58 protein-coding genes and 1 pseudogene (1 of these 59 running past the window's edge) are annotated in these 50411 nt (G+C 64.3%); 32 read left to right on the forward strand and 27 right to left on the reverse strand.

What is annotated here, in order from left to right; translation table 11 throughout:
- The 5 genes in view from IQ35_RS11425 to IQ35_RS11445 are tightly spaced (at most 11 nt apart) and all read right to left on the reverse strand, a layout consistent with a single transcriptional unit that may run on beyond the window.
- Window positions 1–148: the 5' portion of a FliH/SctL family protein gene (locus tag IQ35_RS11425; RefSeq protein WP_145073633.1), read on the reverse strand. Its footprint begins 497 nt before the window's first position; the window shows 148 of its 645 coding nt (coding positions 1–148); it begins with the start codon at window positions 146–148; its stop codon lies beyond the left edge, outside the window.
- Entirely contained in the window at window positions 141–1160 is a 1020-nt protein-coding gene (fliG, locus tag IQ35_RS11430; RefSeq protein ID WP_145073636.1) for a flagellar motor switch protein FliG, read from the reverse strand. The genes IQ35_RS11425 and fliG overlap by 8 nt, the downstream gene beginning before the upstream one ends.
- Window positions 1153–2907, reverse strand: coding sequence for a flagellar basal-body MS-ring/collar protein FliF (gene fliF, locus IQ35_RS11435; protein WP_145073639.1), 1755 nt, complete (start codon window positions 2905–2907; stop codon window positions 1153–1155). Before fliF ends, fliG begins: the two co-directional genes overlap by 8 nt.
- A 1-nt stretch (window position 2908) precedes the next feature.
- Window positions 2909–3268 (reverse strand): flagellar hook-basal body complex protein FliE, encoded by a 360-nt coding sequence (fliE, locus tag IQ35_RS11440; RefSeq protein ID WP_031290899.1) that lies wholly within the window; start codon window positions 3266–3268, stop codon window positions 2909–2911.
- 11 nt (window positions 3269–3279) lie between these two features.
- Window positions 3280–4539 (reverse strand): sigma 54-interacting transcriptional regulator, encoded by a 1260-nt coding sequence (locus IQ35_RS11445; protein WP_145073642.1) that lies wholly within the window; start codon window positions 4537–4539, stop codon window positions 3280–3282.
- 317 nt (window positions 4540–4856) lie between these two features.
- Between IQ35_RS11445 and IQ35_RS11450 the strand changes: the two genes are divergently transcribed.
- The 3 genes from IQ35_RS11450 (at window position 4857) to mdoH (ending at window position 9325) form a co-directional block, all read left to right on the forward strand.
- Window positions 4857–5681 carry a flagellin N-terminal helical domain-containing protein gene (locus IQ35_RS11450; protein ID WP_021244576.1) on the forward strand — a complete coding sequence of 275 codons (825 nt, stop codon included), beginning with the start codon at window positions 4857–4859 and terminating at the stop codon, window positions 5679–5681.
- A gap of 206 nt (window positions 5682–5887) precedes the next feature.
- On the forward strand, window positions 5888–7372 hold the full coding sequence (locus tag IQ35_RS11455; RefSeq protein ID WP_145073645.1) for an OpgD/OpgG family glucan biosynthesis protein: 1485 nt from the start codon (window positions 5888–5890) through the stop codon (window positions 7370–7372).
- Between the two features lie 60 nt (window positions 7373–7432).
- Window positions 7433–9325, forward strand: coding sequence for a glucans biosynthesis glucosyltransferase MdoH (gene mdoH, locus IQ35_RS11460; RefSeq protein ID WP_145073648.1), 1893 nt, complete (start codon window positions 7433–7435; stop codon window positions 9323–9325).
- Window positions 9326–9403: 78 nt separating this feature from the next.
- Here the strand turns inward: mdoH and IQ35_RS11465 are convergent, their stop codons facing one another.
- From IQ35_RS11465 to IQ35_RS11500, 8 genes are all read right to left on the reverse strand, one after another.
- The gene (locus IQ35_RS11465; RefSeq protein WP_145073651.1) at window positions 9404–10141 is read right to left on the reverse strand and encodes a FliA/WhiG family RNA polymerase sigma factor; all 738 of its coding nucleotides are present in this window, start codon (window positions 10139–10141) and stop codon (window positions 9404–9406) included.
- A gap of 13 nt (window positions 10142–10154) precedes the next feature.
- The gene (flhA, locus tag IQ35_RS11470) at window positions 10155–12275 is read right to left on the reverse strand and encodes a flagellar biosynthesis protein FlhA (RefSeq protein ID WP_021244572.1); all 2121 of its coding nucleotides are present in this window, start codon (window positions 12273–12275) and stop codon (window positions 10155–10157) included.
- 9 nt (window positions 12276–12284) lie between these two features.
- Window positions 12285–13109 carry a lysozyme family protein gene (locus IQ35_RS11475; protein ID WP_031290895.1) on the reverse strand — a complete coding sequence of 275 codons (825 nt, stop codon included), beginning with the start codon at window positions 13107–13109 and terminating at the stop codon, window positions 12285–12287.
- 256 nt (window positions 13110–13365) lie between these two features.
- The gene (locus IQ35_RS11480; protein ID WP_145073653.1) at window positions 13366–13674 is read right to left on the reverse strand and encodes a hypothetical protein; all 309 of its coding nucleotides are present in this window, start codon (window positions 13672–13674) and stop codon (window positions 13366–13368) included.
- 3 nt (window positions 13675–13677) lie between these two features.
- Window positions 13678–13956 (reverse strand): flagellar biosynthesis anti-sigma factor FlgM, encoded by a 279-nt coding sequence (flgM, locus tag IQ35_RS11485; RefSeq protein ID WP_021244569.1) that lies wholly within the window; start codon window positions 13954–13956, stop codon window positions 13678–13680.
- A 44-nt stretch (window positions 13957–14000) separates the two neighbouring features.
- Window positions 14001–14507: a flagella basal body P-ring formation protein FlgA gene (locus IQ35_RS11490; RefSeq protein WP_145073703.1), complete on the reverse strand. Its 507-nt coding sequence runs from the start codon at window positions 14505–14507 to the stop codon at window positions 14001–14003.
- 112 nt (window positions 14508–14619) lie between these two features.
- Window positions 14620–15111, reverse strand: a complete 492-nt coding sequence (locus tag IQ35_RS11495; RefSeq protein WP_031290891.1) for a flagellar motor protein MotB — start codon at window positions 15109–15111, stop codon at window positions 14620–14622.
- A complete protein-coding gene (locus IQ35_RS11500; protein ID WP_021244566.1) occupies window positions 15108–15776 on the reverse strand; it encodes a MotA/TolQ/ExbB proton channel family protein in 669 nt (222 codons plus the stop codon). The genes IQ35_RS11495 and IQ35_RS11500 overlap by 4 nt, the downstream gene beginning before the upstream one ends.
- 253 nt (window positions 15777–16029) lie before the next feature.
- Between IQ35_RS11500 and flgB the strand changes: the two genes are divergently transcribed.
- The 13 genes from flgB (at window position 16030) to IQ35_RS11565 (ending at window position 26480) form a co-directional block, all read left to right on the forward strand.
- The gene (gene flgB, locus IQ35_RS11505) at window positions 16030–16398 is read left to right on the forward strand and encodes a flagellar basal body rod protein FlgB (protein ID WP_145073656.1); all 369 of its coding nucleotides are present in this window, start codon (window positions 16030–16032) and stop codon (window positions 16396–16398) included.
- Between the two features lie 2 nt (window positions 16399–16400).
- The gene (gene flgC, locus IQ35_RS11510; protein ID WP_021244564.1) at window positions 16401–16811 is read left to right on the forward strand and encodes a flagellar basal body rod protein FlgC; all 411 of its coding nucleotides are present in this window, start codon (window positions 16401–16403) and stop codon (window positions 16809–16811) included.
- A complete protein-coding gene (locus IQ35_RS11515; protein ID WP_021244563.1) occupies window positions 16808–17467 on the forward strand; it encodes a flagellar hook assembly protein FlgD in 660 nt (219 codons plus the stop codon). The genes flgC and IQ35_RS11515 overlap by 4 nt, the downstream gene beginning before the upstream one ends.
- Window positions 17468–17497: 30 nt before the next feature.
- Window positions 17498–18340, forward strand: a complete 843-nt coding sequence (locus IQ35_RS11520; RefSeq protein WP_021244562.1) for a flagellar hook-basal body complex protein — start codon at window positions 17498–17500, stop codon at window positions 18338–18340.
- 176 nt (window positions 18341–18516) lie between these two features.
- Window positions 18517–19260, forward strand: a complete 744-nt coding sequence (locus IQ35_RS11525) for a flagellar basal body rod protein FlgF (protein WP_021244561.1) — start codon at window positions 18517–18519, stop codon at window positions 19258–19260.
- Between the two features lie 67 nt (window positions 19261–19327).
- A complete protein-coding gene (flgG, locus tag IQ35_RS11530; RefSeq protein ID WP_145073657.1) occupies window positions 19328–20116 on the forward strand; it encodes a flagellar basal-body rod protein FlgG in 789 nt (262 codons plus the stop codon).
- A gap of 8 nt (window positions 20117–20124) precedes the next feature.
- Complete coding sequence (locus IQ35_RS11535; RefSeq protein WP_021244559.1) at window positions 20125–20796, forward strand: flagellar basal body L-ring protein FlgH; 672 nt, start codon at window positions 20125–20127, stop codon at window positions 20794–20796.
- A 14-nt stretch (window positions 20797–20810) separates the two neighbouring features.
- On the forward strand, window positions 20811–21929 hold the full coding sequence (locus IQ35_RS11540) for a flagellar basal body P-ring protein FlgI (protein ID WP_051187122.1): 1119 nt from the start codon (window positions 20811–20813) through the stop codon (window positions 21927–21929).
- Window positions 21929–22240 carry a rod-binding protein gene (locus IQ35_RS11545; RefSeq protein WP_145073658.1) on the forward strand — a complete coding sequence of 104 codons (312 nt, stop codon included), beginning with the start codon at window positions 21929–21931 and terminating at the stop codon, window positions 22238–22240. Before IQ35_RS11540 ends, IQ35_RS11545 begins: the two co-directional genes overlap by 1 nt.
- Window positions 22237–23577: a flagellar hook-associated protein FlgK gene (flgK, locus tag IQ35_RS11550; protein ID WP_145073659.1), complete on the forward strand. Its 1341-nt coding sequence runs from the start codon at window positions 22237–22239 to the stop codon at window positions 23575–23577. Before IQ35_RS11545 ends, flgK begins: the two co-directional genes overlap by 4 nt.
- A gap of 17 nt (window positions 23578–23594) precedes the next feature.
- A complete protein-coding gene (locus IQ35_RS11555) occupies window positions 23595–24440 on the forward strand; it encodes a flagellin (RefSeq protein WP_021244555.1) in 846 nt (281 codons plus the stop codon).
- A 120-nt stretch (window positions 24441–24560) separates the two neighbouring features.
- Window positions 24561–25424: a flagellar motor stator protein MotA gene (gene motA / locus IQ35_RS11560; RefSeq protein ID WP_021244554.1), complete on the forward strand. Its 864-nt coding sequence runs from the start codon at window positions 24561–24563 to the stop codon at window positions 25422–25424.
- 3 nt (window positions 25425–25427) lie between these two features.
- Entirely contained in the window at window positions 25428–26480 is a 1053-nt protein-coding gene (locus IQ35_RS11565; protein WP_145073660.1) for a flagellar motor protein MotB, read from the forward strand.
- Between the two features lie 218 nt (window positions 26481–26698).
- Here the strand turns inward: IQ35_RS11565 and IQ35_RS11570 are convergent, their stop codons facing one another.
- The 6 genes from IQ35_RS11570 to ung form a co-directional block, all read right to left on the reverse strand.
- Window positions 26699–28039 (reverse strand): ATP-binding protein, encoded by a 1341-nt coding sequence (locus IQ35_RS11570; protein ID WP_145073661.1) that lies wholly within the window; start codon window positions 28037–28039, stop codon window positions 26699–26701.
- On the reverse strand, window positions 28036–28755 hold the full coding sequence (locus IQ35_RS11575; RefSeq protein WP_145073662.1) for a response regulator: 720 nt from the start codon (window positions 28753–28755) through the stop codon (window positions 28036–28038). Before IQ35_RS11575 ends, IQ35_RS11570 begins: the two co-directional genes overlap by 4 nt.
- Before the next feature lie 78 nt (window positions 28756–28833).
- The gene (locus IQ35_RS11580) at window positions 28834–29469 is read right to left on the reverse strand and encodes an EF-hand domain-containing protein (protein WP_145073663.1); all 636 of its coding nucleotides are present in this window, start codon (window positions 29467–29469) and stop codon (window positions 28834–28836) included.
- Between the two features lie 136 nt (window positions 29470–29605).
- Window positions 29606–30835 carry an argininosuccinate synthase gene (locus IQ35_RS11585; RefSeq protein ID WP_021244549.1) on the reverse strand — a complete coding sequence of 410 codons (1230 nt, stop codon included), beginning with the start codon at window positions 30833–30835 and terminating at the stop codon, window positions 29606–29608.
- A gap of 109 nt (window positions 30836–30944) precedes the next feature.
- A complete protein-coding gene (locus tag IQ35_RS11590) occupies window positions 30945–31139 on the reverse strand; it encodes a DUF4169 family protein (RefSeq protein WP_021244548.1) in 195 nt (64 codons plus the stop codon).
- Window position 31140: 1 nt separating this feature from the next.
- Window positions 31141–31851, reverse strand: a complete 711-nt coding sequence (gene ung, locus IQ35_RS11595; protein ID WP_021244547.1) for a uracil-DNA glycosylase — start codon at window positions 31849–31851, stop codon at window positions 31141–31143.
- A 93-nt stretch (window positions 31852–31944) separates the two neighbouring features.
- On the opposite strand from ung, the gene IQ35_RS11600 reads away from it, so the two are divergent.
- The 3 genes and pseudogenes from IQ35_RS11600 to IQ35_RS11610 all read left to right on the forward strand — a co-directional run bounded on the left by IQ35_RS11600 (window position 31945) and on the right by IQ35_RS11610 (window position 34494).
- Window positions 31945–32949: a serine hydrolase gene (locus IQ35_RS11600; protein ID WP_145073706.1), complete on the forward strand. Its 1005-nt coding sequence runs from the start codon at window positions 31945–31947 to the stop codon at window positions 32947–32949.
- Window positions 32950–33007: 58 nt separating this feature from the next.
- A pseudogene (locus tag IQ35_RS11605) lies at window positions 33008–33378 on the forward strand (Mpo1-like protein).
- Between the two features lie 48 nt (window positions 33379–33426).
- On the forward strand, window positions 33427–34494 hold the full coding sequence (locus tag IQ35_RS11610; RefSeq protein WP_145073664.1) for a GNAT family N-acetyltransferase: 1068 nt from the start codon (window positions 33427–33429) through the stop codon (window positions 34492–34494).
- Here the strand turns inward: IQ35_RS11610 and IQ35_RS11615 are convergent.
- The gene (locus IQ35_RS11615; RefSeq protein ID WP_021244543.1) at window positions 34472–35350 is read right to left on the reverse strand and encodes a cupin-like domain-containing protein; all 879 of its coding nucleotides are present in this window, start codon (window positions 35348–35350) and stop codon (window positions 34472–34474) included. The genes IQ35_RS11610 and IQ35_RS11615 overlap by 23 nt on opposite strands.
- Entirely contained in the window at window positions 35347–36477 is a 1131-nt protein-coding gene (locus IQ35_RS11620) for a GNAT family N-acetyltransferase (protein ID WP_145073665.1), read from the reverse strand. The genes IQ35_RS11615 and IQ35_RS11620 overlap by 4 nt, the downstream gene beginning before the upstream one ends.
- Before the next feature lie 217 nt (window positions 36478–36694).
- Here IQ35_RS11620 and IQ35_RS11625 point away from each other — a divergent pair, with 217 nt between their 5' ends.
- The 5 genes from IQ35_RS11625 (at window position 36695) to IQ35_RS21075 (ending at window position 40952) form a co-directional block, all read left to right on the forward strand.
- Window positions 36695–37699, forward strand: coding sequence for an NAD-dependent epimerase/dehydratase family protein (locus IQ35_RS11625; RefSeq protein WP_021244540.1), 1005 nt, complete (start codon window positions 36695–36697; stop codon window positions 37697–37699).
- Window positions 37700–37960: 261 nt separating this feature from the next.
- On the forward strand, window positions 37961–38968 hold the full coding sequence (locus tag IQ35_RS11630; protein WP_031290886.1) for a KpsF/GutQ family sugar-phosphate isomerase: 1008 nt from the start codon (window positions 37961–37963) through the stop codon (window positions 38966–38968).
- 5 nt (window positions 38969–38973) lie between these two features.
- A complete protein-coding gene (gene kdsB / locus IQ35_RS11635; protein WP_145073667.1) occupies window positions 38974–39777 on the forward strand; it encodes a 3-deoxy-manno-octulosonate cytidylyltransferase in 804 nt (267 codons plus the stop codon).
- An 8-nt stretch (window positions 39778–39785) separates the two neighbouring features.
- Window positions 39786–40382, forward strand: coding sequence for a histidine phosphatase family protein (locus IQ35_RS11640; RefSeq protein ID WP_021244537.1), 597 nt, complete (start codon window positions 39786–39788; stop codon window positions 40380–40382).
- 420 nt (window positions 40383–40802) lie between these two features.
- On the forward strand, window positions 40803–40952 hold the full coding sequence (locus IQ35_RS21075; RefSeq protein ID WP_021244536.1) for a hypothetical protein: 150 nt from the start codon (window positions 40803–40805) through the stop codon (window positions 40950–40952).
- A gap of 61 nt (window positions 40953–41013) precedes the next feature.
- On the opposite strand, the gene IQ35_RS11645 is transcribed toward IQ35_RS21075, so the two are convergent.
- From IQ35_RS11645 to IQ35_RS11665, 5 genes are all read right to left on the reverse strand, one after another.
- Window positions 41014–41763, reverse strand: a complete 750-nt coding sequence (locus tag IQ35_RS11645) for an SDR family NAD(P)-dependent oxidoreductase (protein WP_021244535.1) — start codon at window positions 41761–41763, stop codon at window positions 41014–41016.
- A gap of 220 nt (window positions 41764–41983) precedes the next feature.
- Complete coding sequence (locus IQ35_RS11650; protein WP_021244534.1) at window positions 41984–42622, reverse strand: Ros/MucR family transcriptional regulator; 639 nt, start codon at window positions 42620–42622, stop codon at window positions 41984–41986.
- A gap of 147 nt (window positions 42623–42769) precedes the next feature.
- Complete coding sequence (locus IQ35_RS11655) at window positions 42770–43024, reverse strand: hypothetical protein (RefSeq protein WP_021244533.1); 255 nt, start codon at window positions 43022–43024, stop codon at window positions 42770–42772.
- 8 nt (window positions 43025–43032) lie between these two features.
- Window positions 43033–43308 carry an HU family DNA-binding protein gene (locus tag IQ35_RS11660; RefSeq protein WP_021244532.1) on the reverse strand — a complete coding sequence of 92 codons (276 nt, stop codon included), beginning with the start codon at window positions 43306–43308 and terminating at the stop codon, window positions 43033–43035.
- Window positions 43309–43430: 122 nt separating this feature from the next.
- On the reverse strand, window positions 43431–43889 hold the full coding sequence (locus IQ35_RS11665) for a MarR family winged helix-turn-helix transcriptional regulator (protein WP_021244531.1): 459 nt from the start codon (window positions 43887–43889) through the stop codon (window positions 43431–43433).
- A 96-nt stretch (window positions 43890–43985) separates the two neighbouring features.
- Between IQ35_RS11665 and IQ35_RS11670 the strand changes: the two genes are divergently transcribed.
- The 8 genes from IQ35_RS11670 to IQ35_RS21080 all read left to right on the forward strand — a co-directional run bounded on the left by IQ35_RS11670 (window position 43986) and on the right by IQ35_RS21080 (window position 50197).
- Complete coding sequence (locus tag IQ35_RS11670; protein WP_021244530.1) at window positions 43986–44531, forward strand: VOC family protein; 546 nt, start codon at window positions 43986–43988, stop codon at window positions 44529–44531.
- Complete coding sequence (gene fahA, locus IQ35_RS11675) at window positions 44528–45841, forward strand: fumarylacetoacetase (RefSeq protein WP_242003329.1); 1314 nt, start codon at window positions 44528–44530, stop codon at window positions 45839–45841. Before IQ35_RS11670 ends, fahA begins: the two co-directional genes overlap by 4 nt.
- Window position 45842: 1 nt before the next feature.
- Window positions 45843–46124 carry a glutathione S-transferase N-terminal domain-containing protein gene (locus IQ35_RS21490; RefSeq protein ID WP_242003330.1) on the forward strand — a complete coding sequence of 94 codons (282 nt, stop codon included), beginning with the start codon at window positions 45843–45845 and terminating at the stop codon, window positions 46122–46124.
- A gap of 283 nt (window positions 46125–46407) precedes the next feature.
- On the forward strand, window positions 46408–46755 hold the full coding sequence (locus tag IQ35_RS11685) for a RidA family protein (RefSeq protein ID WP_031290883.1): 348 nt from the start codon (window positions 46408–46410) through the stop codon (window positions 46753–46755).
- Window positions 46756–46870: 115 nt separating this feature from the next.
- A complete protein-coding gene (locus IQ35_RS11690; protein WP_145073673.1) occupies window positions 46871–47362 on the forward strand; it encodes a hypothetical protein in 492 nt (163 codons plus the stop codon).
- Window positions 47314–48300, forward strand: a complete 987-nt coding sequence (locus IQ35_RS11695) for a glycosyltransferase family 2 protein (protein WP_021244526.1) — start codon at window positions 47314–47316, stop codon at window positions 48298–48300. The genes IQ35_RS11690 and IQ35_RS11695 overlap by 49 nt, the downstream gene beginning before the upstream one ends.
- Window positions 48297–49454 (forward strand): glycosyltransferase family 2 protein, encoded by a 1158-nt coding sequence (locus IQ35_RS11700; protein ID WP_021244525.1) that lies wholly within the window; start codon window positions 48297–48299, stop codon window positions 49452–49454. Before IQ35_RS11695 ends, IQ35_RS11700 begins: the two co-directional genes overlap by 4 nt.
- Before the next feature lie 20 nt (window positions 49455–49474).
- Entirely contained in the window at window positions 49475–50197 is a 723-nt protein-coding gene (locus tag IQ35_RS21080) for a hypothetical protein (RefSeq protein WP_158636662.1), read from the forward strand.
- 38 nt (window positions 50198–50235) lie between these two features.
- Here IQ35_RS21080 and IQ35_RS11710 read toward each other — a convergent pair.
- Window positions 50236–50411 (reverse strand): transposase (locus tag IQ35_RS11710; protein WP_199739889.1); only part of this gene is annotated, 176 nt, incomplete at its 5' end.

Genomic DNA, 50411 nt, shown 5'->3' on the forward strand with positions numbered 1-50411 from the left:
CATAGGCCGCCATCCGCATCGCCTGCGTCTGCGCGCCCGGCGGCGCGGTGTAGAGGCTGCGGAAACCGCTGCTTTCGATCCGCGCCACACCCGCGACGGGGATGCTGGCGATGTCGCTGCCGCTCTCGGCCGCCCAGAAATTAGACAAAGTCGTTCCCCTTGCCGCCCAGCATGATCGTGCCCGCGTCGGCCATGCGGCGCGCGGTGCCGATGATGAGCTTCTGCGCGTCGATGACTTCGGCGAGGCGGATCGGCCCGCGCTCCTCGATCTCGTCGGCGATGGCTTGGGCCGCGCGGGCGGACATGCAGGCGAAGATCTTCGCCTTCAGCACCTCGTTCGCGCCCTTGAGCGCAACCACCAGCACCTGACTGTCCACCGTCCGCATCAGCGTGCCCAGATTCTTGTCGTCCATGTCGATGAGGTTGTCGAAGACGAACATCTCCTCCTCGATGGTCTGGGCGATCATCTTGTCCCGCTTGGCCAGCGCCTTGATGATGCGCTGCTCATTATCCTTGCGGACATTGTTCATGATGGCGGCGGCCTCGACGGTGCCGCCCCGCTGCGACGCCGCGCCCTGCTTCTTGGTCGCCGGGCCGCGCATCAGAAGCTGTTCCAGATCGTCCAAGGCCTCGTTGGAAACCGGCCCCAGCGTGGCGATGCGATAGACGATCTCTTCCTGATATTCCGCCGGCAGCAATTGCAGCACATCGGCCGCGACGGGCGCTTCCAGATGGGCTAGCACAATCGCCATGATCTGCGGATGCTCCGCCTCGATCAGGGACGCGATCTCCTTCGCGTCCATCCACTTCAGCATCTCAAGCTGGGTCGAGCGCGTCGGCGGCGTGATCCGCGCCAATATGGTTTCGGCCCGCTCCTCGCCCAGCGCCTTGGTCATCGCGCCCCGGATATGCTGGGTCGCGCCATAGCCGATGGTGGTGCGCTTCTTCGCCTTGGAAACGAAATGGTCGAGCGCCTGATTGACCTCGTCCACCTCGACATCCGCGACGTCATACATGGCGTTGCCGAGCTGGCGCACTTCGTCGGGCTCCAGCCGCGAGAGGATCTGCGCGGCCTCATCCTCGTTGAACAGCATCAGCAGGACGGCGGCGGCGGCGCTGCCTTTCAGCGCCGCGGGGGTTGCGGAGGCGGCCTCAGGCATTGTCCTTCTTCCCCTCCTTGAGCAGGTCGCGCACGACCAGCGCGGCCCGGTCCGGGTCCTGCTTCACGAAATTGCGGATCAGATCGGCGCGCTGGCTATAGTCCGGCGCCGAGGAGATCATGTCGAGCGTGATCGGTCGCCCCTCGCCGGGATTTTCCGCAGCATGGCGCGTCAGTTCGCCGGAAATCTCGCGGCCGATGCGCTGGCCGTTTGCGGCGGCGTCAGCGGCGGCGGCCTCCTGCGCGGCGGCCCGGCGCTTGAGCAGCGGGCGGCCAATGCTGAAGATCAGCAGCAGAGCAACCAGCAGCGCCGACACATTGCGGACCAGCGGCGACATCCAGTCGGCTTCATACCAGGGGGCCTTCACCTCTTCCGCCTTGACGAAACCGCGTGAGGACAGGGCCACCACGTCGCCCCGGCTCTGGTCGAAACCGATCGCGCCCTTCACCAAGGCTTCCAGCGCGGCGATTTCCTGCGCGCTGCGGGGCTTGCCGTCCGCGCCATTGTCGAGCGCGACGGCGACCGACAGGCGCTTGACCGTGCCCACCGCGTCGCGGGTGACGGACACTTCGCGGCCCAGCTCGAAATTGCGGTTGAAGGTTTCCTCGGTCTTCAGGACCGGATTGGGCGGCGTGCCCGGTTGAGCGGCGGCGTTCGCGCCATTTCCGGTCTGCCCCTGCTGCACGGCCTGGCCGTTGGGATTGGTCTGCGTCACGGTCGGATTGACCGGCGCCTGATTGCTGAGCGCGCCGGGGATGCCGCCGGCCTCGCCATTGCCCTGACCGCGCGGGTCGGACTGCCAGCTTCCCTGCTCGCTGCGAAGGCGCGCCTCATCCTGCGGATAGGTTTCCCGCGTCGCCTGACGCTCGGCGAAGTTGAGTTCGGCATGAACCTCGGTCGAAAAATTGCCTGCGCCCAGGATCGGCGTCAGCAGCGCGACGACCGACTGGCGATAGCGATCCTCCACCCGGTCCTGCACCGCAAGCTGGCGGTCGTCGGCGGAATTGGCGTCATTATTGCTGAGCAAACGGCCATTTTGATCGACCACCGAAATATCCTGCGGATTAAGCTCCGGGATGGAGGAGGCGACCAGATGCACGATGGCGCTCACCTGCTGGTCGGTCAGCGTCCGTCCCTGCGCCAGACGCAGCATGACGGAGGCGGTGGGCTTGGCCCGGTCGCGCAGGAACACGCTGGGCGGCTCGACCGCCAGATGCACCTTCGCGCTTTCCACGGAATCGATCGCCTCGATCGTGCGGGCAAGGTCCATTTCCCGCGCCGACCGCAGCTTTTCGCCTTCCACCGCGCGGCTTGCGCCCATGGGCAGGCTGTCGATCATGCTGTTGCCGTCGGGCGCGCTCTTGGGCAGGCCCTGCGCGGCGAGCATCATCTTCGCCTTGAAATAATCGTCCTGCGATACGGTCATCCCGCCCGCATTGTCGAAGCTGTAGCGCACGCCGTTCTGGTCCAGCACCTGCGCCACCGCCGATTTGTCCCCGTCGGGCAAGGCGCGGAACAGGTCGCGCTGCGGCGGTTCGCGCAGCGCCAGCCAGGCAAGACCCGCCATGGCTACCACGCCCAGCAGGCCCAGCAGCGGCAGGCTCTTCGCCACCGCAGGCTGCTTCATGAAGCCGGTGAAGCGCGCCTTCAGCGCATCGACGCCTTTCGCGCCGCCGCCGAACAAGGTCGCCGTGAGGGCAGGCGTAGCGGCCGCGCCGCTATCGAGGGTAAGTGCGTTCTCGCTCATATTACACCGGCATGCTCATGATGTCCTTGTAAGCGGACAGCAATTTGTTGCGGACCTGAAGGGTGGCTTCGAAACTGACCGACGCCTGCTGCTTTGCCAGCATGACGGCGGCGATGTCCGTCGTTTCCCCCCGTTCGAAGGCGGCGGCGGCTTCCCCCGCCTGACTTTGCAGGCCATTGACCTGATCCAGCGCGGACTTGAGCGCCTGCGTGAAATTGCCGGGCGCCGTCGCATCGGCGCCGCCCGTTCCGGCCACGCCGCCGGCATTGCCGGTCGAAGCGACGTCGCGCAGCGCGGCGTTCTTCTGAAGGATGGCGTTGCGGATCGCCATCACGCTATCGGTGGGAGAGATGCTGCTCATCCTCTAATTCCTCACGCCGCGGCCAGTTCGCGCATCTCGGCCAGCCGATAGCGCAGGGTGCGTTCCGAAATGCCGAGCTTGCGGGCAGCGGCGGCGCGGTGGCCGTCCGTTTCGCGCAGCGCAAGGCGGATGGCTTCCAGCTTGGACATGCGCGCCACGTCGCGCAGGCGGATCGGCTCGTCCGGCACCAGGATCGGCGCGGAACGGCGAACCGGCTGCGGCGCGGCGGCCAGATGCAGGTCGTCGGCGTCGATCCGCGCGCCGTCGCGCAGCACCAGAGCCCGTTGCAGCACATTGCCCAGCTCGCGGGCATTGCCCGGCCAGGCATGATCCTCCAGCTTCGCCAGCGCTTGCGGAGTCGGCCAGACGAAGGCGTCCTTCGCCAAATCCTGATGACGCAGCAGCATGGCGGCGGCGATAGCGGCGATGTCGCCGGGACGCTCGGCCAGCGGGCGCAATTCCAGCGGCATGACGTTCAAACGCCAGTAAAGGTCTTCGCGGAACCGTCCGGCGGCGCATTCGTCGGCCAGATTGCGGTTGCACGCGGCGATCACGCGGACATTGACGGGCACCGGATGGGTCGCGCCGACGGGAAGGACTTCGCCCTCCTGCAACGCGCGCAGCAGCTTCGCCTGAAGCGCCAGCGGCAGTTCGGCGATCTCGTCGAGGAACAGCGTGCCGCCGTCCGCCGCCAGGAACAGCCCTTCGGACGCATTGGCCGCGCCGGTGAAGCTGCCCTTCTTGTGGCCGAACAACATCGCTTCCATCATGGTTTCGGGCAAAGCGGCGCAATTGACCGCGATGAAGTCCCGCGAAATACGGCCCGACTGGGCGTGAAGGAAGCGCGCCATGCCTTCCTTGCCGGTGCCGGTATCGCCCTGGATCAGCACGGTGGCGTCGCTGCGCGCCACCCGCCCCGCCAGCGTCATCAATCGGGCGCTGGCATTGTCGCCGACAGCGGGAATGGCGTCGGGACGAGCCAGCTCCGCGATCAGCGCGAAGGCGAAACCCATATCCTCCAGGCCGAAAGCCACGCGGGCGGGCAGGCCATTGGCGGCGGGCACCAGCGAAGGCGCGCCATCGATCAGGTTGATCAGAATATCGCGATGGGTCGCATGGGCGATCTCGGCCGCCAGCAGCACGCGCCGGTCGTCGCGGTCGCGCGGCGACGCGGCATCCACCGCCCGCACGGCGAAAAAGGCATTTTCAAGCCAGTGCTGCAACCCCGGAACCAGCGCGCAGACCCTTTGGCTCACGTCGAGAGACGACATGCACATTCCCCATATATGTGGCTAGCCAGTGCCCCCGCACTTCCAGCCCCCTTTCGATAGGGCCATGTTTGCGCCCTTCATGGTTATCATATGGTTAACCTCGCCTTCCCCTTGCCGCCGACCGGCAATTTTTTTCCGCCCGGCAGACCATTTTTCCGCACTTCTTATATGCACGCGCGCGTAAGAGGCCGTTTTCCCGGTCTTTTTCAAAAAAATCGCATCTGCCCCTAAAAGCTTTTCCCGTCCCGCCGTTATCCCCTTTCGAGGCCGCAAGCAGCCTGATGGCAGCGACCTGATGTGAAACGAAAGGGACCACCATGACTGTTATCGGAACCAACACCTCTGCTCTGCGTGCCACCAGCGCTTCGGCCGCTTCGAGCAAGGCGCTCAGCACCGCGATGGAACGCCTGTCCACCGGCAAGCGCATCAACAGCGCCAAGGACGACGCCGCCGGCCTCGCGATCTCGAACTCGATGAGCGCCCAGATCCGCGGCATGACCCAGGGCATCCGCAACGCCAATGACGGTATTTCGATGGCGCAGACGGCGGAAGGCACGCTCGGCGAAGTCAGCAACATGCTGCAGCGGATGCGCGAACTGGCGGTCCAGGCGACCAACGACACCTATTCGGATGACGACAAGAAAAACATCATCGCCGAACAGAAGGCGCTGAATGACCAGATCAAATCCGTCGTCACCAACGCGACCTTCAATGGCAAGGCGCTGTTCAACGCCGCCGCCGCGACGGGCTTCAAAATCCAGACCGGCGCCAACAGCACCGACTCGATCACGCTGAAATCGGTCAACTTCGCGGATGCGACTTCCAAGCTGAATATCGTGAACACCTTGACCTTCGCCGACGCCGCCACCAGCGCCTCGCTGGCGCAATATGATGCGGCGATCTCGGAGGTGTCCAACGCCCGCGCCACGCTGGGTGCGACGCAGAACCAGCTTGAATCGGCAGTCAACAACATGACCGCAAACGTCACCAACCTGAGCGACGCCCGCAGCCGGATCGAAGACGCCGACTTCTCGACGGAAACGACCGCCCTCGCCAAGGCGCAGATCCTGAGCCAGGCTTCGACCGCGATGCTGGCGCAGGCCAATCAGAGCCAGCAGAACGTCCTCAAGCTGATCCAGTAATCCGCTTGCATAAGAATGCACGGTGAGGTCTGGTCGCCTCACCGGACATGGAGCCTCCGGCACATCAACAGTCCCCACCGTGCCGGAGGCGACACCTTTCGATCAAAGACCAGCTTTCCGAAGCCTCCGTCCCCCCGGACGGAGGCTTCATCGCATTTGCGCGGGCCATGGCTTGCAAAGCGCGCCGTCCTTCCCATGATGGGGCCATGACCATGATCGACCGGCGCGCGATGATCGCCGCCTCCAGCGCCGCTCTCCTCCTCCCCCGTCCGCTGATGGCCCAGGGCCGGAGCGAAGCCTTTTCCTGGGATGCGCTGGTCGCCATGGCCCAGCGGCTGGCCCGCGCGCCCTTTCAGGAAACGCCCCTTCACCCCGGCGCGGCCAAGGTGGATTATGACGCCCTGCACCAGGCCCGCTTCCGGGAGGAGCGCACGCTCTGGGGCGATCTGCCCGGCCATACCGGCATCCGTTTCTTTCCCCTGAGCGCCAACGCCGCCCAGCCCGTCTCCATCGCCATCGTGGAAAATGGCCGCGCGACGCCGCTGCGCTATGATCCCTCCATGTTCGACACGCCGCCGGGCAATGCCGTGGCCGCGCTTGGCCCCGACGCGGGCTTTGCGGGCTTCCGCATCATGAACGCGGCGCGGGACGGGGACTGGCTCTCCTTTCTTGGCGCCAGCTATTTCCGCGCGCCCAGCCCGCAAAAGCAGTTCGGTCTGTCCGCCCGCGCCGTGGCGATCAACACCAGCATTGCGGGAAAAGAGGAATTTCCCCGCTTCACCCATTTCTGGCTGGAGCGCACCGGCGCGGACAGCGTCACCGTCCACGCGCTGCTGGATGGCGCGTCGATCACCGGCGCCTTCCGTTTCGTCAGCCAGCTTGGGCCGCAGGGCGTCCGGCAGGACGTGACCGCCGCCCTCTTCCCCCGCAGGCCGATCGAGGAACTGGGCCTGATGCCGATGACCAGCATGTTCTGGTACGATCAGGCGAACCGGACGCAGGGCACCGACTGGCGGCCGGAAATCCACGATAGCGACATGCTCGCCATCGCCAGCGCGAACGGCACGGCCCATTGCCGCCCCCTCACCAACCCGGCCGCCCCGCGCGTCGATGTCTTTGCCGAGCGCGATCCCGCCGGTTTCGGCCTGCTCCAGCGCGACCGCGATTTCAGTCATTATCAGGACGACGGCGTATTCTACGACCGCCGCCCTTCGCTCTGGGCCACCCCGTCGAAGCGGCTGGGGCCGGGCGAGGTGCGCCTCTATGCCTTTCCCACCGACAGCGAATATACCGACAATATCGCCGCCTACTGGACCCCTTCCGCCTCCGTCCGCCCCGGCAGGCGGATCGACGCCAGCTATCGGCTCGACTGGTCGGCGACGCAAAGGCCCGCATCCGCCGCAACGGCATGGGTCACGGATGTCTGGCGCGGACACGGCGATCAGGAAGGCCAGGACCGGCTGGTCGTCGACTTCGCGGATGTGACAGAGGCAAAGTCGGAAATCTGGACCGATGTGGCCCATGGCGCGCTTCTCAAAAAGGCCGGCTATCCCGTGCTGGGCCAGCGCAATCTCTTCCGCGTCGTGCTGGATGTGGCGCGCCACGGCGGCGGAGCGACGGATATTCGGGTTCAACTCCGCTCCGGCGATCGCCCCATCAGCGAATATGTGCATTATCCGCTCGGCGGATGACCGGAACACTTGGGCAGCAAGGGGGGTTGAGCGTGGGGGTCAAGTGGATACGGAACGGGAATGAAGGGCAGGGACGGCATAAGGCCGGCGCATGAACAACCGCAAGGCGCAACCGTGACGCAGGCATTCGAACAGGTGCCGGCGGAAATGCCGCTTGCCATGCCGGTGCAGGATTTTTCCTCGGCTCCGGCCAGTCCATCCCCGCGTCCGCTCAATATCGACCTTTGGGCGCGGCGGGCGCTCGTCATATTGCTGGCGCTTCTCCCGGCATCGATGGCGGCGCATGAAATGCGGCTTTCCATCGGGCTGGACGGCATATCCTTGTGGGAGGGCATTTATCTCGCGCTGTTCATTCCCCTTTTCGCCTGGATCGCCTTCGGCTTCGCGACCAGCTTCATCGGCTTCCTGTTGCTGACCATCGGACGCGGGCGCGGCGTGCAACCCCGTGCGTTGCGGCCCGGCGATCCGCTGCGCGGCCGGACCGCCATATTGCTGCCGGTCTGCAATGAGGATTTCCTGGGCGTGCTGGGCCGGCTGTCGATCATGGAGCGGTCCCTGACGCAGGTGATGGGCGGGGAACGCTTCGAATTTTTCATCCTAAGCGATTCCAACGCCGAAAATGGAGAGGTCGAGCGGCAGGCCTATCAGGCGATCCGCCACAGCTTCTCCCGCGCCGTCCATTATCGCCGCCGCGCGCTCAATATCGGACGCAAGCCGGGCAATATCGCGGAATGGGTGCAGCGCTTCGGCGGCGGCTATGACTATATGATCGTGCTGGACGCCGACAGCGTGATGAGCGGGCAGACGATGGCGCGCCTCGCCGCCGACATGGAACGGCACCCGCATCTCGGCCTGATCCAGACCGTGCCGACGGTGGTGGGCGCATCCACGCTCTTCGCCCGCTGGCAGCAATTCGCCAGCCGCCTGTTCGGCCCGATCTCGGCCGCCGGCATGATCTGGTGGGCGGGGTCCGAAGGCATGTTCTGGGGCCACAACGCCATATTGCGCGTGCGCGCCTTCGCGCAAAGCTGCGGCCTGCCCGAACTGCCGGGCCGCGCGCCCTTCGGCGGCCATATCATGAGCCATGACATGATCGAGGCGGCGCTGCTGCGGCGGCGCGGCTGGGACGTGCACATGGTGACGGCCGATGACAGTTTCGAGGAATTTCCGCCGTCCCTCCCCGACCTCGCCACCCGTGACCGGCGCTGGTGCCAGGGCAATATCCAGCACGTCCCCCTGATCGCGAGGATCAAGGGGCTGCACCCGGTCAGCCGTTTCCAGTTGTTCGTCGGCGCATCGGCCTATTGCACGTCGCCCTTGTGGCTGGCGCTGATCCTGGTCGTGCTGGGCGGCGCGGTCGCGGGCCTGTGGCCGGCCAGCGCCGTGCTGCCGTCGGGCGGGCTGCTGGCGCTGACCGCCGTGCTGCTTTTCGGTCCCAAGCTGCTGTCGATGATATGGGCGCTCGCCGACCCTGCCCGTCGCATCGGCTTTGGCGGCGCGGCGCGGATGAGCCGGGGCGTCGCGCTCGACATCGTCCTGTCGATCCTGATGGCGCCGGTCGCCATGCTGACGCAGACCATCAACCTGTTCGGCATCCTCATGGGCCGCAAGAGCGCCTGGAACGGGCAGACCCGCGACCGGGACGGCATCGCGATCGGCACCGCGGTCTGGCTGTTCAAATGGCATGTCCTGCTGGGCGTCGGCCTCACCTTCCTGGCTGTGCGGAGCGGCACGCCGCTCGGCTGGGTGCTGCCGGTGGTCGCGGGTCTGGTGCTCGCCCCGCTGCTGGCCGCCGTCACCGCGCGCAAGGATCTGGGGGGGAAAGCGGACCGGCAGGGGCTTTTCCAGGTGCCCGAACCCTGGTGGCGCACGCAAAGCTATCGCCCGCTACGCTATCGCCTGAGCGTCAATGGAAAGCTCATCACGCCGATCTGGCCGGCGAACGACGGTTAATGCAAAGCGGCTGTTTCGGGGGTGGTTTGCGGTCATTCCCAGCTTTCGCTGGGAACCCGCCATCGCAGGACCGCGATATCAGTCCCAGTCCCTCAGCTTCTCGCGCAGCTTGTCCAGCGCCGCCTTCTTGATCTGGCACACGCGGGCCGCGCCGATGTCCAGCACCTGCCCGATTTCCTCCAGATTGAGTTCCTCGACGAAATAAAGTTGCAGCACCAGCGCCTCGCGCTGCGGCAGTTCCCCGATATATTGGGTCATGGCCGCCTTCAGCGACTCCCGCTCCATCACATCGTCGGCGCGGTCCTCGACATCGGCGAACCACATGGACTGATCGGAATAGACCTCGTCCATGCTCATATGCTGGACCATCTCGGCCCCGTCGGCGACTTCCCGATAGGCCGCCGCGTCCAGCCCCATCTCATCGGACATTTCCGCTTCGGTCGGCATCCGGCCCAGCCGCTGCTCCAGCTTGCGCCGCACGCCCGCCAGCTCCTTGCGCCGCGTCATGGCGGACCGGCAAAGCGTCGCCTGCCGCCGCAAATGGTCGATCATCGCCCCGCGCACGCGCATCTGGGCATAGGAGGCGAAACCCAGCCCGCGATCCTCGAACCCGTTGGCCGCCTCGACCAGCGCGACCATGCCGATCTGGAGCAAGTCCTCGATCTCGATGGCGCTGGATACGCGGCCATGGACATGCCAGGCGATCTTGCGGACCAGCGGCATATATTGCCGCGCCAGTTGCTCGGGCGAATTGACGGTTCCCCGCCGTCCGTAGGTATGGACGTCCGATCCGGCGGCGACTTTGCTCATATACATGGATCAAGTCTCCTCAAGCGACCCGCTCGCGCGCGGGTGCGGGATCATGGCGCGGGATGGGCCGCTGCTCGCCGCCGACCACGGCGACGACCTCGACCCCCTTGCCATCGGGAATTTCCAGGAAGGACAGCACCGGCGTTTCCGGCAGATGCGGCTTGAACAGCCGCGCCAGCGCCCGCCGCGCGATCGGCGACGTCACGATGGCGAAGTTGCGCGCCTGCCCCAGCAGGGGCCGCGCCGCCTGCACCACCGCTTCGATGATGCGGTTGGCGAGCGCAGGCTCGATGGGATGCTTGGCGTCGCCCGCCACCCGCATCGCCTGCGCCAGCAGCGCCTCCAGGTCGCCGTCCAGCGTGATGACGGGCAGCGGCATCTTCACCGGCACAAGGCCCTGGATGATGAGCGCGCCGATCCGCTGCCGCACGGCTTCGACAAGCTGTTCGTGCGACATGTCGGGCCGCGCGGCGTCGACCATCGCCTCGCAGATGCGGCGGAAGTCCTTGAGCGCGATCCCTTCGGACAGCAGCGCCCGGCACAGCGCGGAAATCTGCGTGAGGCTGAGCAGCCCCGGCGTCAGCCCATCGACCAGTTGCGGCGCGGCGTCCTTGAGGTTGTCGAGCAGCTTGCGCGCTTCGTCCAGCCCGAACATCTCGCTCGCATTCATGGCGATAAGCTGGTTGAGATGGGTCGCCACCACCGTCGGCGGATCGACCACGGTATAGCCTGCAATCACCGCTTCGCTGCGCCTGGCGGGCGAAATCCACACGGCTTCCAGCCCGAAAGTGGGGTCTTTCGTCTCGCGCCCCGAAACCGTGCCTTCCAGCGCGCCGCTGTCCAGCGCCAGCAGATCCTCCGGCCAGATCTCGTCCTCGCCCACGACCACGCCCGCGATGGTGATGCGATATTGATTGGGTTCCAGCGACAGATTGTCCTTCACCCGCACCATCGGCACGACAAAGCCCAGCTCCTTGGACAATTGCCGCCGGATGCCCGTGATCCGCGCCATCAAAGGCGCGCCCTTGCGCTCATCGACCAGCGAAATCAGGCCATAGCCGATCTCCAGCCCCAATATCGCGCCGTCCGACACGTCATCCCATTCGATCAGCGCCGGATTGGCGGGCGGCGGCGCGGGGGCGGGTTCCGCCGCCTTGCGCTGGCCTGCCTTGCGGAGCTGCCATGCGATCCCCCCCGCCACGGCGGCGGCGGTCAGGATGATGAAGTGCGGCATCCCCGGCAGCACGCCCAGGAAAGCCAGGATCGCCGCGACCGGCACCCAGGCGCGGCCCGAACCGAACTGGCTGGTGATCTGGCCGCCCAGGTCCTGCTCGCTGCCGACGCGGGTGACGATGGCCGCCGCCGCGATGGACAGCAGCAGCGCGGGCACCTGCGCCACCAGCGCATCGCCGATGGCCAGCACGATATAGGTCTGCGCGGCCTCGCCCATCGACAGGCCATGGCTCACCACGCCCAATATGATGCCGCCCACGATGTTGATGGCCAGGATCAGTATGCCCGCGACCGCGTCGCCCTTCACGAACTTGCTCGCGCCGTCCATGGAGCCATAGAAATCCGCTTCCGTCGCGACTTCGCGGCGGCGCACCTTGGCTTCCTCCGGCGTCAGCAGGCCCGCATTGAGGTCCGCGTCGATGGCCATCTGCTTGCCCGGCAGGGCGTCGAGGGTGAAGCGCGCCGACACTTCCGACACGCGCCCCGCGCCCTTGGTGATGACGACGAGGTTGATGATCATCAGGATCGCGAAGACGAAGATGCCGACGACATAATCGCCGCCGATCAGGAAATGGCCGAAAGCTTCGATCACATGCCCCGCCGCGTCCGATCCTTCATGGCCCTGCACCAGCACCACGCGCGTCGACGCGACGTTCAGCGCCAGCCGCAGCAGCGTCGCGAACAGCAGCACCGTCGGGAAGCTCGAAAAATCCAGCGGCTTGGCGGCATTGAGCGCCACCATCAGCACCGCGAGCGAAATCATGATGTTGGTGATGAACCCGATATCCAGCATCACCGCCGGCACGGGCACCATCATGAACAGCACGACCATGAGCGTCGCAAGGGGCAACACGGCCCCCTTGGCGGCATTCGTCCAGATCTTCGCTTTGACTTGGGCAGGAGTCATGAGAAGCCGTTACCTTCCGAGGGTGGCGAGCATGAGATAGGCGAGGCGCGCCGTCTGCGGCTGGGGCGTCACGGTGACGTCCGCCGCGCTGGCAAGGCGCTGGGTTTCGATCCGCACATAATCGGCGGGCTGAATGGTCTTGGCATTGGCGGGCAGGGACGCGGAGGCATCGGCATAGCGGACATCGCCGCCGATCGAATCCATGCCTTTTTGCAGCTTGCCCGCGAAACGGTCGCGAATCTCGGCGAAGCTGCGGGCATTGCCCTGCCTGTCGTAGAAGATCGACCGATTGGCCCGCGCCGCCGCCGGGAACAGCGAAGCCGCCGTCGCCTGCGGCGCGCGATCATGCGTGGACAGGAACTTGGCCGCCCCGCCCACGCCCAGGAAGTGCGCGAGATAGAGGTCGACCGGCTGCGCTTCACGGCCCAGCCGCTGTTCCAGATAGGCTTTGTTGTCGGCGGCATGTTCCGCCGCCATGACCGAGGCCGTCTCCGGGTGGCTCCGCAGATCCAGTATCTGCTGCCGCAAATTCGGGTCCGACACATAATAGCGGCCATTGCTGCCCCGGCTGACCGCATCGGCGGCCCAGCCAAGCCCATATTCGCTGCCATGCTTGTCGATGACGGCAAGCCAGCTCTGGTCGATGAATTGATAAAGGCCCCGCGCGGACGACGTCGACGCGCGCGCATTGGGATTGAGGCTGCTTTCGATCTTCGCCTGCCCCAGCAGGTAGCCGAAATCGACGCCCGTGCGACGGCTGGCCATGGCGATCGCGTTGGTGACGCGATTGCCGGCCGAAGCCCCCGTTACCGTGATGTCCGCGAATGCCGACACTGTGAACAATCCCCTTTGCTAGCGGGGATCATTAGAGCAAGCCTTATGCCAATATTTGGTTAACGCGCTCGCAAGAAAATTCGGTGCGTTATTCGGAGAGGCGGATGATGGAGCGTGCTGGCGCATGGTTTGGGGGGAAGGCGAACGCTCCGCCAATCCCGCCTCCGTTGGGCTATGTCCGCTCACGCCCGAAACCCATCAGCCACAAAAAAAGCGCCCAAAGGCGCCCTTTCCCATCATTGCGAGGAAGAAAAATCTAACGCCCGTAGACCAGCGGCGCGTTTTCCGCGCCACGGACCGCCAGGACATTCAGCTTCTGATTCGCGCGATCGGACAGCACCCGCGTCCGCACCCGCGCCATTTCCAGCAGAGTCGCGATGGCCTTCAACCGTTCCGTCACGTCCGGTTCGGAACGCCATGCCCCGATGGCGCGCACCGACGCCGCCGCCTGCCCGACCTTCGCGCTCGCCGCGTCGATCGCGGCGGCATCATATCCGTCCAGCATCGCCCGCAAATCCTCGCAGGCGGTCCGCAGATGATCGAGGGCGGCAAGGCCGAGCGGCATGAACTATCCCGCGACCGGCAGGTCGAGCGCCAGCATCCGGTCGGCAATCGCCGCCGGATCGACCGGATAATTGCCCGATGCGATGGCCGCCTTGATCGCCGCGACGCGATCCATGTCGACCGGCGCGCCTTGCGCCGCCATGCGGGCCGCCGGGCTTGCCGAAGCCGCCGATGAAGCGGGCGCGCCAGCCGTGCCCACGGAGGATGCGCGCACCTTGCCGCCATCCCGGATGCGGGAAGCTTCGACTGCGGCGCTCAGGCTCTGGCCAACTGACTTGATCATGGGTTCAATCCTTCACTCGTCCCTACCGTCTATAACGGACAAGTTCAAAAATCATTAAATCCCGGAACGCGCACAATTCCCATTTCCACGACCTGCGCCAAAATGGGCGACGATTTCCTGTCCTCGCGCACGCGGATCGTCTCGCCGATGGCGCCATCCTCGTCCGCGATCATCATGCGCGACACGCTGAACACCGCGTTGCCAGCCATCAATTGCACGGGGTCGCCGCGCTTGACCGCGTTTTCCTTCGGCGCCGGCCTGCTCGCCATGCCATAGCGCGCCACCGGCCCGGACGCCCCAGCCGCGCCGCCGGGGACCAAAGGCACCCGGATGCGCCAGCCCAGCGCATCGCACTTCACCATCGCGGCGCCGAAAACCGGCCCCTCGACATTGGGCGTGGTGGGACAGGCCGCGAGTTTGAGCCGCCGGTCGACCGGCGCGGCAGGTCCGCCCGGCTCGCCCAGATTGGCGCCCACGGTCATCGCCACCAGACTGTCAATCCGATCCAGATTCTCGAATTTCTGCTGCGCCAGCGCCGGTCCGGCGCTCATCATGACGAAGGCGACAAGGCAGATTGTGGGCAGTTTCAACACGATCAGTCTCCGAATGCGGATGTCTTGCCGTGTGTTTCCGCAATTTCCGTGCCAATTCCGGCGGAACGCTTCAGTCGGACTTCGCCGCGATGCGGATGACCTGCCCCTGCCCCGCCTTCCCTTCGGCCTGATCCAGCCCGCGGATCGCCAGACGGCTGCCCGCAATCCCTTCGGCCCGCAAGGCCCGCGCCACCGCGCCCAGCCGCGCCGCCGCCAGATCCCAGTCGTCGAACCGCTGCCGCGCCGGGTCCGTGCCATGGCTGCGGACCTCGATCCCGCCGCTGTCGCGCGAAAATTCGCGGGCAATGGCCGTCAACCGCGCCTTGCCCGCGCCAGTCAGCAGCGCCTCGCCCGGCACGAACAGCTCCGCCGCGCGCAGTTCGATCCCCTGCCGCATCGCCCGCCCGCCAAATTGCTGGCTGAGGCCCGCCAGCATGACGTCGCGCCGCTGCCCGCTCGCCTGCAACAGCACGAAGAAGGCCAGCAGCAACAGCAGCAGATCGGCAAAGCTGACGGCCCATCGGTTCCGCCGGACCATGGCTGGAGCAGGAGGCGCGCTCATGCGACCTCACGGATCGAAGCGCGCCGCACCGGTGCATTTTCGCGCCGCGCAATGGCCAGCATCCGCGCCACGGCTTCCTGCTGCCAGGCCAGTTCCCGCTCGGACAGGTCGGCGAGCCGCGCGGCAATCGGCGCGGCGACGATATTCGCGATCACCACGCCATAGAGCGTCGTCAGCAGCGCGAGCGCCATGGACGGCCCCAGCCTGGCGGGATCGTCCATCGCCGCGAACATGCCGACAAGGCCGATGATCGTCCCCGCCATGCCCAGCGCGGGCGCGGCGTCGGCGATCGACAGCCACACATTGCGGACCGCCGCGTGCCTTTGCCCGCGATCCGCCAGCGCCTGCGCGGCCCACAGTTCGAACTGCTCCACCTTCTCGCAATTGGCGAGGCGGCGCGCGGCCTCCCCCAGGAAGGGATCGGCGGTCTTGACCCGGTCCGTGCAGGAAAGCCCGCGCAACTGCGCCACCTGGTCGATCCTGAGCATCGCCGCGCGCGCCGCATCGCGATCCCGCGCGGGGCGGGCCGTGACGAGCGGCCTCAGCGCCGCGAAGGCGCGCGCGAAATGCGCCCCGCCATTCTGCAACAGCGCCACCAGCCCGATGCCCGCGACCATCGCCGTCAAGGTCAGCGGATCGAACAGATGCCCCAATATTCCCACCATGACTCGCCGCTCCATCCAGGCCCGGCAAAGCCTTGCCGCCGCCCGGCAAAAATTTGCCGCCCTTGCCGCCTGCTTGAGGCAATCCCCCGGATTTCCGCCACTTTCGCCTTTGCCGATGCGTCACCCACGCAAATTGGCACGGCTCTTGCGAATATCAGGCTGGATCGCCCGCACTGCACGCCATCAGGCTTCAGAACGGCGCGGCGAACCGAAGTTTTAGGCCCATCGGGGCAAAAAGGGACGCAAGACGAAAATGTCGCTGGAAGACGGTTTGTTCGGGATACATGGAAAGGCGCTGGCGCTTCGCTCGCAGCGCCTGTCCCTGCTCGCGTCCAACATCGCCAACGCCTCGACGCCGGGCTACAAGGCGCGCGACATCAATTTCGACGCCGCGCTCAAGGAAGCGACCACGCAGGCGGGCAAATCCGCCGCCGACGTATCGAAAGCGGCCGACGATAGCATGGGCTACCGCGTGCCCCTGCAACCCAGCCTCGACGGCAACACGGTGGAACTCAGCACCGAACAGACGCTGTTCGCGGAAAACGCCGTCAAATATCGCACGACCCTCTCCTTCCTGGAGGGCCGCATCAACACCATCACCCGCGCCTTGAAGGGAGAATGAGCATGAGCGGCTCCGGTCCCATGAACGTCTTCGACATCGCCGGCCGCGCCATGAGCGCGCAGCTCGTCCGCCTCAACACCACCGCGTCCAACATGGCCAATGCGGGCAATGTGTCGGGCAGCGCGGCGGACGCCTATCGCGCGATCAAGCCGGTCTTCCGCTCCGTCACCGACAGCCCCGGCGTGTCGACCGTGAAGGTGGAGCAGGTCGTCACCACCAACGCCCAGCCCACCAAGCGCCACGATCCCAATCACCCGCTGGCCGACGCCAATGGCGATGTCTGGGAAGCGGCCGTGGATAGCAATGCGGAGCTGGTCGACATGATCGAGACCGCCCGCATGTACCAGAACAACGTGCAGGTGCTGAACACCGCCAAATCGCTGATGATGGAAACCATAAGGATCGGCAAATGAGCACGACCTCGAACGTCACCGACAGCGCGGGCATTCCCGCCTATAGCCCTTCCACCGTCAAGGCGACCGGCAAGTCGGAAATGGGGCAGGCGGATTTCCTGCGCCTGCTCACCGCCCAGATGCAGACGCAGGACCCGTTCGAGCCGATGGACAATGCCCAGATGGTTGCCCAGATGGCGACCATCACCAACTCCAGCGGCATCGCGGAAATGAACGCGACGATGAAAAGCCTCGCCTCGCAGCTTACCGGCTCGCGCCTGGGCGACGCGGCAAGCTGGATCGGCAAGTCGATGCTGGTCGAAAGCAATATCGCCGCCCCCGACGCGGCGGGCCAGTATATCGGCCAGCTCACGCTTGGCAGCGATGCCGAAAACGTCTCGGTCGATCTGGTCGACGGCAACGGCAACACGGTCAAAACCATCGACCTGGGCGCCCAGTCCAAGGGCGACGTCAATTTCTATTGGGACGGCAAGGATGAGGCGGGCGAAACCGTCGCCGACGGCCCGCTCCAGATCAAGGTCAACGGCGCGAACCCCAATCGGGTCGCAAGCTGGGCCGCCATCGCCGCCGTCCAGTCGCCCGCCGACGGCAGCGCGTCCAAACTCATCACCGCGCTGGGCACCTACAGCCCCGCCGACGCCATCAGTCTCGCTTAACCTCATCCTTTTCACCCAGGGAGCAACGCCATGTCCTTCTACATCTCGCTTTCCGGCCTCAAGGCGGCCCAGACCGACCTTGCGACCATCTCCAACAACGTCGCCAACGTGAACTCCACCGCGTTCAAGCGCAGCCAGGCCAATTTCGGCGACATCTTCGCCGCCGCGCCGATGCAGACCACGACGCAGGTGTCCGGCCAGGGCGTCCGCGTGCAGAGCATCACCCAGCAGTTCACGCAGGGCACGACGCAGGGCACCGACAAGACGCTGGACCTCGCCATCACCGGCGAAGGCTTCTTCACCGTCAAGCGCACCGCCGACGATCAGGTCAGCTACACCCGCAACGGCGCTTTTTCGGTGACGAACGACCGTTATGTCGTCGACACCACCGGCGCGCGGCTTCAGGTGATCCCGGTCGATCCCGTGACCGGCGCGCCCACCGCGACCGGCACGCTGGGCACCGGCGACCTCGTCGATCTCAAGGTTCCGACCAACTGGCCCGACGGCGGCACCGGCAACCAGCTTTCCAGCGTCGGCGTGGCGGAAAATGGCGACATCACGGGCGTCTATGCCGACGGCACCACCGTCCATCTGGGCACGGCCGCCATGGCCGCCTTCAACAGCCAGGACGGCCTGCGCCAGCGCGGCGACGCGCACTGGTATTCGACCGCGGCCAGCGGCGACCCGATGTTCGGCACCGCCAATAGCGGCCTTTTCGGATCGATCCAGTCCGGCACGCTGGAACGCTCCAACGTAGACATCACGGAGGAACTGGTCAGCCTGATCTCCGCCCAGCGCAACTTCCAGGCGAACGCCAAGGCGATCGAGGCGGCGAACACGCTGTCGACCACCATCGTCAACATGCGGTCATAAACCAGCCGGAAATTAAAGCTCTTTCCCGTTCGGGCTGAGCGAAGTCGAAGCCTTCCGCTGAGCGAAGCGAAGTGCTTCGGCTTCGCCTCAGCAGAGCCTTCGACATTTTGGACGAGACAAGCGGCTCGTTCAAACAGAGCGAACGGGTCGGACAAGACAGGAAACAGGACAAACCCATGGACCGGCTCGTCAACACGGCTCTCACCGCGATGCGCGGCGCGATGGCGCGGCAGGCGGCAATCTCGAACAATCTCGCGAACGTCAACACCGTCGGCTTCCGCGCGGAGATCGCCAATGCCGAGACGCGCTGGATCAAGGGCGATACCTTCGACACGCGGGCGCAGGCATCCGAACAGGTGATCGCCGCCGACATGGCGCAGGGGGCAGTCACCGCGACCGGCAATCCGCTGGACGTGGCGATGAACGGCGACGCCTTGCTCGCCGTTCAGGCCGCGGACGGCAGCGAAGCCTATACGCGCCGGGGCGACCTTAAACTCACCGACAGCGGCCTGCTGACCACCGGCGACGGCCTGCCCGTGCTGGGTGAAGGCGGTCCCATCACCCTGCCGCAGATGGACAGCCTATCCATCGCGCAGGACGGCAGCATCTGGGGCGTGCCGCAGGGGGGCGACGCCGCCAACCCGCAGCGCGTCGATGGCCTGAAACTCGTCAACGCCACCGGCTCCTCCATCGCCAAGGGCACGGACGGCCTGTTCCGCGAAACCAATGGCGGCGCGTTGCCGCAGGACCCGCTCGCCACCGTCACCGCCGGATCGGTCGAAGGCTCCAACGTCAATGCGACCGCGGCCCTCGTCCAGATGATCGAGGCGAGCCGGGCGTGGGAAACGCAGGTCAAGATGATCGACACCGCGAAACAGCTCGATGACGGCGGCGCATCGCTCATGCGCCTTGATGGTTAATTTGGCACGAACCTTGCTTTTCAACAGGCAGGACTGAGCCGATACGGCTCCACGGAGACAAGAGACGATGACCAACGCAGCCCTTCATGTCGCCCGCACCGGCCTTGACGCGCAGAACACGAAGATGCGCGTGATCGCCAACAACCTGGCGAACGTCAACACGACCGGCTTCAAGCGCGACCGCGCCGATTTCGAAACCCTCGCCTATCAGCAGATGGTGGCGGCGGGCGCGAACTCCGACACGGAAAACAAGTTCGCGACCGGCCTCAACCTCGGCTCCGGCGTCTCGATGCAGGGGACCAGCAAGATCAACACGCAGGGCACGTTGCAGGAAACCGGCAACGCGCTCGACATGGCGATCGAGGGCGCGGGCTTCTTTCAGGTGCAGCGGCCCGACGGCTCCATCGCCTATACCCGCGCGGGCAATTTCACGACCACGGCCGAAGGCGTCGTCGTCACCAGCGACGGCCTGCCGCTGATCCCGCAGATCACCGTGCCCGAAGGCACGACCGGCCTCACCATCGGCAATGACGGCACCGTCTCCGCCACCTTGCAGGGCCAGACGGAAGCGACCCAGCTCGGCCAGATCGAACTTGCCAGTTTCATGAACGCGTCCGGCCTCCAGCCGATCGGCGGCAACATGCTGCTCGAAACGGCGGCCAGCGGCACGCCGCAGGTCGGCGTCGCGGGCCTGGATGGGCGCGGCGCGATCCGCTCCGGCAATCTCGAAACCTCGAACGTCAATGTGGTCGAGGAGCTGGTCGACATGATCGAAACCCAGCGCGCCTATGAGGTCAATTCCAAGATGATCAAGGCGACCGACGAGATGCTCCAATATGTAAACCAGCAGTTGTGAGCCGGTTGATGCGCGCCCTTTCCGCCTCCATCGCCGCCCTGTCGCTGATCGCTTCCCCCGCCATCGCGGGCAAGAAGCAGCGCGAGGAGGAACGGCAATATTACGCCCCCACGGTCGTGGCGCAGCCCGCCGCGCCCGCCGCCAACGGCTCGATCTTTCAGGCGTCGATGGGCTACACGCCGCTCACCAGCGGGGCGCGCGCGACCAGCGTGGGCGACATCATCACCATCGTCCTGGTCGAACGCACGCAGGCGACCAAGAGCAACAGCGCCGACACCAGCCGCAACGGCAATATCGGCCTGACCCCGCCCACCACCGGCGTGCTCTCCAAGCTCTTCTCCGCCAGCGACGTCGCCATGGGCGGCCAGAGCGGCTTCACCGGCAAGGGCAACGCGACCCAGTCCAACGCCCTCAATGGCGAGATCACCGTGACCATCGCGGCGGTCTATCCCAACGGCACGATGCTGGTGAAGGGCGAAAAGGCCCTGACCCTCAATCGCGGCGACGAATTCATCCAGATCAGCGGCCTGGTCCGTCAGGCGGACATCAGCCCGGACAACCGCATCGCCTCCACCCGCGTGGCCGACGCGAAGATCATCTATACCGGCAAGGGCGAAATCGCCCGCGCCAGCCGTCAGGGCTGGCTGCAACGCTTCTTCTCGATGATCAGCCCCTTCTGATGGAGATTTCCAACATGTCCAATCTCCTACAGCCGCTGCGAACAATCGTTCTCTTCGCCATCTCATTCATGACTTTGCTCGCCGTCCCCGCCCATGCGGAACGGATCAAGGACCTCGGCACCTTCCAGGGCGTGCGCCCGAACCAGCTCACCGGCTACGGCATCGTGGTGGGCCTCGCGGGCACGGGCGACGACAGCCTCGACTATGCGACGCAGGGCATGAAGGGCGTCGTCTCGCGCTTCGGCCTCACGCTGCCGCAGGGCGTCAACCCGGCGCTCAAGAACGCGGCGGCGGTGCTCGTCACCGCCGACCTCCCCGCCTTCGCCAAGCCCGGCCAGCGCCTCGACGTCACCGTCTCCGCGCTCGGCAAGGCCAAGTCGCTGCGCGGCGGCACGCTCATCATGACGCCCCTGCGCGGCGCGGATAACGAGATCTACGCCATGGCGCAGGGCAACCTCGCCGTCGGCGGCCTCGGCGTCTCCGGCGCGGACGGCAGCCAGGTGTCGGTCAACGTCCCTTCCGCCGGGCGCATCCCCAGCGGCGCGACCGTCGAGCGCGCGGTCGCGACCGGCTTCGACACCGCGCCGACGCTCACCTTCAATCTGGCGGAAGCCGACCTCACCACCGCGCTGCGCGTGGCGGACGGCATCAACCGCACCTTCGGCGACCAGCGCGCCCGCGCCATGGACGCCGTCTCGGTCGCCATCAGCGCCGCGCCCGGCGCGGAAGACCGCATCATGATGATGGGCATGATCGAGAATATCGAAGTCTCGCCCGCCGACGCGCCCGCCCGCGTCATCGTCAACGCCCGCACCGGCACCGTGGTCATCAACGGCGCGGTCAAGATCCATCCCGCCGCCGTGGCGCACGGAAAACTGACCGTCTCCGTCAACGAAGCCCCCCGTGTCGTCCAACCCGCCCCCTTCTCGCGCGGGCAGACTGCGGTGGAGCAATCCAGTTCGATCCAGATCGACGAACAGAAAAAACCGATGGTCAATTTTAAAGGTGGCGCGTCTCTGGCCGATATAGTGAAGGCGGTCAACGCCATCGGGGCTTCTCCCGCCGACATGGTCGCGATCCTCGAAGCCTTGAAACAGGCGGGCGCGATGAAAGCTGATCTGGTGGTGTTGTGATGCAGATTTCGACCGTTACAGGAACCTCCGCCTCCAATGGCGGGACTGCGGACAAAACCGCGCTGCAAAAGGCGGCGCAGCAGTTCGAGGCCATTTTCCTGCGCCAGATGATCGGCGCGATGCGCTCCTCCAGCATGGGGGATGGCCTGCTCGACACCAGCGCGTCGGATCAGTTCCGCGACATGGCCGACGCCCGCACCGCCGACAGCATGGCGCAAAAGGGCAGCCTTGGCATTGCCGAGCTGCTGCTGAGCCAGTTCGGCGGCAAGGCGCAGCCGCCCGCCACTCCCACACAGGATAAGAGCCCATGAGCGACCTCTTCGTCATCGGCGCGTCCGGCACGCGGGCCTATCGCGCCGCGATGGGGGCCGTGTCGGAAAATATCGCCAACGCCAACACCGACGGCTATTCGCGCCGCTCGGTGACGACGATTGAATCCGGCGCTTCGACCGCCACCATGGCCTTGTACATTTCAAGGGCCAATTTCGGCGGCACGCAGATCGCCGGCGTCAATCGCGCCACCGATCCCTATCTGGACACGGCGGTGCGCCTGACCGGCATGGCGCTGGGCAGTTCGACCGCGCGGATGCGCTGGCTGACCGATACCGAAACCGCGCTCAACGATACCGACACCGGCATCGGCAAGCTGATGACCGGCATGTTCCAGAACATGGACAAGCTGGCCGCCAGCCCCGGCGACACGTCGCTGCGGGTGACGACGCTGGACAGCATCAGCCGTGTGGCCGAAGCCTTCCGCCAGACCGCCGCGGAACTTGGCAGCGCCTCCACCGGCATCGCGACCGAAGCGCAGGCGTCGGTCGCGAACATCAACATCGCCCTCGACCAGCTCGCCAATATCAACGGCAGCCTGCTGCGGGCGCAGCCGGGCACCTCCGCTTATGCCCAGTTGCTCGACAGCCGGGACGCGGCGTTGCAGCAGCTTTCGGAAAACCTGAACGTCGACATCAGCTTCGGCGCGCATGATTCGGTGCAGATCAGCTTCAACGGGCAAACGCTCGTGCAGGGCGACGCCGCGACGAAGGTGGCGGTCAGCGCCAACCCCAATGGCACGCTCGCCTTCGCGACCAGCGGCGGCACCGCGCTCACCGCGCCCGCCAACGGAACGCTGGGCGGCCTGTTCTCCGCCGCGCAGACCGTCACCGACCGGCGCGCAAGTCTCGACACTCTCGCCCAGCAGTTCGTGAGCGACATGAACGCCTGGCACGCGCAGGGACTGACCACGACGACTCCCAGCACGGCTGGCGCTCCGCTGCTCAGTGGCACCAGCGCCGCCAATATGACGGCGCTCATCACCGATCCGGCGGCGCTGGCCACGAAGTCCGCGGACGGAACGCTGAACGGCAATCTCCTGACCGTGCAAACCACCCTGCGCGGCAATGGCAGCGTGGAGCAGAACTGGACCGCGCTGATCGCGACCCACGCCAATCTGCTGACCGCCACCAAGGCCGAACAGACCACCGCGCAGGGCCGCGCCGATCAGGCCGTCGCCGCGCGTGAGGCGGTGAGCGGCGTGGACCTCGATATGGAAGCCGCCGATCTGCTGCGCCTTCAGCAAGCCTTTTCGGGCTGCGCGAAGATATTGCAGGTCGCCAAGGAAACCGTCGATTCCATCCTGAAGCTCATCTGAACCGGAAAGCCCTGACCATGGTTGGCATCACCAACAAGACCCTGACCGCCGAAATCCGCCGCCAGCAGCAGCTTTCGCAGAGCATCATCGCGGGTCAGGCCGCCATTTCCTCCGGCGTGACGCTGACCAAGCCGTCCGACAACGCCCTTGCCTGGGTGCAGGTGTCCGACATCGGCCGCGCACAGGCGCAGCAGGCCGCATGGCAGGCCAATGTCGGCTATGGCACGACCCGCGCCTCCAATGCCGAATCCAATCTGGAGGAGATCAACAATCTGCTGGTCCGGGCGCAGGATCTCGTGACCTCGGCGCGCAACGGTTCGCTCAACGACACCAGCCGCGGCGCCATCGTCGAGGAATTGAAGACCATCCGCACCACCATTGGCGAACTGCTGAACCAGAAGGATTATCAGGGCGTGCCCATATTCGACGACGGACAAAGCACGCTCGTCCCGGTCAGCCGGGGCCTCAACCTCGCGGTCGTGGGCACGCGCCAACAAGTATCCGAAGGCATCGACGTCGACGGCACAGCCATGTCCATTGAAGACATATTGAACCAGAGCATCACCGCCGTCACCAGCGGCAGCGACAGCGATATCGGCACGGCGCTCGACAGCATCCAGGCGGGCCAGAGCCATATTATCGTCGAACTGGCGAAGCAGGGCGTCCGGTCCGACCGGCTCGATGTGGTGGGCACGCGCCTCACCAATGTCGATCTGGACCTGACCGAACGGCGCTCGACGCTGGAATCGACCGATCTCGCGGAGGTCTTCTCCTCGGTTCAGGCTAAGCTGCTGCAACTCAATGCGGCCCAATCGGCCTTCGCGCGCATCAACAAGCAGACCTTGTTCGACCTGATCGGCTGATCGGAAAAAAGGGCGCACGTCCTAAACCGAACGCTAACCAGTCCGTATTAACCAATAAGCCGGCGCCCACGGAATGCTGGCGAGGTTGGCGCCTTCGGGCAGAATTTTTCGGGGATATTCATGTTCGCAATCATCGGCCTCGTCGTCCTGCTCGTCATGGTGTTCGGTGGGTTCATCTTCACCGGCGGCGATATCGGCCCGGTTCTGCATGCCCTTCCCCATGAAATGCTGATCATCGGCGGCGCGGCGGTCGGCGCGCTCATCATCGGCAATTCGGGCGCGGACCTTAAGGCGCTGGGCGGCGGCGTCGGCAAGGTGTTCAAGGGGCCGAAATACAAGAAGCAGGATTTCCTCGACTGCATCTTCCTGGTCAGCCGCCTGATGAAAACGCTGCGCGTCGAGGGGCCGGTCGCACTGGAACCGCATATCGAGGACCCCGCCAGCTCCACCATCTTCACCGAATATCCGCGCCTGATGGGCGACAAGACGCTGATCCATCTCATCAGCGATACGCTGCGGCTGGTCGTCGTGTCTTCGGGCACGCTCGATCCCCATGCGGTCGAGGAGGTCATGGATAATGCGCTCAAAACCCATCATCATGAAGCGCTGAAGCCCGCCGACAACTTGCAAGGGCTGGCCGACGCCCTCCCCGCGCTCGGCATCGTGGCGGCGGTTCTGGGCGTCGTGAAGACCATGGGCGCGATCGACCAGCCGCCCGCCATCCTGGGCGCGATGATCGGTTCGGCGCTGGTCGGCACCTTTCTGGGCGTGTTGCTCGCCTATGGCATGGTCAATCCATTCGCCAACCGCTGCCGCAGCGTGATCGAGGCGGACGGGGCCATGTATCATGTCGTCAAGCAGATCATTATCGCTTCGCTTCACGGCCATCCCCAGCCGCTCGTCATCGAAGCCGCGCGGTCCAGCCTCACCCATGCGAACCAGCCGGCCTTCGCCGAAGTGTTCGACGGCATGCGGGGCAAATAAGCCATGGCGGAAAAGAAACGCGGCGCGAACGAGCCTGAACCACGGCCGATCATCGTCAAGAAGATCGTCGTCGAAGGGCATGGCGGCCATCATGGCGGCGCATGGAAGGTCGCCTATGCCGACTTCGTGACGGCGATGATGGCTTTCTTCCTGCTGATGTGGCTGCTGGGCGCGACCACGGAAAAGCAGCGCAAGGCGCTGGCCGACTATTTCACGCCGACGCTGGTCGAATTGAAGATGGGATCGGCGGGCGCGACCGGCCTGCTGGGCGGCGACAGCCTGATGGGCAAGGAAAATTACCCGACCACCGGCGGTCAGGGCAACATGTCCATCACCATCCCCCGCGACGCGACCGGGACGAAGGATCAGGGCGGCAAGGCCATGAAGGCGGCCGACCGCGCCAAGTTCGAATCCCTCAAGAAGGAGCTGGAAGCGCGCATGACGCGCCGAGGTATGCAGAATCTCCGCAAGAATGTCCGCTTCACCGAAACGCGCGAGGGGCTTCGCATCGACCTGATCGACGAGGCGGATTTCGCGATGTTCTCGATGGGCACTGATCGGCTGCTGTCGCAGGCGCGCGCGCTGGTGGGCGAAGTCGCCAAGGTGCTGGAGACGATGCCCAACCCGCTGATCGTGCGCGGCCATACCGATGGCCTGCCCTATGCGGCGGGGCGGACGATGAACAACTGGATGCTGTCCTCCGCCCGCGCCGAAGCGACCCGCAAGGCTTTGTCCGACGAAGGGATCGGCAATGGCCGCTTCGCCCGGATCGAGGGCGTGGCCGACCGCGAGCCTTTCGTGAAGGGCGATGCCTACGACCCGCGCAACCGGCGCATGTCGATCGTCCTGGGCTGGACGGGCGGCGCGGAAACGTCCGACGCCGACGAAGCGAATGACGCGGAAACCAAAGCCGCCATCGAGGAGCGGGACAATCCCCTGCGCGTAGCGCGCGAACAGGCGCTACGGCTCAACATGGGCGGCACGGGCCTGCCCGCAGGCGCGAATCTCATCAATCCGACGGCCGCAAGCACATCCAGCAAACCCGGCAAGCATTGATGAAGCGTGGCTTTGAAGGGCGACGCGGGCAGAGACGCTCCGGACAGCGCCACAGCATGGCGGCGCTGTAGGACAGCGTTGGATCAGACTGGTTTGGGTGGAACGCAGATGTTGCGTAGGCCCTCTTCTTCCATTCCAGCGAAAGCTGGGATGACGGACATTGAATGGAGGAAAATGGCCGAAAACCGCCGCCAGATTACGCCATGATCACATGAAACCTAGCCCGGCAGGATCAGGCTCGCCTCCAGCCCGCCTTCCGCGCGGTTGGCGAGGCGCAGCGAGCCGCCATGCTCGGTCATGATCGCCCGCACCAGCGCGAGGCCCAGCCCCGCCCCGCCGGTATCGCGGTTGCGCGATCCTTCCAGCCGGGTGAAAGGCTCCATCATCTCCTCCATGCGATCTTCGGCGATGCCGGGACCGTCATCCGCCACGATCAGACGGATCGCCCCGTCTTCGCGCGCCACCGACACATGCGCCCGCTCGCCATAGACGGTGGCGTTCTCGATCAGGTTGCGGAGCGCGCGGCGGATCTGCTGCGGGCGCACATTGCCCACGGCCCGCTCGCTGTCCGCCATGCCGACGGGCGATCCCAACTCCAGGAAATCCTCCACCACCGCGTCCGCCAGCGCGGACAGGTCGACCTTCTGCATCGGCTCGCTGCTGCGCCCCGCGCGGGCAAGCGACAATATGTCGTCCAGCATCCGGTTCATCTCGTCGATCGTTTCGGACATGCGGGCGCGCTCGCCTTCATCCTCCACCGATTCTGCGCGCACGCGCAGGGAGGCGAGCGGGGTGCGAAGGTCATGCCCGATCGCGCCCAGCATCCGGTCTTTCTCGTCCAGCATGAGGAAGATACGCGAGCGCATGGCGTTGAAGGCCGTCGTCAACTGGCGCACATCGCCCGGCCCCCGTTCATCCACCGGATCGGCGGCGCCGGTGCGGGCAAACTGCTCCGCCGAACGGGTCAGTTGCCCCAGAGGACGGGCAAGGCGGCGGCCCACCCACAGCAGGGGCAGCAGCACGATGACATAAAGGATGCCGGTCTGCGCAATCAGCCAGCCGCCGAAACGCTGCGGCCGGCTCCCCGTCCGAATCTGGGTGCTGACCCATTTGCCCGGTTCATATTCGACCGCCATCACCAGCCGTCCGACCGTGTGCATGACGGAACCGCCCCCACCCTCATGCCTCCGGAATCGTTCCCACCGGCGCATCGGAAGCCGTTCATTGTCCTGCACCACATGAATGGAACGGACATTCAGCCCGATATCCTCGAACATGGCCGCCGCGCGATTCTCCACATCGGCGCGGCGCTGTCCGTTCAGGGGCGGGGGATTGTCGGCAAAACGCGCGCGCGGCCTGTCATCGCCGCGCCTTTCGCCCCGATTGTCGAGCGCATCGGCGATGCGATAGACGCCCGGCGCGGTCTGGCTGGTCAGATCCAGCCGGTTCCGTTCCTGCAACAGCAGCGCGAAATTGATCGCCTGCGCCACGAACAGCGCGATGGCGACCAGCAGGATGATCTGCCCCACCAGACTGCGGGGCCACAGCCGCCACCTCACAGCTTGCGCACCTCCGCCGACAGGGTATAGCCGCCGCCCCACACCGTCTTGATGAGCGTCGGGTTCCGGGGGTCCGGCTCGATCTTCTTGCGCAGGCGGCTGATCTGGTTGTCGATGGCGCGGTCGAAGGCGTTGGCTTCGCGCCCCTGCGTGATGTCGAGCAACTGGTCGCGGCTCAGCACCTGATTGGGCCGGGTCGCGAACGCCATCATCAGATTATATTCCGCCGTCGACAGCGGCAGCGCCACGCCCTCGGCATCCACCAGCGTGCGCTCCTGCGTCTTGAGCAGCCATCCGGCAAAAGCATAGGTCGCGCCGTCGGGAGCCGTCACCCGCTGGCCGCCGGTGGCGACGCGGCGGAAGATCACCTTGATCCGCGCCACCAGTTCGCGCGGGGAGAAGGGCTTCAGCACATAGTCGTCCGCGCCCATTTCCAGCCCTACGATGCGGTCCGTCTCCTCCGACCTGGCGGTCAGCAGGATCACGGGAATCTCGCTCGTCTCACGGATATGGCGGCACAACGAGAGGCCGTCCTCACCCGGCATCATGATGTCGAGCACCACCAGGTCGATCGCGTTGGCATTGAGCCGCACCCGCGCTTCCGCCGCGCTTTCGACGGCGGTGACACGAAAACCGTTGCGCGTCAGATATTGCGCCAGCGGCTCGCGGATCGAACGCTCGTCATCGACGAGCAGCAAATGGGGTCGTTCGCTCATGTTTCAGGCTTCTGTCACGGCTGGGAAGAGAGGGAAAGGGTGAAGGCAAACTGCCCCGCCCTTCCCATATTGTGCGTGTCAGTCGGCGGGCGTGTCTGCGGCAGGCGCAGAATCCGATCCCTTACGGTCCTGCCACGCCTTCCGCATGGCCTGATGCGCGGCCTTCATCTCCTCGGCGGTGACAGTGCCGTCCTTGTTCGCGTCGGCCCGGTCGAACATCGCCACGCCGCGCGCCACGAACTGCTCACGCGTGACGGGACCAGCCTGCGCGCCGTCCGGTCCAGCTTTCATGCCCTTGCCGAAGCCGCGATGATGGCGGCCGCCCCAATGACGTCCATCCGGCCCGCCGGGCTTGCCCGCCTCGGCGCTGCGATCAGGCTTGGCGGTGAATTCGGCCTTGCTGATCTGGCCGTTCTTGTCGGTGTCAAGCTGCGCGAAGCGGGCTTCCTGCCGCTGCTGGCGGCGCAGTTCCCAGTCCTCCTTGCTCAGCTTGCCATCCTTGTTGGCGTCCATCTTCGCAAAGCGCGCTTCGAGAGAGGCGGTCAGTTCCGCCTTGGTGAGATTGCCGTCCTTATTGGCATCGGCCATCATCATCATGCCGCCGCGCGGACCGCCGCGACCGGGGCCGTCCTGCGCCGCAGCGATGTGCGAAGCGGCAAGGCCCCCTGTCAACAAAGCGCCAGCGGCCACCGTCATCATGAACTTGCGGATCATGTCAGTCTTCCTTCCAAATGTCTGCCACGAACGGCGAAGGCCGTCCCTGGAAACGCTTATCGGCAAGACTTGTCCCGCAACTATGTCATGTCACGGAATAAAATGTCGCAATGTGTAACGGCGAGACGCCGAAATCTCAGCGATCCCGGCGGCCCAGCAGACGCAGCCGCAGCGCATTGAGCTTGATGAAGCCCGCCGCGTCGCGCTGGTCATAGGCGCCCGCATCGTCCTCGAACGTCACGACCTTCTCACTGTAGAGCGAATAAGGCGACTTGCGGCCCACGACATAGACCCCGCCCTTGTAGAGCTTGAGGCGGACGGTGCCCGTCACCTTCTCCTGGCTGTGGTCGATGGCGGCCTGCAGCATCTCCCGCTCCGGCGAGAACCAGAAGCCGTTATAGATCAGCTCGGCATATTTGGGCGCGAGTTCGTCCTTCAGATGCGCCGCGCCGCGGTCCAGCGTCACCTGTTCGATGCCGCGATGGGCAAGGTGATAGATAGTCCCGCCCGGCGTTTCATACATGCCGCGCGACTTCATGCCGACGAAGCGGTTCTCGACCAGATCGAGCCGGCCGATGCCATGCTTGCGGCCATAGTCGTTGAGCGTCTCCAGCAGCGTCGCGGGCGACATGCCCACGCCGTTGATCGCCACGCCGTCGCCGCGCTCAAAATCAATGGTGATATATTCCGGCGCGTCGGGCGCGTCCTCCGGGTTCACCGTGCGCGAATAGACATAATCGGGCGTTTCGTCCCACGGATCTTCCAGAACCTTCCCCTCGGACGAGGTATGGAGCATGTTCGCGTCGGTCGAAAACGGGCTTTCCCCCCGCTTGTCGCGCGGGATTGGGATCTGATGCTTTTCGGCGAACTCGATGAGCTTCGTGCGGCTGGTCAGGTCCCATTCGCGCCAGGGCGCGATCACCTTGATATCGGGCTGCAGCGCATAATAGCCAAGCTCGAAGCGGACCTGATCATTGCCCTTGCCGGTCGCGCCGTGGGACACGGCGTCCGCACCGACCTGCTTCGCGATCTCGATCTGCCGCTTGGCGATCAACGGACGGGCGATGGACGTGCCCAACAGATACAACCCTTCATAGAGCGCATTGGCGCGCATCATCGGGAACACATAATCCTTCACGAATTCCTCGCGCAGGTCGTCGATGAAGATATGCTCTTCCCTGACGCCCATCAGCCGGGCCTTGGCGCGCGCGGGTTCCAGTTCCTCGCCCTGCCCCAAGTCGGCCGTGAAGGTCACGACCTCGCAATTATAAGTCTGTTGCAGCCATTTCAGGATCACGCTGGTGTCGAGCCCGCCGGAAAAGGCGAGGACGATGCGATTGATCTTGTCGGGATGGGAAGCGGACATGGACGAAACGACCTTCCTTGGAACTGGCCTTGAACGGGTGCGAATTACCGGCGGGCCGGTATCAGGCACAGGCCCTCAACGCAACCGCATCCATGCCCGGCGCGTGGATTCAGGGCGTGTCCGGCATGTCCTTATCCCGCCGCGCCCCGTCCAGCGCGCGAACCCGGCGGGCCTCCTGCGCTTCCGCTTCCAACCGCTCCGCCTTGCTGCGCCCGAATTTCGCGCGGTTGGCCTGCGCCAGCCGCTCCTTCTCGCCCCGCGCCTTCGTCTTGCGCGCCTGCCGCAGGTTGATGACGTTGCTCATCTCATCGCTCACCCGAAGCTGCCGCCGTTCCTTCCGGCAAGGCCCAGTCGATCGCGCCGCGCCCCTTCTCCTCCAGAAAAGCGTTAGCGCGCGAAAAATGCCGGCAGCCCAGAAAGCCGTTATGCGCCGAGAGCGGCGAGGGATGCGCGGCCTTCAACACCAGATGTTTCGACGGATCGACGAACGCGGCCTTACGCTGGGCAGAGGCGCCCCACAGCAGGAAGACGACCGGCTCCTCCTTCTGGTTGACCAGCCGGATGATGGCGTCGGTGAACTGTTCCCACCCCTTGCCCTGATGCGAAGCGGCGCGGCCCATTTCGACGGTCAGCACGCTGTTGAGCAGCAGCACCCCCTGCCGTGCCCAATGCTCCAGGAATCCGTGGCGCGGCGGCGCGATGCCCAGATCGCTGTTCAACTCCTTGTAGATATTGATCAGCGAAGGCGGCGTCCGCACGCCCGGCTTCACGCTGAAGCACAGCCCATGCGCCTGCCCCTCGCCATGATAGGGGTCCTGACCCAATATCACGACCTTCACCTTGTCCAGCGGCGTCAGGTCGAGCGCGCGGAAATATTCGCCGCCCTTGGGGAATATGCGCTTCCCGTTGGATTTCTCTCCCTCCAGAAAGCGCTTCAGCGCCTGCATATAGGCGCTCTGGAATTCGCCGAGCAGCGGCTCCCGCCAACTTTCATGCAGCTTGATGGTGTCATTCATAATTTCGGGTGATGAACCGGCCCGCAATCCCCTGTCAACCGTGCGGGTCCAAAGCCTCTTGCCTCGGGCGGCGGGATGGAGGAGAGAATGGCCATGCCGCTTTCCCGCACTTTTGGCGCTATGCTTGCCGCCCTTGGCCTGTTCTTCGCCCCGCTGCCCACGGCGGATGCTTTCGGCCCGGTCAAAGGCGCTTCGCAGCAAACCGCCGAAGAGCGCCTGCTTGCTCAATTCCAGAGCTTTGCCGCGCTGAGCGACGGCACCGTGGGTATCGCCGTGCAGGACCTGTCGACAGGGGAGGAGCAATCGCTCAACGGCGACACGCTGTTTCCCATGGCCAGCACCTACAAGGTCGCCGTGGCGGGCAAGATCCTGTCGATGGCGGACGCGGGCGTCCTCGCCTTGCAGGATCAGGTGCCGCTCGGCCCGGCCTTGCTCGCCAAGGCCCGCTCCGTCCATGACCTCATCGACCTGATGCTGACCCATAGCGACAATGACGCGACCGATGCCCTGGTCGCGCGCGCGGGCGGCCCCGCCGCCGTCGACGGCTGGGTCAAGGCGTTGGGCGTCAAGGCGCTGCGCGTGGACAGCGATACCGCGCACCTGCTCTATCGCGCCATGGGCATCAGCCCCGCCGCGGGCAGCTTCCGCCGGAACGCGGCCGCCGCGCTGGAGGCGGATTTGACCTTGCGCGAACGCGATGCGCGCGACATGCCGAACATCGCCTTCACGCTCGATCCGCGCGATACCGCCACCCCGCGCGCGATGAACGCGCTGCTTGCCGCCATCCAGCTTGGCAAGGCGCTCAAACCGGCCAGCACCGTCTATCTGCTGGGCATGATGGAACGCTGCCATACGGGCAAGGCGCGGCTCAAGGGCATGTTGCCGCCCGGCGCGCGGATCGCGCACAAGACGGGATCGCTCAACGGCTATGGCGGCGACGTCGGGATCGTCACCCTGTCCGACGGGCGGATGTTCGCGATCTCCGTATTCGTGATGAAGGATTACAGGGGGCGGGAAACGCGCGATCGCATCATGGCGCAGGCCGCCCGCGCCGCTTATGATTATTTCCTCTTCGCTCCTGCCCGGCGCACGGCCTGACGCAAGCGGCTTAACATCGGCGCTCGCCGCGGCTACCGTCGGGTCAGAGAGGTGCGAGGTGAATGGATTTACCTGCTTCCGCGAATTCTGGCCCTACTATCTGCAAGAACATGCGCGCCCCGGCACGCGCGCGCTGCATTATGTCGGCACCACGCTGGTGATCGCGCTGACGATAGGCGCATTGCTCCTGGCTGAGCGGTGGTGGTGGCTGCTGGCCGCCATTCCGGTTGCCGGCTATGGCTTTGCATGGGCGGCCATAGCCTGATCGAGCGAAACAGGCCGGCGACCTTCCACTATCCCTTCTGGTCCCTGCGCGCCGATTTCCGCATGTGGTATCGGTTCCTGACCGGGCGCATGGGGCACGATCTGGCGGTAGCCGGCGTGCGGCCGGACGGTTCGATCGATCCCGTCCGGCGGCTCCATCCCTGACATCGCCCTATCCGCTTGACCATGGCCGCGCCTTTGCCACAAGGGGGCATGACCCTACGCGCGCATTTCCTCCCCCTGCCCGACAGAACGACACTCGAAGCGCGCTGGCGGGCGCTGGAAGCGCGGTCGGAGGCGTCCTTCTTTCTCGGCTGGACATGGATCGGCGCATGGCTCGACGCCTATGACGTGCGGCCGGAGCTTCTGGCGGTCATCGACGGGGATCAGGACGTCGCGCTGGCGCTCGTCGGCCATGCGATGACGCCGCGCCTGCTGGGGCGAACGGCCACGCTCTGCCTCAATCAGGCAGGCCATGGCGTCGTCGACCGCCCCTTCATCGAATATAACGGCCTGCTCACACAAACCGGCCGGGAAGCGCCCGCCGCACAGGCCGTCCTGTCGGCCCTCGCGGCCCGTCGCGACTGGCGCGTGATGCATCTGGCGGGCGTCGCGCCGGGATCGGCGCTGCTGGACCTGCCGGCGCACCGCCGGACGAAGCTGGATGACTCCCCGGTCTATCAGGTCGATCTTGAAGCCGTGCGCGCGGCCGGAGGGGATTATCTCTCGCTGCTCAGCGCCAACACGCGCGGCCAGATCCGCCGCGCCGTCAGGGAACATGGCAATGCGCTTCCTGCCGTCACCCGGGCCGCCCACGCCGACATCGGACCCTGGCTGGACGAGATGCACAGGCTCAACCGGGGCCGCCATGCGGACAATGCCTGGGACGACGACGCCTTCCGCCATTTCGCCGCCGTCATCGCCGGGCGCGGACTGGAGGGGGGAGAGGTCGAATTGCTGCGGTTCACCGGCGCGGACGGCCCGGTCGGATTGCTCCTCAATTTCATCCATCGCGGCGTGGCGCTGAATTATCAGTCCGCCTTCGCTGCCCCCCGTTCCGCCAAGGACAAGCCGGGCCTGCTGTGCCATGCGGCAGCCGTCGGCGACTATGCGGCGCGCGGTTTCCGGCTCTATTCGCTGCTCGCGGGCAAGGACCGATACAAGCAGAGCCTCGCCACCTGCGAGGAGCGCCTCGAATGGTGGGCGCTCGAACGCTTCTCTCCGCGCCTGGAGGCCGAAGCCGCCCTGCGCCGCCTGCTCAGGCGCCCAATTTCCGCATGAGGCGATAGACGAAGCGCCGTGCCCTCTGCTTTTCCGGCTGCGGCGTGATTTTGCCGACCGGCATTTTCCAGCGGCGAAGCAAAGCGTTGAAGCTGTGCAATTCTCCCTCCGCGACGCTGCGTTCCGACCGCCATGTGATTGACAGGCTGATCGAAACGTCCGGACCGTTCCGCACGAAATGCGGCGCTTTCACCGGCACATGGATGGCGTCGCCCGGCTCCAGCAGAAGGGGAACGCCGCGCGCCATGAATGCATCGCGCCATTCCAGATTGCGGTGGCCGCCCTTGTGGAAATCCTCGCTCTTGCATGGAGGCACCAACTCTTCGTCGCGGGCGGGAAACACCGTCATCGTCTTGCTCCCGCGAATCTGGAGCAGGATGTTATGCTCCGGGTCCATGTGGAAAGGCGTGACGCTGCCGGGGGAGGACAGGAAAATGAACGCTTCCCGATGCAGCATCGGCCCCGTCCACCGCGCGACCAGCGGTTCCAGCTCCGCCAGCGCCTGATCCAGCAGCGCGCCATAGGCCGCATCGCGCTCCACATTCTTCAGCACGGCCCAACTGCCGTTGGTTTCTATGGTCCGGATCGTCTCGCCCAGCGTCAGGCCGTTGGACGGCGTCTCGTCCGGCCGCACGCCAAGCGGCAATGCGCCCAGATTATATTCCACGCTGCCCGCCGGCATCCGTTCGGCCAGATCGGCCAGCGCGGCCGGTTCCAGCAGCGGATGGCCGGCAAGATCATGGACAAGCGCCGCCGCCCGATCGGGATAGGCGGCGGTGAAAGCCACGCGCGCGCTGTCGGGGAATATCCGGGCCATCGTTTCTTTCCCCGGCGTGATCGAACCCTGGGCGGTCATGCCTGTCCTTTCATGATCTGGCTTATCCGTTCGACTCCGGTGGCGAGCGCGAAAGCCGCCGCCCGCTGAAACCGCTTGAAGCCGCTCCCGTGCAGGGCGATCCGATATTGCACGATCGTCCGCCGCTCCGCCCACAGGCTGTCGATCATCGGGTGATCGACGGCGGCGCAGCTATCCATCCATGCCATGTCGGGATCGCCCTGCACCGCATGGAGATTGGCGATCTCGATCAATATGCCGGGCGAAAAGCGGCCCAGCGCCTCGTCAAAGGCGATCTTGAAGGAAAAGGCTCCTTCGCCATGGCGGAAATTGACGAGCATGGCGATGGCGCGCCCGTCCATATCCATCCGCAGGAAATGCAGCCGCCCCGCATCGAAGGCGGCGGCGCAGGCCGCGCGGAAAAACGCCTCGTCCGCCTTCTTGCAGGCCAGCGCGGTTCCTTGGCGTCCCTTCCACCCCGATGCTTCGAGTGTCAGGAAATCCTGGCACCAGACCGGCAAGTCCGCCGCGCAGGCCAGCAGGTGGGTTTCCACCTGCCCCAGTTCCGCCAGCCGCTTTTGCAGACGGCGCAATTCCTTGCGCTTCTTGGCGCGGACATGGGTTTCCCAATATTCGTCGGCGGACAGATCGGATCGCAGCATCGCGCGGTCGTAGCGATGGATTTCCCGGCGCCCCCGTCCCTGTTCGACGCATAGAGCCTCCAACGCCGCGGCATTGGCGCCCGCCGCGTCCAGACATTCCAGATGCAGGAAACCCGGCGCCCAATCGGCGGCGTCGAGCTGCGCCAGGAAACTGCGCCATGCGGCGACCTCATGCCCCTGCCGGACGATGGGCGCGCCGAAGAAACAATGGTCGTGCATCCAGTTGACCACGCAGGAAACCGGCAAGCGCCCATGGCTCGACGCCGTGACCACCGGCAAAAGGCCGATGGAGCGGCCGTCCTCCTGCGCCTCGATCAGGCGCACGCCATGCCCCGCCGCGAGGTGATCCAGCGCGGCGCCCAGCATGTCGGGCGCATAAAATGCGTTCGCTTCCGCCGCCGCGCCCGCCAGGTCGGCCCAGCGCGCGCGGCGCAAGGGCGCATGGGGATAGCCTGCCGGCACGGAAGGATGCGTTGCCATATCCATGCCCCTGCTCATAGAATGGAATGATTAGGGAATAGCTAAGCATCGATCGTCATGAAGCTTTTCCCGGCCGGTATCCGCCGCAAGTTCCTTTACATCATGGGCGGGATCGTCTGTGTGGACGGATCGGGAAAATCAGGAGGAGCGGCGTCTTGACGGAAAGGCAGGGAAACAGCTTCATGCAGCGCGATCACGACCTCTTGCGGCATCGGACCCGAACATGACCATTCTCGTCACCGGCGCGGCCGGCTTCATCGGCATGCAGGTGGCCGACCGTCTGCTGGAGGACGGACGCGCGGTCATCGGCATCGACAATATGAACGATTATTATGCGGTGTCGCTCAAGCAGGACCGCATCGCCGACCTTTCCCGGCGGCATGGCAAGCTGTTCACCTTCACCGAACTCGACTTTGCCGACATGGGCGCGCTCAAGGACGCCCTGACGGACCATCCGGTGGAAGCGATCATCCATCTGGGCGCGCAGGCGGGCGTCCGTTATTCGCTGATCAATCCTCATGCCTATGTGCGCTCCAACCTGGCGGGCCATGTCAACATGCTGGAACTGGCGCGGGAACGCCGCGTGCGCCATCTGGTCTATGCGTCGTCTTCGTCCGTTTATGGCGGCAACGACATATTGCCGTTCCGCGTGGAGGATCGCGCCGACCATCCCGTATCGCTCTATGCCGCCACCAAGCGCGCGGACGAACTGATGAGCGAAACCTATGCCCATCTTTTCCGCGTGCCGATGACCGGGCTGCGCTTCTTCACGGTCTATGGTCCGTGGGGACGGCCCGACATGGCCATGTGGATCTTCACCTCGAAAATCCTCGCGGGCGAGCCGATACCCGTGTTCAACCATGGCCGGATGCAGCGCGACTTCACCTATATCGACGACATCGTCACCGGCGTCATAGCCTGTCTCGACAATGCGCCGCACGACGACGGCGCGGTGAAGGCGGGCGGCAGCCGGGCGCCTCATCGCCTCTACAATATCGGCAACAACCGTCCGGAAGAATTGATGCACCTGATCGCGTTGCTGGAGGAGGCGTGCGGCCGAAAGGCGCAAATGGATTTCCAGCCCATGCAGCCGGGCGACGTGCCCGCCACCTATGCGGACATCAGTGCGATCGCGCGCGATGTCGGCTTCGCTCCGGCCACCGGCATCGAATTGGGAGTGCCGCGATTCGTATCCTGGTATCGCGACTATCACGGCATCGGGAAATAGGCGTTCGCCACTTTAGGAAAAGTTCCGCGCTTTGGCGCGATTTCCAGCGCTTTGGTCTGCTTTTCTTTCGAGCGGGTCCAAATTGGCGTTATTTCCTTATGGTATAATAGATTGCCACAAGTCGGCAAAATGGCGTAAGCCTGTTGTCACCCGAATGAAAAGATCCGGGCCAAAACAATAACAGGCGGTCGACATAATAGTCGCCGTCGCGTGTTCGCCGACCGGATGGGGCCGGGGCGATGCACGAAAAAGGGCGAATGCGTGTCTACAGTATCCAATATCGTGCCATTCAAGTCGGGCAGGCACATCGTCGAAACCGCCTGCCGCAGTCTTGCCGTCGCCGCCAGCGGATTGAACGCGTTGGAAGCCCAATTCGCGGATCGTGACTTTGCTGCCACCTTCCTCCGCCTCGTCGGCGTCATCATGAGCGTGCGGGGCCGCGTGATCGTCACCGGCATCGGGAAAAGCGGCATCGTGGCGCGGAAGATGACGGCCACGCTGACCTCGACGGGCACGCCCGCGATCTTCCTGCATCCCGCGGATGCCGGGCATGGCGACCTGGGCATGGTCACGCCCGCCGATCTCGTGCTGATGCTCTCTCATTCGGGCGAATCCACGGAACTTGGCCCGATCATCCAATATTGCAAACGCTTCGCCATTCCGCTTGCCGCCATGACGGCGCAGCCGGACAGCACGGTCGCGCAGGCAGCGGACATTTCCATCCTGATGCCGGCCGTCCGTGAAGCCTGCCCCAATTCCCTGGCGCCCACGACGTCGACGACGGTGCAAATGGCTTTCGGCGACGCCCTTGCGGTTTCCCTGATGGAGATGCGCGGATTTTCCGCCGACGATTTCCATAAATTCCATCCCAACGGGCGTCTTGGCGCGCAGCTGGTCAAGGTGCGCGAATTGATGGCATCGGGTGACAGCGTCCCCCAGGTGCGCGAGGATGCGACGCTTCTGGAAACCATGATCGAAATGACGCGGGGCCGATTGGGCGGCACGGCGGTCGTCGATGGCCGGGGCCGGCTGATCGGCGCCTTTACCGATGGGGACCTGCGCCGTTCCCTCACGACGAAGCAGAATCTGACGGAGCCGATCGGACAGTTCATGACGGTCACGCCGCTGTCCGTCGGTCCGGACGAACTGGCATCGGAAGCCTTGCGCCGGATGCATGACAGCAGCGTGATGCTGTTCTTCGTCTGCGAGGAGGAGCGTCTGATCGGCGCGGTGCACATGCACGATCTGCTCGAAGCCGGGGTCGCCTGACCATATTGGTCGTCATTCCGGCGCGGGCAGGATCGTCCCGCCTTCCGCGCAAGCCGCTGCGCCCGATCGCCGGGCGGACATTGCTGCATCGAACCATCGCCATGGCGCGCGGGTCTCTTCGGGATCTGCCGGACATCGATCTTGTGGTCGCCACGGACGACCGGGAAATCGCCGATCACGCCCAGGCGGCGGGGTGCGAGGCGGTGATGACCCAAAGCGCCATCGCCACCGGATCGGGACGCGCGCTTGCCGCCGCGCTGGCGCGGCCTTCGCCGCCCCGGTTCGTCGTCAGTCTGCAAGGCGACTCCCCCTTCCAGCCCGAAGGCGCGCTAAGCGCCGTCATTTCCGCGCTGCTGGACGGGACGCAGGTCGCGACGCCCGTGATCGCGCTCGACTGGGACGCCCTGGATTCATTGCGGGATCACAAGATGCGTTCCCCTTTCAGCGGCACCACCTGCGTGCGCGCGGCCGACGGCCGGGCGCTATGGTTTTCCAAGACGATCATTCCCGCGATCCGCGATGAAGCGGCCTTGCGCCAGACAGAGCCGCTCTCCCCGGTCTGGCGTCATGTCGGCCTTTATGGCTATGCCATCGACGCGTTGAAGCGGTTCGAGCAAACCGCACCGACGCCCTTGGAGACGCTGGAGGGACTGGAGCAATTGCGGCTGCTGGAATCGGGAATCCCGGTCATGACGGTGCCGGTGCCTCCGCCTCTCTTCGACAGTTCGGGCATCGATACCGAACAGGACATCGTCCGGGTCGAGGCCCTGATCGCCATCCACGGCGATCCGACGCCCTGTCTGCCGTAAGGCCGCCCATGACGCGCCGCATCTTCATCATCCGGCATGGCAATACGTTTGAAGACGGCACGCCGCCCCGCCGCATCGGCGCGCGGACCGACCTTCCGCTGGTGGCCCGGGGCCGGGAGCAGGCGGATCGCCTGGGCGCGTGGTTCGCGGCCCAGCCATTGTGCGTCGGACACATCTTTTCCGGCCCGTTGCTGCGCGCGCGCGAAACCGCGGAACGGATCGGCGCCGTCCTGGGCAAGCCTGTCGACGGGTTCCTGCCCTGGCTCAATGAAATCGATCACGGCCCGGATGAGGGGCGTTCGGAAGAGGATGTGCTGGCGCGCGTGGGCGCGGAGGCGATCGCGGCATGGGACGAGCAGGCTGTCGCGCCGCCGGGCTGGCGCGCCGATGCCGACACGCGCATCGCGGCTTGGCGGGCCTATCTCTCCGGCGGCGGCGGGGAAGGCACGGACCTGCTTGTCACCAGCAACGGCGCGGCGCGCTTCGCCCTGCCGGCCTTGGGCCTGCCGCTGGCTTCATTGAAATTGCGGACCGGCGCTTTTGGGGAAGTGCTGATCGACGCTTCGGGCCATGCCGAACTGCGGCGCTGGGATTTCCGTCCCTGACAGATTTTCGCACCAACCGTCGGCGCAATGCAGCTATTCCGTCGGCAAGCATAACTTGTCTTGCCGATTTCAAGTCTATCTATTAAATAGAGATTGCCTCAGCGGTACGGGTGGTCGCCGTGCCGGATGGAATATCGGCATTCGACCCGCGGCTTTTGATCGGGATGCAGCTTGCTCCGCGTCACCAACGGCTAAAGCGCACGACGCCCGGGCGATGACGTCAGTGTCGTGTTCCCCCACAAGGATTGGGGTTGATATGATGCGCGATACAATGATGACCAAATAGAGAAACCGGCCTTACCAAGCCGCCGTTCAAACCATCTGGATGCGACCGCATGCCATGCAAGCCATGGCACGGTCCTTCACAGCCGCCAGCTTCCTGCCATTCCGCCGATACCGATCGGCGGGAAAGGAGATATCATGCACAAATATCGTTCGGACCATCGGCCGCAAACCGGCTATTCCGCTTCCCTGCTTCAGGCTGCCGCCGCGATCTACGGGATCGAGGCGGCGGAACTGGCTGAAGCAGCCAGCAAAGCAGCCAGGACCGCCAGGAAATACAGGAACTGATCTCTCATGGCTTCCCCCCGGGGCGCACGTCGCCGTGCTTCCTGGGGGGAAGTTCTGACGCTCAACTATCGCGGGCAACCTGAAAACCGGCGAAAGACTGGCTGACGGGCATCAGTTCGATCGTATTGAAATTGAGATGGGCAGGCTGCGTCGCCACCCAAAGAAGCGTTTCCGCGATGTCTTCTCCCGTCATGGGCATGACGCCGCCATACAGGCTGTCCGACGCGGCCTTGCTCCCGGTACGGATCAGGGTGAACTCGGTTTCCACCATGCCCGGTTCGATGGACGTGACGCGAACGCCCGTTCCGTGAAGATCGGACCTCAGCCCCAGGCTGAACTGGCGGACAAATGCCTTGGTCCCGCCATAAACATTCCCGCCCGTATAGGGATAGGTCGCGGCGACCGAACTCAGGTTGATGATCCCGCCCTTGCGCGCGATCAGGATCGGCAGCAGCTTGTGAGTGATGGTCACAAGGCCGGTCACGTTGGTTTCGATCATCTGCCGCCATTGGGCAAGATCGGCCTGCTGCGCAGGGGCCGTTCCCAAGGCCAGACCGGCATTGTTGATCAGAAGATCGATGTCCGCGAAGCCGGCGGGCAAGGTCGAAACGGCATGATCGATCGCGGCGTCGTCGCGCATGTCGAAGCGGGCGGCGTGGACATTGTCCGCCCCCAGTTCGGCGACGAGCGCGTCCAGACGGTCCGCGCGGCGGCCCGTCACGATCACCTTCCAGCCCGCGGCGACAAAGCGCCGCGCACATGCCGCGCCGATGCCCGCCGTTGCGCCGGTGATGAATGCGGTGCCTGCCATGTCTCCGAAATCCTCCTCGTCCTTGACGGTCGCTTTTCCCCAACCTTTGACCGTAGACGATCAGCTTGAAAATACCCTAGCGCACGATGCGCTCTGTTGCGGGTGCGGAGGCTTCATGGCGCCGTTCATCGAACCGCGCCACCGAAATTTCGGGAGGATGTGCGAAACGCGACAGGGAACGGCGCAGGCGCGAGCCGCTCCATTCCCGGATGCGCCAAAGCTATTCCGCCTTGCGCGCGGCAGGCTTTCTCGTCGACCTGGCTGTTCGCGAGGCAGATTTCGCGCCTCCGTTCTTGCCGCCGGGCGATCCGCTTCCCTGCGGCGTGATCGCGGCCGAAGCAGCGGCGTCCGCGGAAGCATTGCGCGATTTGCGAGGCGCCGCTTTCCCCGCACCGCCCGATTTCGCCGTTTCCTTCGCCGCTCCATTCAGCGGCTCGCCCGGCCGAGTCCCGTCTTCGGCCCGCTTCCGTCCCAGGCCCACCTCCTTGGCGACCGCGCGCCGACGTTCCGAATAGCTCGGTGCCACCATGGGATAGGTCTTGGGCAAGCCGAATTTTTCCCGGTATTCGTCCGGTGTCAGGCCATGCGTGGCAAGATGACGCTTCAATGTCTTATAAGGCTTCCCGTCGATCATGCTCAATATATGATCGGGAGAAGCAAGGCTCTTGCGAACCGATACGGCCGCGACCGGCATTTGTTCGGCGGGCGCCGGGGATTCCTTCACCGGCTCATCCAGCGCTGATCGTGTGGAACGGATCAGCTCCACCAGATCTTCTCGGGGCACCGTATTGTTGGTGACATAAGCGCTCAGAAGTTGAACCGTCAGCACATTGAGGTCAGGATTAACGCTGTCTGTCATAATATGCCGCCTTCTCTCGCGAATCGGATGACGTCATTTATTGGATTTTTCTTCGACGGAAGTAAATCTATGCCTTGATGCGGATATTATGGAAGAGCAGGCATCCTGTCCCATTATGACCGGAAAGGAATGGGCCGGCGCCGGATTTCACTTCGCCTTGTCCATCAATTCTATGAAGTTACGCGCGGCGTCGCGATCCGCCGGGTGGGTGAATGCCCCATCGATGTCCGGCGCTTCTCCGAGCAGGAATAACAGGCACCAAAGCGCGTACCGCCGACTCCGGTCCGTTTCCAGACCGAAGTCGACGCGCATTTTTTCCACGCCAGCCGCGATGGCTTCGGGCGCCAGATCATCCAGTCGGGCGCTTGCGAAATACCGGTGAAGCTGATCGTCGAAATTCATTTACCGGATCAGCCGTTCAGCTTGTCCTTCACCGCCTTGGCCGGCGCGAAAGTCAGCTTCTTGGACGCGGCGATCTGAATGGTGGCGCCGGTCGCGGGATTGCGTCCCTCGCGGGCGGGCGTGTCCTTCACCTTGAACTTGCCGAAACCGTTCAGCGAGACTTCCTCCCCCTTGGCCGCCGCATCGGCGATCGCGGCGAACACGCCGTCGACGACCTTGCGCGCATCGGCCTTCGACAAGTCATGCGCGGCTGCAATGCTGTCGGCCAGATCGCTGTTATTCATTACGATTCCTTTCATGTGCGAGTGATGCCTTCCGCGCATAGCCAGCCTGGAAGCGTCGGTCCATATCCGTTCGTTGCCATTTTCCACGCGCCGCTCTGTTGGGACGCGCCTTTCCCTGGGGATCAATCCCTCTTTCCGGACAACTCCGCCGCCTTGCGGGCGACATGATCCAGGGCCTCGCGGAAACGCGCAAGGTCCTCTTGCGAGAGGACAGAGAATATATCCGCCTCCAGCTCAAGGGCCTTCGGCGCGATCCGGCGATAAAGGTTGCGGCCTTCCCGGCTCAGGGAAAGCATGTGGGACCGGCCGTCGCGGGGATTGGGCGAACGCTCGATCAAACCTCTTCCGGCCAGGGAAATGGCGGCGCGGCTGACCGTCACCTTGTCCATGGCGGTTTTCTGGCCGATGGCATTCTGGGTTGCGCCCTCGCTTTCCGCCAGAACGGCGATCACGCGCCACTCCGGAACGCTCAGCGCAAAAAGCCTGTCATAGGCGCTGGCGACCGCGCCGCTTACGCGATTGGCGGCGACCGACAGGCGATAAGGCATAAACTGATCGAGCCGCAGCGGTTTCCGTGCCATATCGAACCGGTATCATTTGACACCATATCGCGCAAAGCGTAAATTGGTTTCAATTGTTACCAGCTTCACAAGGCGAGCAATCGCAAGGAGAGGGTCATGCCTCCGCCGTTCAGGATCAGCCGCATCCATCATGTCGCCTATCGCTGCCGCGACGCGAAGGAAACCGTGCAATGGTATCAGCGCGTGCTGGGCATGACCTACACCACGGCCTTTGCCGAAGATCATGTCCCTTCGACCGGGGCCCCAGATCCCTATATGCACGTCTTCCTGGATTGCGGCGGCGGCAATGTGCTGGCCTTTTTCGAGTTGCCGAACCAGCCGGAGATGGGCCGCGATCCCCACACGCCCGCCTGGGTCCAGCATATCGCCTTCGAAGTGCCCGACATGGACGCCCTGCTCGCCGCGAAGACCCATATCGAGGCGGAGGGCATCGAAGTGCTCGGTCCCACCCATCATGGCATTTTCAAGTCCATCTATTTTTTCGACCCCAACGGCCATCGCATCGAACTGGCCTGCAATATCGGGACGCCGGCACAATATGCGGAACTGGCGCGCGTCGCGCCGCTGATGCTGGAGGAATGGTCGCAAACCAGGAAAGCGCCGCGCCATGCGGATTGGCTGCACAAGGAGGAAGGGATTTGACGGACCGGACCGATTTCACGCACGATCCCGCCGCCCGAAGCTGGGCCGAGAGCGCGAACGGCCACCCGGATTTCCCGGTCCAGAACCTTCCCCTGGGCATATTCGCGCCGCCATCCGGCAAACCGCGCGGCGGGGTCGCGATCGGCACGGAGATTCTCGACATTGGCGCGATCGCCGCCCTGCTGCCGGAAGACGCGCGCGATGCCGCGCTGCTGGCGAACGATTCCACGCTCAACGCTCTGCTGGGGGCAGGCAATGATACGTTGCGCGCCCTGCGCCACGGCCTGTTCCGCCTGCTCACCGATCCGGCTTGGGAAAAGGCCGTCCGTCCCGCCCTTTACCCGGCGGGGCAATGCAGGCTGCATCTGCCCGTCCAGATCGGCGACTATACGGATTTCTATACCGGCATCCATCATGCCGTGAATGTCGGGAGGCTGTTCCGGCCCGACAATCCGCTGCTGCCCAATTACAAACATGTCCCCATCGGCTATCATGGCCGCGCATCCTCCATCCGGATTTCGGGCGAGGACGTCGTCCGCCCCAATGGACAGACCCTGCCGCCCGGCGCGCAGGCCCCTGTGTTCGGTCCCTGCAAAAGGCTGGATCATGAACTGGAAATGGCGATCTGGGTCGGACGCGGCAACATGCTGGGCCGGCCCATCCCCATCGGGCAGGCGGCGGATCATATCGCGGGGCTTTCGATCCTGAACGACTGGTCGGCGCGCGACATACAGGCGTGGGAATATCAGCCGCTCGGCCCTTTCCTCGCCAAGAATTTCCACAGCAGCATTTCGCCTTGGATCGTCACCATGGCTGCGCTCGCGCCCTTCGCCGCCGCGCAGCCCCCGCGGCCGGAGGGCGATCCCTTGCCGCTTCCCTATCTGCTCGACCCCGCCGACCAGCGGCGCGGCGCGCTGGACGTGACGATGGAGGTGTTCCTGTCCACGGCGCGGATGCGGGCCGAAGGGCAAGCCCCGCATCGCCTCAGCCGGGGTTCGATGACGGCGATGTACTGGACGCCCGCCCAGCTCATCGCCCATCATAGCGTCAACGGCTGCAATCTCTCCCCCGGCGACCTGCTGGGCACGGGCACGCTGTCGGGCGCGGCGGACGGGAGCAAGGGCAGCCTGCTCGAACTCACGGACGGCGGCAAGGAGCCGATCCGCCTGCCCGAAGGGGAAAGCCGTACTTTCCTGGAGGATGGCGACGAAGTCGTCATCACCGCCTTCGCGCAGGCGCCCGGCTTCGCGCGGATCGGCTTTGGCGACTGCCGCGCCCGCATTGCGCCCGCGCTCCGATTGGAGACGTGATGTGCCGAATCTCGTCCTGCACGGCTATTGGCGGTCCGGCACCAGCTATCGCACGCGCATAGCCCTGAACGCCAAGGGACTGGACTATCGGCAGGCGCCGGTCGATCTGTTGAGCGGCGAGCAGCGCGCCGCCGATTATCGGGCGCTCAATCCGCTGGGACTGGTGCCCACGCTGGAGGCGGACGGGCGGCTTCGCCGCGCTGGAGGACATGATCGCCGCCACGGCGGCCGTTACGCCTTTGGCGACAGCCTGACCATGGCCGACTGCCATCTCGTGCCCTAGGTCTATTCGGCTGAACGCTTCGCGGTGCCGCTAAACGCCTATCCCGCCCTGACGGCGGCGGTGCGCCATGCGCGTGAACATCCCGCCGTCAAGGCCGCGCATCCCGATCTTGCGCCGGGACATTCTTGAACCGACACGCCTCGGGCGAAGGATCGACCGGCGGTGGGAAAAAGCGCCGGCGGCACTGGACAGGGTACAGGCGATTGACCCATGGGCGATCGACCTGCGACCGGCTTTCCGCTGGGCGGAATGCCGCCGGCAACATCAAGGAGAATGCAAGACAATGACCATCGAACGGATCGAATGCGGCCCGCGCATGAGCCAAGCCGTGGTGCATGGCGATACCGTCTATCTGGCGGGACAAGTAGGCGCGCCCGGCGAGAGCGTCGCCGCGCAGACGACCGCGGTGCTGGCGCAGGTGGACACGCTTCTCAAGGAAACCGGCAGTTCGAAGGATCATCTGCTGATGGCGACGATCTGGCTGGCGGACATGGGCGATTTCGCCGAAATGAACGGCGTCTGGGACGCATGGGTGGCGGGCCACCCCGCTCCCGCCCGCGCCACGGGCGAAGCCAAGCTCGCCGCGCCCGAATATAAGGTCGAGATCATCATCGTCGCGGCCAGAGCCTGACATGCGGCGCTTCGCCGGCAAGACCGATGGACGGCGAAGCGCCAGACGATTTTATTGCTGAACAAACCCGAATTCGGTAGGGCCGGGGCGGAACCGATCTGGAGAGCAGCGACGAATGTCCGACAATCTTTTCTTTGGCCCCGATGCCCAAGTCAATCACACCATCGGCATGATGCAGACAGAAAAATCGCAAGGATCGATCACCGACGGCGCAAGAGTTGGCCCTAATGTTTTTTTCGTCATAGACCCCGAAGGGCAAATCAAAGGTAATTTTGAAACCGGCAACGGGAATGTTCTGAAATTATCCTATCGCATTATCAGACCGGTTCGATGGGTGGGACTACACATCGCCGCCGGCAATTTCGATCTTCAGGGCAGAAGCATAGCAGGCCTGATCTGCAAATCCCACGCAGATCACGCCGTCACCAGCCGCGCCTGCATCCGGTCCGGCTATGAAGGCGGATTGGCGGGAGCTTGTGATCTTCCTTCCCGTGGCAGACACAAACATCACGATAAGCGAACTCAAGTTCTTCGTGGTTTGAAGCCAGGGAGCCTTATATGGAAATCTCCCTCGTCATTCCTGTCTGGAACGATCCCGACGGATTGAAGCGCCTGCTGCGCCAGGTAGATGCGTTTGCCATTTTCAAGGAAGTGATCGTCTGTGACGATGCCTCCGACAATGAATACGACTTTGCATCATGGGAACTTTCCCCTGAATTTCAGGGTAAGATCATCCATCTGCGAAGCGAGGTTCAGCGCGGCGCGGGCCATGGGCGGAATATCGGGCTGGCGCGGGCGACCGGCGACTATCTGATTTTCTTCGATTCCGATGATCTTTTCGAGGCAGGGTTTCTACAGATCGTGGCGGCGCTGGCGCAGCCCGACATCGCTCCGGATTTCGATTTCTGCATTTTCCGCCATCATGACAGCCGGATGCTCTCCTTGGGACAGACCGGCACGTTTTCGAAAGAAGAACAACTGTGGCAGGCCGTGCAGGCGGAAGAAGCGCCGCGGCTGCTCGACTCTTCCCAAATATTGAAATTATGCAGTCTTGCCGCCTACCCATGGAACAAGATTTACCGGACCGCCTTCCTGAAGCAGCACGACCTGCGGTGCACCGAACTGCCCGTCCACAACGATATCGAACTACATTGGACCAGCTTTCTGCGCGCCGAGGCGGTTTTGTGCACAAGCGTGATCGGCGCAACCCACTTCGTCGCGATGAATGGCGAGCGGCTGACAAATCGCCGCAATGACGAACGAATCCGGGTGTTCGAGGCTTTTGAGAATGTCCGATCCTGCATGGCGCGCATTCCACCCGCGCGCCGATTGCGGTTCCTGGAACCGTTCCTGCTTTTTGCCCGGAATCTCATGAGTTGGATCGGCGAGAATATGGATGAAGACCACCATGACGAAATGATCAGGCGATCCCAGGAGTTCTTCCTCGACGGCCTTGACACGGATTTGATGACGCTGCTTGCATATCGCAACCCTGCCCTTGCCGGCAGTATCAACACCCTGCTGGCTCAAGGCAAATTGGGATGAGCATTTCCTTCATCATCACGACCTATAATGTCGCCGCCTATATCGGGGAGTGCCTGGACAGCCTCGCTTCCTGCGTGCGTCCTGGCGATCAGGTGATATTGGTGGACGACGGGTCCACCGACGACATCGCCGACCGGATCGAAGATTTTTTCGCCGCGGGCGGCTTCGGGCCGGACGTCCTTTGGACGCCCATATGGCTGGGGACGAATACATTCGGCGGCGTGGGTATCGCGGCCAATATCGGCCTGGATCATGCCCTGCGCGACACCATATTCTTTGTCGATGGTGATGATTACCTCATACCCGAAGCATTCAAGCGGGCGCGGCGGGACTATGAGGCGGCTCCGTCGGATATTTGCATAGCGAATTATGAAGAGTTCGATCAACGGGAAAGGAAGATCAAAAAGCCGGCGGATTGGAAAAAATGGTCAAGATTGGAGGCATCGAACCTCGGTGAAGCACGCAGAATCGCGGCTCTGGACATGATCGCCGTGCCGTGGCGCAAATTTTACAACCATGCCTTTTTGAAAAGGAACGATATCCGCTATCCGGAGGGCGATTTCTTTTTCGAAGACAATCCATTCCATTGGCGGGTATGTCTGGCCGCCCGGACGATCGAATGTTCGAACCATATCGTCTGCCATCACCGCGTGAACCGTCCCGGTCAGACGATGGCCTCGACCGGCAGGGAACTGGCGGCGTTCTTCACGCATTTTGAAACAATACGGGCCAATATTCCCGCCGGAATGCCGGATTATGAACGGCAAGCGCTCCGTTGGCTGATCGGCAACATATCCTGGCATATAGCACGGCTGCAGCCCGGCGCCTTCAATGGATATGTCACCGCCGCGGCCAAGACCCTGCAGAACCTCGATTCCCGCATCTGGACCGATGCCGGGTTACAGGATCTGCATGGCACGAACGCCTGGCGCTACGCGGAACAAATCCGTCGGGGCAATGGGTGGGACGTCATTGAGGCTCTGCGCGGTGAACGGACCAACCAGAACCTGGATGAGATAAATCGCCGCCTGAATGTCCTGGAACGACGGTTGAACGACCTGGATCGACAGTCGAAGGCCATTCGTGAAACGGTTCAGGCAAAAAAGGCAATCGATGAATTTCAGTCGATCAAAAGAATATTATATAATAAGTAAGAATAGAATTGGAATTTCCCATGGAAAGAATTTACTTAAATAAATCTCCGGATTTTCTTGATAATCAGGATGAATATTTAGGTAAATTTATCAAATTCATATTCTCCAATGATTCTGCATATGAAGTTGCAAGAGATTTTTGCACCGATAAATATACGATAAGGTCGCCATATTCCGACGGAACAGCATCCGTTGTTGCCGGCGGTTACACCGAATCCTCGAAAGATGGCGTTTTCGGTAATTTTCTGCTGCTTCAGGACGAAATCACGGGAAAGAGGTTCGCAATAATGCAGCGCATGCGCTTTGCATCATGCGTGATACTTCCCGATCATAATGTGATCATATCCCCATCTCCCAGTGACGACGACGACAGAGCTTTACGAATTTCCATGGGGCTGTTAAACAATATTTCGGACGCCCCTTATGGCAGCTGCTCATTCGGCGGCATCATTTTTGGGAGTCACGGCAGACCTTATCATCAAATCTATGACCAACTCCCCTTATTCTGCGAATTTTCGAAGATCACGCGGGGGAAACTTCTTGTGCATCGACCGAGATCATTCTTTTCTCCAGAGGATTTTGGCTTCGATGCGGGGGAGTGGCATCCGCCTAACCTCTCTTATTCACGACGCTCGGTTTCGGGTCCGCTCTGGGCATTTGCTGCGGCTGGCTGTATTGCGCGGACGACCGGCATCGCTGGCGTTTGTTTCACCGCATTCGGATTGATGGGCTTTTCGGGTTGAAGGGCTGGGCTCGGAGTTCTGCGGCGCTGCCGCATGGGCTACGTCGGCGCAGGCTTCAGCCGGAGAACGAGGGCGCGGAACAGGTCGGCATCCGGACAGGCGGAAGCGAAGGCAATGCGGATGCGGCTAGCACTTTCTACGACGCGCGCAGCGACCTTGAGCAGCCGCAGGCGCAAGGTGGTAAACTCCGCGCTTGCCAGAGCAGCGGTCCTGG

Origin of the sequence: Sphingobium wenxiniae, from assembly GCF_007830065.1 — a bacterium.
Taxonomy (GTDB): Bacteria; Pseudomonadota; Alphaproteobacteria; order Sphingomonadales; family Sphingomonadaceae; genus Sphingobium; species Sphingobium wenxiniae.

What these genes read in the sequence shown, in the direction of transcription:
- IQ35_RS11640 (WP_021244537.1), top strand. Translation starts at nt 39,786, where the DNA reads ATGACGCGCCGCATCTTCATCATCCGGCATGGCAATACGTTTGAAGAC.
- fliF (WP_145073639.1), bottom strand. Translation starts at nt 2,907, where the DNA reads ATGAGCGAGAACGCACTTACCCTCGATAGCGGCGCGGCCGCTACGCCT.
- fliG (WP_145073636.1), bottom strand. Translation starts at nt 1,160, where the DNA reads ATGCCTGAGGCCGCCTCCGCAACCCCCGCGGCGCTGAAAGGCAGCGCC.
- IQ35_RS11575 (WP_145073662.1), bottom strand. Translation starts at nt 28,755, where the DNA reads ATGAGCGAACGACCCCATTTGCTGCTCGTCGATGACGAGCGTTCGATC.
- IQ35_RS11540 (WP_051187122.1), top strand. Translation starts at nt 20,811, where the DNA reads ATGTCCAATCTCCTACAGCCGCTGCGAACAATCGTTCTCTTCGCCATC.
- IQ35_RS11600 (WP_145073706.1), top strand. Translation starts at nt 31,945, where the DNA reads ATGCCGCTTTCCCGCACTTTTGGCGCTATGCTTGCCGCCCTTGGCCTG.
- IQ35_RS11685 (WP_031290883.1), top strand. Translation starts at nt 46,408, where the DNA reads ATGACCATCGAACGGATCGAATGCGGCCCGCGCATGAGCCAAGCCGTG.
- IQ35_RS11700 (WP_021244525.1), top strand. Translation starts at nt 48,297, where the DNA reads ATGAGCATTTCCTTCATCATCACGACCTATAATGTCGCCGCCTATATC.
- IQ35_RS11465 (WP_145073651.1), bottom strand. Translation starts at nt 10,141, where the DNA reads ATGTATATGAGCAAAGTCGCCGCCGGATCGGACGTCCATACCTACGGA.
- IQ35_RS11690 (WP_145073673.1), top strand. Translation starts at nt 46,871, where the DNA reads ATGTCCGACAATCTTTTCTTTGGCCCCGATGCCCAAGTCAATCACACC.
- IQ35_RS11480 (WP_145073653.1), bottom strand. Translation starts at nt 13,674, where the DNA reads ATGCCGCTCGGCCTTGCCGCCCTCGATCATCTGCGGACCGCCTGCGAG.
- IQ35_RS11545 (WP_145073658.1), top strand. Translation starts at nt 21,929, where the DNA reads ATGCAGATTTCGACCGTTACAGGAACCTCCGCCTCCAATGGCGGGACT.
- IQ35_RS11625 (WP_021244540.1), top strand. Translation starts at nt 36,695, where the DNA reads ATGACCATTCTCGTCACCGGCGCGGCCGGCTTCATCGGCATGCAGGTG.
- ung (WP_021244547.1), bottom strand. Translation starts at nt 31,851, where the DNA reads ATGAATGACACCATCAAGCTGCATGAAAGTTGGCGGGAGCCGCTGCTC.
- IQ35_RS11555 (WP_021244555.1), top strand. Translation starts at nt 23,595, where the DNA reads ATGGTTGGCATCACCAACAAGACCCTGACCGCCGAAATCCGCCGCCAG.
- IQ35_RS11660 (WP_021244532.1), bottom strand. Translation starts at nt 43,308, where the DNA reads ATGAATAACAGCGATCTGGCCGACAGCATTGCAGCCGCGCATGACTTG.
- motA (WP_021244554.1), top strand. Translation starts at nt 24,561, where the DNA reads ATGTTCGCAATCATCGGCCTCGTCGTCCTGCTCGTCATGGTGTTCGGT.
- IQ35_RS11615 (WP_021244543.1), bottom strand. Translation starts at nt 35,350, where the DNA reads ATGACCGCCCAGGGTTCGATCACGCCGGGGAAAGAAACGATGGCCCGG.
- IQ35_RS11620 (WP_145073665.1), bottom strand. Translation starts at nt 36,477, where the DNA reads ATGGATATGGCAACGCATCCTTCCGTGCCGGCAGGCTATCCCCATGCG.
- flgM (WP_021244569.1), bottom strand. Translation starts at nt 13,956, where the DNA reads ATGATCAAGTCAGTTGGCCAGAGCCTGAGCGCCGCAGTCGAAGCTTCC.
- IQ35_RS11515 (WP_021244563.1), top strand. Translation starts at nt 16,808, where the DNA reads ATGAGCACGACCTCGAACGTCACCGACAGCGCGGGCATTCCCGCCTAT.
- IQ35_RS11455 (WP_145073645.1), top strand. Translation starts at nt 5,888, where the DNA reads ATGACCATGATCGACCGGCGCGCGATGATCGCCGCCTCCAGCGCCGCT.
- flgC (WP_021244564.1), top strand. Translation starts at nt 16,401, where the DNA reads ATGAGCGGCTCCGGTCCCATGAACGTCTTCGACATCGCCGGCCGCGCC.
- flgG (WP_145073657.1), top strand. Translation starts at nt 19,328, where the DNA reads ATGACCAACGCAGCCCTTCATGTCGCCCGCACCGGCCTTGACGCGCAG.
- IQ35_RS11645 (WP_021244535.1), bottom strand. Translation starts at nt 41,763, where the DNA reads ATGGCAGGCACCGCATTCATCACCGGCGCAACGGCGGGCATCGGCGCG.
- IQ35_RS11525 (WP_021244561.1), top strand. Translation starts at nt 18,517, where the DNA reads ATGGACCGGCTCGTCAACACGGCTCTCACCGCGATGCGCGGCGCGATG.
- IQ35_RS11445 (WP_145073642.1), bottom strand. Translation starts at nt 4,539, where the DNA reads ATGTCGTCTCTCGACGTGAGCCAAAGGGTCTGCGCGCTGGTTCCGGGG.
- IQ35_RS11670 (WP_021244530.1), top strand. Translation starts at nt 43,986, where the DNA reads ATGCCTCCGCCGTTCAGGATCAGCCGCATCCATCATGTCGCCTATCGC.
- IQ35_RS11610 (WP_145073664.1), top strand. Translation starts at nt 33,427, where the DNA reads ATGACCCTACGCGCGCATTTCCTCCCCCTGCCCGACAGAACGACACTC.
- IQ35_RS11650 (WP_021244534.1), bottom strand. Translation starts at nt 42,622, where the DNA reads ATGACAGACAGCGTTAATCCTGACCTCAATGTGCTGACGGTTCAACTT.
- IQ35_RS11500 (WP_021244566.1), bottom strand. Translation starts at nt 15,776, where the DNA reads ATGGTGGGAATATTGGGGCATCTGTTCGATCCGCTGACCTTGACGGCG.
- IQ35_RS11655 (WP_021244533.1), bottom strand. Translation starts at nt 43,024, where the DNA reads ATGAATTTCGACGATCAGCTTCACCGGTATTTCGCAAGCGCCCGACTG.
- flhA (WP_021244572.1), bottom strand. Translation starts at nt 12,275, where the DNA reads ATGACTCCTGCCCAAGTCAAAGCGAAGATCTGGACGAATGCCGCCAAG.
- IQ35_RS21075 (WP_021244536.1), top strand. Translation starts at nt 40,803, where the DNA reads ATGCACAAATATCGTTCGGACCATCGGCCGCAAACCGGCTATTCCGCT.
- IQ35_RS11520 (WP_021244562.1), top strand. Translation starts at nt 17,498, where the DNA reads ATGTCCTTCTACATCTCGCTTTCCGGCCTCAAGGCGGCCCAGACCGAC.
- IQ35_RS11565 (WP_145073660.1), top strand. Translation starts at nt 25,428, where the DNA reads ATGGCGGAAAAGAAACGCGGCGCGAACGAGCCTGAACCACGGCCGATC.
- flgK (WP_145073659.1), top strand. Translation starts at nt 22,237, where the DNA reads ATGAGCGACCTCTTCGTCATCGGCGCGTCCGGCACGCGGGCCTATCGC.
- IQ35_RS21080 (WP_158636662.1), top strand. Translation starts at nt 49,475, where the DNA reads ATGGAAAGAATTTACTTAAATAAATCTCCGGATTTTCTTGATAATCAG.
- fliE (WP_031290899.1), bottom strand. Translation starts at nt 3,268, where the DNA reads ATGAGCAGCATCTCTCCCACCGATAGCGTGATGGCGATCCGCAACGCC.
- IQ35_RS11580 (WP_145073663.1), bottom strand. Translation starts at nt 29,469, where the DNA reads ATGATCCGCAAGTTCATGATGACGGTGGCCGCTGGCGCTTTGTTGACA.
- IQ35_RS11665 (WP_021244531.1), bottom strand. Translation starts at nt 43,889, where the DNA reads ATGGCACGGAAACCGCTGCGGCTCGATCAGTTTATGCCTTATCGCCTG.
- IQ35_RS11490 (WP_145073703.1), bottom strand. Translation starts at nt 14,507, where the DNA reads ATGAGCGCCGGACCGGCGCTGGCGCAGCAGAAATTCGAGAATCTGGAT.
- IQ35_RS11590 (WP_021244548.1), bottom strand. Translation starts at nt 31,139, where the DNA reads ATGAGCAACGTCATCAACCTGCGGCAGGCGCGCAAGACGAAGGCGCGG.
- IQ35_RS11450 (WP_021244576.1), top strand. Translation starts at nt 4,857, where the DNA reads ATGACTGTTATCGGAACCAACACCTCTGCTCTGCGTGCCACCAGCGCT.
- IQ35_RS11585 (WP_021244549.1), bottom strand. Translation starts at nt 30,835, where the DNA reads ATGTCCGCTTCCCATCCCGACAAGATCAATCGCATCGTCCTCGCCTTT.
- mdoH (WP_145073648.1), top strand. Translation starts at nt 7,433, where the DNA reads ATGAAGGGCAGGGACGGCATAAGGCCGGCGCATGAACAACCGCAAGGC.
- IQ35_RS11695 (WP_021244526.1), top strand. Translation starts at nt 47,314, where the DNA reads ATGGAAATCTCCCTCGTCATTCCTGTCTGGAACGATCCCGACGGATTG.
- flgB (WP_145073656.1), top strand. Translation starts at nt 16,030, where the DNA reads ATGTCGCTGGAAGACGGTTTGTTCGGGATACATGGAAAGGCGCTGGCG.
- IQ35_RS11535 (WP_021244559.1), top strand. Translation starts at nt 20,125, where the DNA reads ATGCGCGCCCTTTCCGCCTCCATCGCCGCCCTGTCGCTGATCGCTTCC.
- IQ35_RS11495 (WP_031290891.1), bottom strand. Translation starts at nt 15,111, where the DNA reads ATGAGCGCGCCTCCTGCTCCAGCCATGGTCCGGCGGAACCGATGGGCC.